The organism is Mixta mediterraneensis (assembly GCF_030283135.1).
GTDB classification, from domain to species: domain Bacteria; phylum Pseudomonadota; class Gammaproteobacteria; order Enterobacterales; family Enterobacteriaceae; genus Pantoea; species Pantoea mediterraneensis.
Genome location: NZ_JASUAZ010000023.1, coordinates 1 through 57631 on the forward strand (window position 1 = coordinate 1; position 57631 = coordinate 57631).

Annotated in this window: 53 protein-coding genes, 2 tRNA genes and 7 pseudogenes; 42 read left to right on the plus strand and 20 right to left on the minus strand. The window is 51.5% G+C overall.

Annotation, left to right across the window (positions count from 1 at the left end):
* Positions 1–183, plus strand: a 183-nt coding sequence (locus QRY16_RS13845; protein ID WP_289776997.1) for a hypothetical protein, incomplete at its 5' end; no start/stop codon positions are given.
* A 36-nt stretch (positions 184–219) separates the two neighbouring features.
* Here QRY16_RS13845 and yafC read toward each other — a convergent pair.
* Positions 220–1134, minus strand: coding sequence for a DNA-binding transcriptional regulator YafC (gene yafC, locus QRY16_RS13850; protein WP_289776998.1), 915 nt, complete (start codon positions 1132–1134; stop codon positions 220–222).
* A gap of 583 nt (positions 1135–1717) precedes the next feature.
* Between yafC and QRY16_RS13855 the strand changes: the two genes are divergently transcribed.
* On the plus strand, positions 1718–2509 hold the full coding sequence (locus tag QRY16_RS13855; RefSeq protein WP_193403708.1) for an endonuclease/exonuclease/phosphatase family protein: 792 nt from the start codon (positions 1718–1720) through the stop codon (positions 2507–2509).
* 62 nt (positions 2510–2571) lie between these two features.
* Here QRY16_RS13855 and mltD read toward each other — a convergent pair whose 3' ends face one another.
* Together mltD and gloB are read right to left on the minus strand one after the other, a co-directional pair.
* A complete protein-coding gene (mltD, locus tag QRY16_RS13860; RefSeq protein WP_289776999.1) occupies positions 2572–3945 on the minus strand; it encodes a murein transglycosylase D in 1374 nt (457 codons plus the stop codon).
* A 71-nt stretch (positions 3946–4016) separates the two neighbouring features.
* On the minus strand, positions 4017–4772 hold the full coding sequence (gene gloB, locus QRY16_RS13865) for a hydroxyacylglutathione hydrolase (RefSeq protein WP_289777000.1): 756 nt from the start codon (positions 4770–4772) through the stop codon (positions 4017–4019).
* Positions 4773–4815: 43 nt separating this feature from the next.
* Between gloB and QRY16_RS13870 the strand changes: the two genes are divergently transcribed.
* Positions 4816–5550, plus strand: a complete 735-nt coding sequence (locus tag QRY16_RS13870; RefSeq protein WP_193403705.1) for a class I SAM-dependent methyltransferase — start codon at positions 4816–4818, stop codon at positions 5548–5550.
* Here QRY16_RS13870 and rnhA read toward each other — a convergent pair.
* Positions 5535–6002 (minus strand): ribonuclease HI, encoded by a 468-nt coding sequence (gene rnhA, locus QRY16_RS13875; RefSeq protein WP_193403704.1) that lies wholly within the window; start codon positions 6000–6002, stop codon positions 5535–5537. The genes QRY16_RS13870 and rnhA overlap by 16 nt on opposite strands.
* A 53-nt stretch (positions 6003–6055) precedes the next feature.
* Between rnhA and dnaQ the strand changes: the two genes are divergently transcribed.
* Both dnaQ and QRY16_RS13885 read left to right on the plus strand, forming a co-directional pair.
* Complete coding sequence (gene dnaQ, locus QRY16_RS13880; RefSeq protein WP_289777001.1) at positions 6056–6787, plus strand: DNA polymerase III subunit epsilon; 732 nt, start codon at positions 6056–6058, stop codon at positions 6785–6787.
* Positions 6788–6921: 134 nt separating this feature from the next.
* Positions 6922–6998 (plus strand) — tRNA-Asp (locus tag QRY16_RS13885).
* 104 nt (positions 6999–7102) lie between these two features.
* Here QRY16_RS13885 and QRY16_RS13890 read toward each other — a convergent pair.
* Positions 7103–8331, minus strand: a pseudogene (locus QRY16_RS13890) (NCS1 family nucleobase:cation symporter-1); the annotation flags it as partial.
* A gap of 183 nt (positions 8332–8514) precedes the next feature.
* Between QRY16_RS13890 and QRY16_RS13895 the strand changes: the two are divergent.
* The 3 genes and pseudogenes from QRY16_RS13895 (at position 8515) to puuE (ending at position 10956) form a co-directional block, all read left to right on the plus strand.
* Positions 8515–9235, plus strand: a pseudogene (locus QRY16_RS13895) (GntR family transcriptional regulator).
* Positions 9232–9963, plus strand: a pseudogene (gene hpxA, locus QRY16_RS13900) (allantoin racemase). The pseudogenes QRY16_RS13895 and hpxA overlap by 4 nt, the downstream one beginning before the upstream one ends.
* A gap of 33 nt (positions 9964–9996) precedes the next feature.
* Positions 9997–10956 (plus strand): allantoinase PuuE, encoded by a 960-nt coding sequence (gene puuE / locus QRY16_RS13905; protein WP_289777002.1) that lies wholly within the window; start codon positions 9997–9999, stop codon positions 10954–10956.
* Positions 10957–11278: 322 nt separating this feature from the next.
* On the opposite strand, the gene hpxZ is transcribed toward puuE, so the two are convergent.
* From hpxZ to QRY16_RS13925, 4 genes are read right to left on the minus strand one after another with little or no spacing between them, the layout of a single operon-like run.
* Complete coding sequence (hpxZ, locus tag QRY16_RS13910) at positions 11279–11662, minus strand: oxalurate catabolism protein HpxZ (protein ID WP_289777003.1); 384 nt, start codon at positions 11660–11662, stop codon at positions 11279–11281.
* Complete coding sequence (locus QRY16_RS13915; protein ID WP_289777004.1) at positions 11662–13059, minus strand: AtzE family amidohydrolase; 1398 nt, start codon at positions 13057–13059, stop codon at positions 11662–11664. Before QRY16_RS13915 ends, hpxZ begins: the two co-directional genes overlap by 1 nt.
* Positions 13056–13241, minus strand: a complete 186-nt coding sequence (hpxX, locus tag QRY16_RS13920; protein WP_193403699.1) for an oxalurate catabolism protein HpxX — start codon at positions 13239–13241, stop codon at positions 13056–13058. Before hpxX ends, QRY16_RS13915 begins: the two co-directional genes overlap by 4 nt.
* A gap of 11 nt (positions 13242–13252) precedes the next feature.
* Complete coding sequence (locus QRY16_RS13925; protein WP_289777005.1) at positions 13253–14839, minus strand: gamma-glutamyltransferase family protein; 1587 nt, start codon at positions 14837–14839, stop codon at positions 13253–13255.
* Between the two features lie 143 nt (positions 14840–14982).
* Here QRY16_RS13925 and hpxU point away from each other — a divergent pair, with 143 nt between their 5' ends.
* The 5 genes from hpxU to uraH all read left to right on the plus strand — a co-directional run bounded on the left by hpxU (position 14983) and on the right by uraH (position 19560).
* Positions 14983–15822, plus strand: coding sequence for a MurR/RpiR family transcriptional regulator HpxU (gene hpxU, locus QRY16_RS13930; RefSeq protein ID WP_289777006.1), 840 nt, complete (start codon positions 14983–14985; stop codon positions 15820–15822).
* Between the two features lie 423 nt (positions 15823–16245).
* Positions 16246–17481, plus strand: a complete 1236-nt coding sequence (locus tag QRY16_RS13935; RefSeq protein WP_289777007.1) for a pyridoxal-phosphate-dependent aminotransferase family protein — start codon at positions 16246–16248, stop codon at positions 17479–17481.
* A complete protein-coding gene (hpxK, locus tag QRY16_RS13940; RefSeq protein WP_289777008.1) occupies positions 17478–18731 on the plus strand; it encodes an allantoate amidohydrolase in 1254 nt (417 codons plus the stop codon). Before QRY16_RS13935 ends, hpxK begins: the two co-directional genes overlap by 4 nt.
* Positions 18732–18733: 2 nt before the next feature.
* Entirely contained in the window at positions 18734–19228 is a 495-nt protein-coding gene (gene uraD, locus QRY16_RS13945; protein WP_289777009.1) for a 2-oxo-4-hydroxy-4-carboxy-5-ureidoimidazoline decarboxylase, read from the plus strand.
* On the plus strand, positions 19225–19560 hold the full coding sequence (uraH, locus tag QRY16_RS13950) for a hydroxyisourate hydrolase (protein ID WP_193403692.1): 336 nt from the start codon (positions 19225–19227) through the stop codon (positions 19558–19560). The genes uraD and uraH overlap by 4 nt, the downstream gene beginning before the upstream one ends.
* Positions 19561–19614: 54 nt before the next feature.
* On the opposite strand, the gene QRY16_RS13955 is transcribed toward uraH, so the two are convergent.
* Positions 19615–20382, minus strand: a complete 768-nt coding sequence (locus QRY16_RS13955) for an amidohydrolase (protein ID WP_193403691.1) — start codon at positions 20380–20382, stop codon at positions 19615–19617.
* Positions 20370–21530, minus strand: coding sequence for a pyridoxal phosphate-dependent aminotransferase (locus tag QRY16_RS13960; RefSeq protein WP_193403690.1), 1161 nt, complete (start codon positions 21528–21530; stop codon positions 20370–20372). The genes QRY16_RS13955 and QRY16_RS13960 overlap by 13 nt, the downstream gene beginning before the upstream one ends.
* Positions 21531–21656: 126 nt before the next feature.
* Between QRY16_RS13960 and QRY16_RS13965 the strand changes: the two genes are divergently transcribed.
* From QRY16_RS13965 to QRY16_RS13975, 3 genes are read left to right on the plus strand one after another with little or no spacing between them, the layout of a single operon-like run.
* Positions 21657–22271 carry a methylthioribulose 1-phosphate dehydratase gene (locus QRY16_RS13965; RefSeq protein WP_289777010.1) on the plus strand — a complete coding sequence of 205 codons (615 nt, stop codon included), beginning with the start codon at positions 21657–21659 and terminating at the stop codon, positions 22269–22271.
* On the plus strand, positions 22268–22951 hold the full coding sequence (gene mtnC / locus QRY16_RS13970) for an acireductone synthase (protein WP_193403688.1): 684 nt from the start codon (positions 22268–22270) through the stop codon (positions 22949–22951). The genes QRY16_RS13965 and mtnC overlap by 4 nt, the downstream gene beginning before the upstream one ends.
* Position 22952: 1 nt before the next feature.
* The gene (locus QRY16_RS13975) at positions 22953–23495 is read left to right on the plus strand and encodes a 1,2-dihydroxy-3-keto-5-methylthiopentene dioxygenase (RefSeq protein ID WP_193403687.1); all 543 of its coding nucleotides are present in this window, start codon (positions 22953–22955) and stop codon (positions 23493–23495) included.
* 48 nt (positions 23496–23543) lie between these two features.
* Here the strand turns inward: QRY16_RS13975 and mtnA are convergent, their stop codons facing one another.
* A complete protein-coding gene (mtnA, locus tag QRY16_RS13980) occupies positions 23544–24566 on the minus strand; it encodes an S-methyl-5-thioribose-1-phosphate isomerase (RefSeq protein WP_289777011.1) in 1023 nt (340 codons plus the stop codon).
* A 116-nt stretch (positions 24567–24682) separates the two neighbouring features.
* Between mtnA and mtnK the strand changes: the two genes are divergently transcribed.
* Positions 24683–25882 (plus strand): S-methyl-5-thioribose kinase, encoded by a 1200-nt coding sequence (gene mtnK, locus QRY16_RS13985; protein ID WP_289777012.1) that lies wholly within the window; start codon positions 24683–24685, stop codon positions 25880–25882.
* Between the two features lie 115 nt (positions 25883–25997).
* Here mtnK and fadE read toward each other — a convergent pair whose 3' ends face one another.
* Positions 25998–28445: an acyl-CoA dehydrogenase FadE gene (gene fadE / locus QRY16_RS13990; RefSeq protein WP_193403686.1), complete on the minus strand. Its 2448-nt coding sequence runs from the start codon at positions 28443–28445 to the stop codon at positions 25998–26000.
* Between the two features lie 252 nt (positions 28446–28697).
* Between fadE and lpcA the strand changes: the two genes are divergently transcribed.
* Positions 28698–29276, plus strand: coding sequence for a D-sedoheptulose 7-phosphate isomerase (gene lpcA / locus QRY16_RS13995; RefSeq protein WP_193403685.1), 579 nt, complete (start codon positions 28698–28700; stop codon positions 29274–29276).
* Between the two features lie 50 nt (positions 29277–29326).
* On the plus strand, positions 29327–30094 hold the full coding sequence (locus tag QRY16_RS14000; RefSeq protein ID WP_289777013.1) for a class II glutamine amidotransferase: 768 nt from the start codon (positions 29327–29329) through the stop codon (positions 30092–30094).
* Here QRY16_RS14000 and dpaA read toward each other — a convergent pair.
* A complete protein-coding gene (gene dpaA, locus QRY16_RS14005) occupies positions 30065–30805 on the minus strand; it encodes a peptidoglycan meso-diaminopimelic acid protein amidase (protein WP_289777014.1) in 741 nt (246 codons plus the stop codon). The genes QRY16_RS14000 and dpaA overlap by 30 nt on opposite strands.
* Positions 30806–31051: 246 nt before the next feature.
* Between dpaA and dinB the strand changes: the two genes are divergently transcribed.
* Entirely contained in the window at positions 31052–32107 is a 1056-nt protein-coding gene (gene dinB / locus QRY16_RS14010; protein WP_289777015.1) for a DNA polymerase IV, read from the plus strand.
* Between the two features lie 26 nt (positions 32108–32133).
* On the opposite strand, the pseudogene QRY16_RS14015 reads toward dinB, so the two are convergent.
* A pseudogene (locus QRY16_RS14015) lies at positions 32134–32256 on the minus strand (sugar ABC transporter substrate-binding protein); the annotation flags it as partial.
* 336 nt (positions 32257–32592) lie between these two features.
* On the opposite strand from QRY16_RS14015, the pseudogene QRY16_RS14020 reads away from it, so the two are divergent.
* From QRY16_RS14020 to QRY16_RS22235, 6 genes and pseudogenes are all read left to right on the plus strand, one after another.
* Positions 32593–33200 (plus strand): annotated as a pseudogene (locus tag QRY16_RS14020) (recombinase family protein); the annotation flags it as partial.
* A gap of 14 nt (positions 33201–33214) precedes the next feature.
* Positions 33215–34555 (plus strand): hypothetical protein, encoded by a 1341-nt coding sequence (locus QRY16_RS14025; RefSeq protein WP_289777016.1) that lies wholly within the window; start codon positions 33215–33217, stop codon positions 34553–34555.
* Positions 34519–37431, plus strand: coding sequence for a dermonecrotic toxin domain-containing protein (locus QRY16_RS14030; protein ID WP_289777017.1), 2913 nt, complete (start codon positions 34519–34521; stop codon positions 37429–37431). Before QRY16_RS14025 ends, QRY16_RS14030 begins: the two co-directional genes overlap by 37 nt.
* Positions 37418–38221 carry a hypothetical protein gene (locus QRY16_RS14035; protein WP_289777018.1) on the plus strand — a complete coding sequence of 268 codons (804 nt, stop codon included), beginning with the start codon at positions 37418–37420 and terminating at the stop codon, positions 38219–38221. The genes QRY16_RS14030 and QRY16_RS14035 overlap by 14 nt, the downstream gene beginning before the upstream one ends.
* Positions 38222–38298: 77 nt before the next feature.
* Entirely contained in the window at positions 38299–38514 is a 216-nt protein-coding gene (locus tag QRY16_RS14040) for a hypothetical protein (RefSeq protein ID WP_289777019.1), read from the plus strand.
* 621 nt (positions 38515–39135) lie between these two features.
* A pseudogene (locus tag QRY16_RS22235) lies at positions 39136–39301 on the plus strand (Tn3 family transposase); the annotation flags it as partial.
* A 103-nt stretch (positions 39302–39404) separates the two neighbouring features.
* Here the strand turns inward: QRY16_RS22235 and QRY16_RS14050 are convergent.
* Together QRY16_RS14050 and pepD are read right to left on the minus strand one after the other, a co-directional pair.
* Positions 39405–39551: pseudogene (locus QRY16_RS14050) on the minus strand (ATP-binding cassette domain-containing protein); the annotation flags it as partial.
* 258 nt (positions 39552–39809) lie between these two features.
* Positions 39810–41267 carry a beta-Ala-His dipeptidase gene (gene pepD / locus QRY16_RS14055; RefSeq protein WP_289777020.1) on the minus strand — a complete coding sequence of 486 codons (1458 nt, stop codon included), beginning with the start codon at positions 41265–41267 and terminating at the stop codon, positions 39810–39812.
* A gap of 254 nt (positions 41268–41521) precedes the next feature.
* Here pepD and gpt point away from each other — a divergent pair, with 254 nt between their 5' ends.
* The 3 genes from gpt to crl all read left to right on the plus strand — a co-directional run bounded on the left by gpt (position 41522) and on the right by crl (position 43806).
* Complete coding sequence (gene gpt, locus QRY16_RS14060; RefSeq protein ID WP_193403677.1) at positions 41522–41980, plus strand: xanthine phosphoribosyltransferase; 459 nt, start codon at positions 41522–41524, stop codon at positions 41978–41980.
* 116 nt (positions 41981–42096) lie between these two features.
* Entirely contained in the window at positions 42097–43344 is a 1248-nt protein-coding gene (gene frsA / locus QRY16_RS14065; protein ID WP_289777021.1) for an esterase FrsA, read from the plus strand.
* A gap of 60 nt (positions 43345–43404) precedes the next feature.
* Positions 43405–43806, plus strand: a complete 402-nt coding sequence (crl, locus tag QRY16_RS14070; protein ID WP_289777022.1) for a sigma factor-binding protein Crl — start codon at positions 43405–43407, stop codon at positions 43804–43806.
* Between the two features lie 146 nt (positions 43807–43952).
* Here the strand turns inward: crl and QRY16_RS14075 are convergent, their stop codons facing one another.
* Positions 43953–45062 carry a porin gene (locus tag QRY16_RS14075; RefSeq protein WP_289777023.1) on the minus strand — a complete coding sequence of 370 codons (1110 nt, stop codon included), beginning with the start codon at positions 45060–45062 and terminating at the stop codon, positions 43953–43955.
* Between the two features lie 238 nt (positions 45063–45300).
* On the opposite strand from QRY16_RS14075, the gene proB reads away from it, so the two are divergent.
* The 12 genes from proB to ymcF all read left to right on the plus strand — a co-directional run bounded on the left by proB (position 45301) and on the right by ymcF (position 53880).
* Positions 45301–46404 carry a glutamate 5-kinase gene (proB, locus tag QRY16_RS14080; RefSeq protein ID WP_289777024.1) on the plus strand — a complete coding sequence of 368 codons (1104 nt, stop codon included), beginning with the start codon at positions 45301–45303 and terminating at the stop codon, positions 46402–46404.
* Positions 46405–46414: 10 nt separating this feature from the next.
* Positions 46415–47668, plus strand: coding sequence for a glutamate-5-semialdehyde dehydrogenase (gene proA / locus QRY16_RS14085; protein WP_289777025.1), 1254 nt, complete (start codon positions 46415–46417; stop codon positions 47666–47668).
* A gap of 358 nt (positions 47669–48026) precedes the next feature.
* Positions 48027–48758, plus strand: coding sequence for a S24 family peptidase (locus tag QRY16_RS14090; RefSeq protein WP_289777026.1), 732 nt, complete (start codon positions 48027–48029; stop codon positions 48756–48758).
* A 423-nt stretch (positions 48759–49181) separates the two neighbouring features.
* Positions 49182–49460 (plus strand): transcriptional antitermination N peptide, encoded by a 279-nt coding sequence (locus tag QRY16_RS14095; RefSeq protein ID WP_193403670.1) that lies wholly within the window; start codon positions 49182–49184, stop codon positions 49458–49460.
* Positions 49461–49662: 202 nt separating this feature from the next.
* A complete protein-coding gene (locus QRY16_RS14100) occupies positions 49663–50130 on the plus strand; it encodes a lysozyme family protein (RefSeq protein WP_289777027.1) in 468 nt (155 codons plus the stop codon).
* Entirely contained in the window at positions 50127–50474 is a 348-nt protein-coding gene (locus QRY16_RS14105; protein WP_193403667.1) for a DUF7940 domain-containing protein, read from the plus strand. Before QRY16_RS14100 ends, QRY16_RS14105 begins: the two co-directional genes overlap by 4 nt.
* On the plus strand, positions 50471–50764 hold the full coding sequence (locus QRY16_RS14110; protein WP_193403666.1) for a hypothetical protein: 294 nt from the start codon (positions 50471–50473) through the stop codon (positions 50762–50764). The genes QRY16_RS14105 and QRY16_RS14110 overlap by 4 nt, the downstream gene beginning before the upstream one ends.
* Positions 50765–50768: 4 nt before the next feature.
* A complete protein-coding gene (locus QRY16_RS14115) occupies positions 50769–50921 on the plus strand; it encodes a hypothetical protein (protein ID WP_193403665.1) in 153 nt (50 codons plus the stop codon).
* A gap of 47 nt (positions 50922–50968) precedes the next feature.
* Positions 50969–52717 (plus strand): putative phage tail protein, encoded by a 1749-nt coding sequence (locus QRY16_RS14120; RefSeq protein ID WP_289777028.1) that lies wholly within the window; start codon positions 50969–50971, stop codon positions 52715–52717.
* Positions 52718–52957: 240 nt separating this feature from the next.
* Positions 52958–53033 (plus strand) — tRNA-Thr (locus QRY16_RS14125).
* 456 nt (positions 53034–53489) lie between these two features.
* The gene (cspE, locus tag QRY16_RS14130) at positions 53490–53702 is read left to right on the plus strand and encodes a transcription antiterminator/RNA stability regulator CspE (RefSeq protein ID WP_193403663.1); all 213 of its coding nucleotides are present in this window, start codon (positions 53490–53492) and stop codon (positions 53700–53702) included.
* A 10-nt stretch (positions 53703–53712) separates the two neighbouring features.
* Entirely contained in the window at positions 53713–53880 is a 168-nt protein-coding gene (ymcF, locus tag QRY16_RS14135; RefSeq protein ID WP_419776134.1) for a cold shock small protein YmcF, read from the plus strand.
* Between the two features lie 189 nt (positions 53881–54069).
* Here ymcF and QRY16_RS14140 read toward each other — a convergent pair whose 3' ends face one another.
* Positions 54070–55650, minus strand: coding sequence for a methyl-accepting chemotaxis protein (locus QRY16_RS14140; protein ID WP_193403662.1), 1581 nt, complete (start codon positions 55648–55650; stop codon positions 54070–54072).
* A 302-nt stretch (positions 55651–55952) separates the two neighbouring features.
* Positions 55953–56915 carry a chemotaxis protein gene (locus QRY16_RS14145; protein ID WP_289777030.1) on the minus strand — a complete coding sequence of 321 codons (963 nt, stop codon included), beginning with the start codon at positions 56913–56915 and terminating at the stop codon, positions 55953–55955.
* A gap of 166 nt (positions 56916–57081) precedes the next feature.
* On the opposite strand from QRY16_RS14145, the gene QRY16_RS14150 reads away from it, so the two are divergent.
* Complete coding sequence (locus QRY16_RS14150) at positions 57082–57477, plus strand: YgiW/YdeI family stress tolerance OB fold protein (protein ID WP_193403660.1); 396 nt, start codon at positions 57082–57084, stop codon at positions 57475–57477.
* The last annotated feature ends 154 nt before the right edge of the window (positions 57478–57631 follow it).

Genomic DNA, 57631 nt, shown 5'->3' on the forward strand with positions numbered 1-57631 from the left:
ACTGAAAAGTCAGGGCTTTTTCATTTGGTTAAAGTAACCTGGCGGCGGTACTTTAATTTGAGCGCTGGCAGGCAGTTAAATTGCATTGATAGCCCTGCCAATCTACCCGCATCGCTTATTTCATACGGGTTAAAATGCCCTGGAAAAACAGGGCATAGCACAGAGCGCTGCATGAGCGCGTAACTATCAGCTTATCAGTACAGCAGCCTTAGCATGAAGTTAATTTCCACCTGAAATTTGCCAGGGCTGCTCCGCCATCCATTCGCTGAGAAAATTAATAAATACACGCACGCGCTGGCTTACGGCAAGATCGCTGTAATAAACCGCATTAAAAGGCATCTCAACCGGAATAAGCTGGTCAGCTAATAATTCTACTAATTTTCCCTCAGCAATCTCTCTGTCAATCATATAGTCAGACAGACAGGCGATACCGTTTCCATTCAGGCAAAGCTGTTTAATAGTTTCACCGCTGTTTGAGGACATTCCGGGCGGAGCAACATACAGCTCACCATTGTCTTGCGCCACAGGCCAGCGATTAAGCCGCGAAAGATCAATAAAGCCGAGGCACTCATGACGATCTAAATCTGCGACCAGGCGGGGCATACCTTTTTCCTTAATATAGGCGGGTGAAGCGACCAGTTTTCGGTAGCTAATAAATAGCAGACGGGCGCGTAGCGTAGAGTCAGTTAAGTTTCCCGCGCGTATCGCCACATCAACTTTACGTTCAATCAAATTAATAAAGCTTTCCGAAGAAATTAACGACAGTGTTATCTCTGGATAGCGTTCGCGAAAGGGTTTAATCATCGGCATTAGTAGATGAAGAATGACCGGCGTTGCGGCATCAATACGTAATAACCCCTTCGGAGCATGGCGACCTTCGATAAGATCGTTCTCCGCCGAAGTCATTTCCTGCAATAAACTCTGTACCCTACGAAAATAACGCTCTCCTTCCTGAGTAAGCGCTAACTGTCGTGTCGTGCGCGTAAGTAGCGCAACGCCAAGCTTATTTTCCAGTTTTTTAATTGTTCGACTTACGGCAGAGTTCGCCATCTGTAACTGCCCGGCTGCACGGCTAAAGCTTCCGCTTTCCACCACGCTTACAAATACTTTGAGTTCTTCAGACGATGCTTTCATTATTCCTTCCCAGGCAACATACAATTTTTATTTTGCATCTTTTTGTTATCAAAGCATAAGGCAATATTTACAGCCAAACGTATCATCGTGCCGCTGGCTCTTTGAGCGATAGCCATTAGCGCTTTCACTATGAGAACGTCTGAATTGTTATCACAGGATTAGTGTCAGCCTTTGCCATCAGCGGGTCTGCAACGAGAAAACAGCCATTGTGATGGCGCTAGTAGAAGAACCGATAAGCGCCCTTAGAGGGCTGAGTAAACAGCCATAGGAAGTTTCCTGAGCCTGTTACGCAACAATTGGCAAGTTTTACCTCGCCAGCAGTATCATTCTGGTGGCATGGTTGCGCTAAATATAAGAGGCGGATAATTAGCGCATAAGCACGGCCGGGTGCTAAGCCTGATTTTGTCGCGGCTGTGATACTACCAGGCGTGTTTCGGTCCACCGGCAGCCTGCATAGCAGGTCAGCTTGCGACTTAAGCTTGAGATGTATTCCGACAATCAGCAGCATTGATTGAAACCCCGAACTAAAATCCCTATAACAGGTAAGAGATTTAACGCGTTGAATAATCAGTCAGGCGGAAAAGTGCGGAAAAAAACTTATGCAATGCGATATGTCGCTGGCCAGCCAGCGGAACAGATCTTCCCGCCGGGAGCAATGCTACATCTCGGGAAAGCGCTTCCTCCTGGCGCGCCGCTGCCTGCCCATCCCAATCTAAAAGTATTGGTATGGAATATTTTCAAGCAGCAGCGTGCCGACTGGATGTCAGTACTGGAGGGATTTGGCAAAGATGCGCACCTTGTTTTACTGCAGGAAGCACAGACCACGCCAGAACTGGTTCGGTTTGCTACCAGTAACTATCTTGCCGCCGACCAGGTTCCTGCTTTTGTGCTGCCCCAGCATCCATCAGGTGTTATGACGTTAGCATCGGCGCATCCGGTTTATTGCTGCCCCTTACGCGAACGCGAACCATTGCTTCGATTATCTAAATCGGCGCTTATCACTGCTTATCCGCTGCCCACGGGTGAAATGCTGATGGTGGTCAATATACATGCTGTGAATTTTAGTCTGGGCGTGGACGTTTACAGCAAACAGCTGGGACCGATAGGTGAGCAGATTACACATCATCGCGGACCCGTAATCATGGCGGGAGATTTCAATGCATGGAGCCGCCAGCGTATCAATGCACTGTATCGTTTTGCGCACCGGATGGAGCTGGAAGAGGTGATGTTCACCTCCGATCATCGAAGAAAAGCTTTTGGCCGACCGCTGGATTTTGTTTTTTACCGCGACATTCATGTTAGCGAAGCATCGGTGCTAGTGACGCGCGCCTCCGACCATAACCCCTTATTGGTCGAATTCCATTCTAAACGCTAACCCCTTCAGGAAAAAAACGGCGGACATAAAAAAGGCTGACATTAGTCAGCCTTTTCGTCATATCAGGTATCAGATGTTGCGTTATTATTAACAAATAGCGTTAATTTGTCGCCGGGTTGAATATCGTTTGCATTATCCAACACACTGTTCCAGCGCATCACGTCTTTGATGTTGACGCCGTGACGCCGTGCAATACTGCCAAGAGAATCACCCTTACGAACACGATAGGTGATGCTGTTGCCGTTATCAGCCAACCTGGCGCCGCCATCTACCGTCAGTGTTTGCCCTGGATGAATAGCTGCATTTCGCAGGTTATTTTGCTGTTTCAGTGTAGCAACGCTGACGCCCAGCTTATTAGCGATACCGGAAAGCGTATCGCCCGAACGCACTTTGTAACCGCCGGACGCGCTGGCTTTCGCAAGCTGTGTCGGCTGTACGGCTGCGATGTCACCGGAAGCCAGTGAGCTACGCAACTGTGCGACGTTAGACTTTGGCACCAGAATATAGTGCGGTCCATTTGGCGCCGTTGAGCTACCTTTATAACCGGTATTGAAACTCTTCAACTTACTGAGCGACATACCAGCCATTTCAGCGGCCTGCGTCAATTGCATCTGCTGACCCACTTCAACGCGTGCTAATGCACGGCTTTCGTTTGGTGTCGGCAGAGAGATACCGTAACGTTTGTTGTTTTTGAGCAGATCGCTCAACGCCAACATTTTAGGAACGTAAACCGTCGTTTCACGGGGCAGCGAAAGATGCCAGAAATCGGTGGGCTTACCGCGCGCCTTATTCTGTTTAATCGCCTTTAATACACGCCCTTCACCGCTGTTATAAGCCGCGATAGTTAATAACCAGTCGCCGTCAAACATCGTGTTAAGACGTTGCATCATATCCAGTGCAACTTTGGTTGACGCGACGACATCGCGTCGACCATCGTAGTAGCGGTTTTGTTTCAAACCATAGTTTCGCCCGGTTGCTGCAACAATCTGCCAAATGCCTGCGGCGTTGGCGGATGACGTTGCACGAGGGTCAAAAGCGCTCTCCACTATGGGTAGCAGTACCAGTTCCATCGGCATTTTACGTTTCTGTATTTGCTCGACTATCCAGTACATGTACGGCTCTGCCCGTAATGTTACATCGTGGAGATAGCTCTTATGCTTTAAAAACTTTATTTTTTGTTCGCGGATCCGGCTGTTTTCCGGAACTCCCATCTTCAACTCGTCACTAATGAAACTCCAGAGATCGGTATCTTCTGCGAGGCCAGTTCCATCTTCCTGCCATCGCGGCGATAACAATTCGTCTCCGTATTTTCCATTTTCACCTTGACCAGCTGAAGACAGACTCTGGGCATGCTGTTCTGGGATGTTGGCATCATTCCGTGAAGCCTGACATCCAACCAGCAAGACCGAGGCGAGTAATATCGCTTTAGCCTTCATGTGTGTGTCAATAGTTCGCTTAAAAGACGAGCAACTATACGTGACGGCTTTTCACAACACAACCCGAAATATTAAAAATGGTCTTTCTTTTCGCGTAGTACAGCAAATGTTTGCCATACCGGCTTTCCGGTGGGGTCAACGCTTAAAGCCTTTTTTAAATCAGGATCTTGCGTTCTTAAAAATAAATTTATTGACCGTTCGTGCTCGAGTTTTGTTGGCAAACTAATGCCATTTTCGGCGCGTAAGTCCTTAATTTTCTGGTATTCGGCCATAATTTGCGGATCATGAGGCAGAATAGCCGCAGCAAAGGTTAAATTGGATAAAGTATATTCATGCGCACAACAAACCAGGGTATCTTCCGGCAACGTATTAAGTTTTTGAAATGATTGGTACATTTGTTCAGCTGTGCCTTCGAACAGACGTCCGCAACCGCCAGAAAACATAGTATCCCCACAAAAAAGGTAAGGTGAACTGAAATATGAGACATGTCCTAAAGTATGTCCCGGTGTGGCGATAACCTCGAACACCAGACCCAGAATGCTAACCTGATCACCTTCGCGCACCACCGTTTTGGCCCCTTTATCCACCGTCTCTTGTGGTCCAAAAATGTCTACGTCAGGAAAATGCTCAAGAAGCGTATTCACACCGCCAACGTGATCGTTATGATGGTGTGTCAGCAAGATAGCGACAGGTTGCCAGCCATTCGCTTTGACTTTTTCTATTACTGGTTGAGCTTCGCCAGGATCGACAATCAGGCATTTTCCTTCATTATCTGTCAGTGTCCAGATGTAGTTATCTTGCAATGCCGGAATACTGGTAAGATTCATAATCACCTCTTGCAGACCGTTGGAAAAGGAAGATGGTTAAAGCATGAAGCCCGCTAAAACTCGCCAAATGCTGACCGCGCCACTCTCCTGGCAGGATATGCCATGGGGAGAATATTTTCGTGACGCGTTGACGCAGCAGCTACAGCCTTACCTCGGAAAGCTTTATGGCTTTCATATGCTTAAGCTTGGCAACCTGAGTGCAGAAATCAATACCGAAAACTGTGCCATCTCACATCAGGTAAATGTGGGCAGTGAAGGCGACCTGTTACAGGTGCTGGCTAGCCCGGCGCGACTGCCTTTTGAATCGAAATCGGTAGACGCTTGTTTGCTGGCACATACGCTGGCCTGGAGTCGGGACCCGCATCGCGTGTTGCGCGAAGTGGATCGGGTATTGATCGACGACGGCTGGATGATCATCAGCGGCTTCAATCCGTTTAGCTTACTCGGTATCAGCAAAATTGTGCCCGTTATTCACCGCAAAGCGCCGTGGAGCGGACGGATGTTTAGTCAGATGCGTTTACTGGACTGGCTGGGGTTACTTAATTATGAAGTTGTTTACCGCACGCGTTTTCAGGTTTTGCCGTGGCATCGGCAGGGCGGCGCGCTTATCAGCGCCCATTTACCGGCGCTGGGTTGCCTGAATATCGTGGTGGCACGCAAGCGGACTTTCCCGCTGACGCCCACTAAAGCGAAAAAAAGTCTGAGCAAATCACAGGTGCGACAAACCGTTAACGCGACGCGCCAGTTTCGTCAGGCCGACGATCAGGAACCCGGCTGATAACCGATATCGTCGAAAGCAGGATTGCCCGCCGCGCTGCGCGCCAGCTCATCGCAGCGTTCATTCTCGGAATGACCGGCGTGACCTTTCACCCATTCCCACTCAATTTTGTGTGTACTCAGCGCCGTATCAAGACGTTTCCAGAGATCGACATTCTTCACGAGCTTTTTGTCCGCCGTTTTCCAGCCGCGCTTTTTCCAGTTATGGATCCAGCGGGTAATGCCCTGGCGTACGTATTGACTATCCGTGCTCAGCACCACATCGCAGGGTTGAGTAAGCGCTTCCAGCGAAACAATGGCCGCCATCAGCTCCATACGATTATTGGTGGTTAAACGATACCCGGCGCTGAAGGTTTTCTCATGCTGACCGTAACGTAAAATGGCACCGTAGCCGCCAGGGCCAGGATTACCAAGGCAAGATCCATCGGTGAATATTTCTACCTGTTTGCGCATCTCTGGTAGACTTCCTTCTGAAAAAACGCCAAGTCTGACATAAAACGGGTTCTATGAGCACTGCAAATAATCGCCAAATCGTACTCGATACTGAAACCACCGGCATGAACATGATCGGGGTTCACTATGAAGGGCATCGCATCATCGAAATTGGTGCGGTGGAGGTAATCAACCGTCGCCTGACGGGGAATAATTTCCATATGTACCTGAAACCCGATCGGCTGGTAGACCCTGAAGCTTTTGGCGTACATGGGATTGCTGATGAGTTTCTGGCTGATAAACCCACGTTTAGTGACATTGCGGATGAGTTTTTGGCTTACATCCGTGGTGCCGAGTTAGTCATTCATAACGCGCCGTTTGATATAGGCTTTATGGATTATGAGTTCGGCAAACTTCAGCGCGGAATTGATAAAACGGAAACGTTTTGTCAAATCACCGACAGCCTGGCGATGGCGCGCCGCATGTTTCCTGGCAAGCGCAACAGCCTTGATGCGCTGTGTTCGCGCTATGAAATTGATAACAGCAAACGTACCCTGCACGGCGCATTACTTGATGCTGAGATCCTGGCCGAAGTTTTTCTGACCATGACGGGCGGCCAGACATCATTAACTTTTTCGATGGAAGGCGATAGGTCGCAACAAAATGAGGGCGATGGTATCCAGCGTATAGTGCGTCCGGCGTCGGCGCTGCGTGTGGTCTCCGCCAGCGATGAAGAAATTGCTGCACATGAATCCCGCCTCGATCTGGTCATGAAAAAGGGGGGAAGCTGCCTGTGGCGCGGCTGAACAGGGTGATTTTGCTGGCAAAAACAGCGTCAAGATGAAAAAAACAGCAAACGATTATCTGCAACAGAAAAAGCGTTGACGACGGTTTTCGCTACTATTAATATTCGCCTCGTTCCCGACGGGGAATACAGCGCGGTGCGGTAGTTCAGTCGGTTAGAATACCGGCCTGTCACGCCGGGGGTCGCGGGTTCGAGTCCCGTCCGCACCGCCAACTATTTGGAGAAGCCGATTCAGAAATGAATCGGCTTTTTGCTCTATGAAGCCTCAGCACGAGCGCGGGAAAATCAGCGAATTACCGTTATCCCCGCTATTATTTCACTTCTTTTGCATCGCCACACTGCCACGAAAATCTGCCGCGCTATCCGCCGATTCCATGTCAGCACGCGCCAGATAGCGGTAGCAGCCAGCACCCAATGCCGCACCGATAAACCAACTAAAGTTCGCCACTTCATGCAATGAAGGAATAAAGCTAATCACCAGACAAATTCCTACCGATGGTAACAGGGCAGCAATGGCTTTCGGGTTAAAGCCACCGCGATACCAGTAACGGCTTTTTGGCGTATCGTCGAACAGATCATCAACAAAAATACGGCTGCGTTTAATCAAATAGAAGTCTGCCAGCAGGATGCCAAATAGCGCTCCAATAAAGGAGCCCAGCACATCCAGCGTGTAGTGAATCAGTTCGGGTGGCTGAAACAGGTTCCATGGCGTCAGCAAGACGGAACCGACCGCCGCAATCAGCCCACCGGTGCGAAAACTAATCTTTTGTGGCGAACAGTTAGAAAAATCAAAAGCTGGCGACACAAAATTGGCGACGATATTGATGCCAATAGTTGCGGTAATCATCGTCAGCAGACCAATCGCTACCGCCAAATCATTGCCCACCATACTGACGGTTTCAATCGGATCGGTCATCATTTTGCCGAACAGCGATTGCGTGCCGGAAACGATAACAACCGTGACAATGGAAAACAGCAGGAAATTAAAGGGGAGGCCCCAGCGGTTGCCGCGACGAATTCACCCATGCTTTTGCCGTAACGCGAGAAATCGCCAAAGTTAAGCCGCGGACCGGAGAAATAGGACATAACCAGTGCGGTAGCGGTAATCATCTGCCAGCTTTGCTCGCCTACAGAAAGTTGCTTGCTGGCAAGCGTGAAAGAAATCCCATCAAAACCGGTTTTGTATACAATCCAACCTGCTAATGCCACCATGACCACATAGACTGCGGGACCCGCCACATCGATAAAGCGTTTGATAGCGCTCATGCCATGCCAGAACACCAACGCCTGTAACAGCCACATTACGCTGAAGCAGCACCAGCCAGGTTGCGATAAACCCAGCCAGCCAGACTGCGTCATAGATGCCAGCCCAGGGAAAAATTTCAACAGCACCAGCATCAATGCGTTGGCCGCTAAATAAGTCTGAATACCGTACCAGGCAAAGGCGATCAGACTACGAATAACAGCCGGAATGTTGGCACCGAAAACCCCAAACGCCTGACGGCAAATTACCGCATAGGGTACGCCCGCCATCTGACTGAGCTTCAGAGGCCCTGCTGGCCACCGTTGAATGTTTTGGCATGAAACCTGCTCTTCTGTTAACACGATAACAATTAATTACGGCGTGAAACGGTATTGCAGGATCCAGGCCATATTTTCTTTCTTGTATACAAAAATTGTCTTTCACGTATACGATACGTTGCACACAGAGCCTTACCGGAGCAGGTAATGAAGAGTGAAACAGGCCAGAGAACGGCCGCTGATCGGCATGATAAAGATGAAGTTATCTATCAGGCGTTAATGAACGCTATCGTTGAACATCAGTTGCCGCCTGGCAGCAAATTGCCAGAAGAAGCACTGTCAGACGTCTTTGGCGTCAGCCGCACCGGCTCGCAAAGTGCTACAACGCCTCGCTACAGTGCAGATGATTACCTTAACGCCCAAACGCGGTGCACATGTCACGACGCCGGACGTTGATGAGGCGCGTGATATTTTCCGCTCTCGCAGCCTGATGGAGCGCGCCAACTTACCGGCGGTGCTGGAAAATTTACAACCTCCTCATCTGGTCGCGCTGGCAAATTTACTGGAGCAGGAAAAGCAGGCGCATTCAGATCGTGACGGTGCCGCTGCGATCCGTATTTCTGCTGCTTTCCATATTCAGTTGCAGGCAATCTCAGGTAATCAGGTGTTAACCGAAATGGTGACGCGTCTGACTCAGCGATCTTCATTGGTGATCGCCGCCTATGGCGCACCGTGGCAGCACGGATGCCGCTGTGACGATCACGATCGTCTGCTGCAATTACTGCGTACTCAGCAAGCAGAGCCGCTGTCCGGGGCGCTGCAACAACATTTTGATCACATCGTTTCCAGCCTGCACTTCGAGCGTAGCGGCGAAGCCTTGCCGGACTTCTCACGTTTATTTTCCGGTCATAAAGGAGCGGCATCATGAACCTGCTCCAGGTGATTAACCCCAACATCAGCCTGGCAATGACAGACACCATCGGTCAGGCGGCACGCGCAGTAGCCGCGCCCGGCCCTGAAATTCTGGCGGTATCGCCTTCGTAAGGTGTGCCATCAATTGAAGGGCATTTTGATGAAGCGATTGCGGTGATTGGGGTGCTGGAACAGGTCAGACTGGGCAAAGCGCAGGGCGTTAGCGGCCATGTGATTGCCGGCTTTGGCGATCCCGGCCTGCTGGCGGCACGCGAGCTGGCAAGCGGCCCGGTGATAGGCATTGCTGAGGCGGCGATGCACACCGCCACGCTGGTGGCGACGCGTTTTTCCATCGTCACGACATTACCGCGTATATCAGTGATTGCGCGTCATCTGTTACAGCAATATGGCTTTACCCAGCATTGCGCCGCGTTACACGCCATCGATCTGCCTGTGCTGGCACTGGAAGATGGCAGCGGTCTGGCGCAGGAAAAAGTGCGCGAACGCTGCCTCCAGGCGAAGCGCGAAGATGGCAGTGGGGCGATAGTTTTAGGCTGCGGCGGTATGGCAACCTTAGCGGCTTCGTTAACCCAGGAGCTAGACATGCCGGTCATTGATGGCGTCAGCGCGGCTGTAAAAATGGTTGAGTCGCTGGTGGCGCTGGGCTTTGGTACTAGCAAGCAGGGCGATCTGGCTTATCCTTTGCAGAAACCTCTCTCCGGTGCATTTCAGCACCTAAACTAACGGGGTGTTGCACTCTTACAACGGGAAGCGAGCATGAGTGAAGGTGTAGAGAAAAAAGAGTACAGCTTTAACAAAAATTATCCGCGTGACATGGTGGGTTACGGCGCGAATCCGCCAGATGCCGCCTGGCCGAAAAAAGCGCGCGTGGCGGTGCAGTTTGTACTGAATTACGAAGAAGGTGCAGAGAACAACGTATTGCACGGCGATGCGGGTTCAGAGCAATTTCTTTCCGATATCATTGGCGCGGCCAGTTATCCCGATCGCCACATGTCGATGGATTCGCTGTATGAATATGGCTCGCGTGCCGGTTTCTGGCGTATCCATAATGAATTTCAAAAGCGTGGTTTGCCACTGACTATTTTTGGGGTGGCGATGGCGCTGGCGCGGCATCCTGACATTGTCGAGGCCATCAAAAACGCGCGTTACGATGTGGTGAGTCACGGCTGGCGCTGGATCCATTATCAGGGCATGGATGCAAAGACCGAACGCCAGCATATGCAGCAGGCCGTTGACGTGTTGGTCGATCTGTTCGGTAAAGCCCCAACCGGTTGGTATACTGGCCGCGATAGTCCAAATACTCGCCGCTTAGTGGTGGAGCAGGGCGGGTTTACTTACGACAGCGATAACTACGGTGATGATTTGCCATTCTGGACACAGGTTACCTGTCAGGATGGCACGGTGAAACCGCATCTGATCATTCCTTACACGCTGGAATGTAACGATATGCGCTTTGCTTCACCGCAGGGCTTTAATACCGCCGAACAATTCTTTACCTATCTTCGCGACACCTTTGACGTGTTGTATGAAGAGGGAGAAACCGCGCCGAAGATGATGTCAGTCGGCATGCACTGTCGCTTGCTGGGGCGTCCGGGCAAGTTTCGCGCCTTGCAAAATTTCCTCGACCACATTCAGCAGCATGAGAAAGTGTGGGTCTGTACCCGCCAGCAAATTGCTGAACACTGGATTAAAAAGCATCCCGCGCCAGAGGTATGATGGCGCAGGCTGGCCGCCTGGGGCGTTGTCTTGCAAACGGCTAAGGCCAGGCCCCATTTCAAGGCCAGGGGCGTTTCGTTCGGCCTGATGTCCGACCGCCCCAGGCGAGGCGTCGTCCCTCCCCGGCGCACCCGCGCATTGTCGGCATCATTGCCGCTACGTGGTCCCCTCGCGCCAGTTGCTTACCTGATGAAGGTGTCCGCGAAGCGGGCAAATGCGCAGCCAGGAGCAGGGCCGGGGCGACTGCTGGCCCTGCTCCGTCGGACTTCAGGCTGAATGAAATGCTTTTGATCCTGGCCTTAGCCGTTCGCAGGACAAACCATTAAGTCATAATGCTCACCTGGGCTGCCACGATGCGCCAGCCGCATGGTAACTTCACCCAGGTTTGCTGCTGACGCCCCGTTTTCTCGCTGCCTTCGCGCGTGAATTCGGTGCTACATACCGCATAATCCTCACCAAAGGTGGTGATCACGGTATTTCGCAGGGTACGATCCAGGCCAGCAGAGGGGCGCGCAGCCCGGAAAGCGCGGATTTCATCAATGCCGTAAAGGTTCTCACCGGCACCCAGTCGTACAGTACGTTCATCATGCCAAAACAACGCATCCAGCACGGCAATATCGTTACTGATTAATGCCTGCTCATAACGGTAAAAAGCGTCAGTAACTTCAGCGACGATCATCGGGCGATCAATATGTTCTGCTTTCATTACACACCTGCCATGCTCATTTGTGGCATCGTTAAGCCTTGCTGCTCCAGTGCATAAGCGGCACGCAGCGCGGCCTCTTCTTTGAATGGCGCAGCGATCAGCTGCAGGCCAATGGGTAATCCGCTGGAGGTTGCCAGCGGTACGGTGCATACCGGCAAGCCAGCGAATGAAATCGGTTGCGTCAGCATGCCCATGCTGGCTTTGGCAGTTAAATCCTGGCCATTAATGTGAATACTTTCCTGACCAATCTTTATCGCGCTACACGGCGTAGCAGGCGCAATCAGCACGTCAAAATGCTCAAATAGCGGCAAAACCTGCTGCTGGAAATGTCGGCGGAAACGCTGCGCCTGCACATACCACACGGCCGGAATCATCGCGCCAGCCAGCAAACGCTCACGGGAATGAGGCTCAAATTGCTCCGGTAGCTGGCGCAGCGCAGGCAAATAGTGATTTCCTCCCTCTGATGCGGTCATGATAAAGGCCGCCGAGCGGGCCAGTTCCGCTTCTGGTATCTGTACTTCTTCGCGGGCCTGCAAGGCATTTGCCGCGATGGCTAAGGCTACACGCGCATCATCATCGCACCAGGTGGAGAAAAAGCCGCCTAATATGCCGCAGCGCAGACCGCTGTCGCCTTGCGTTAAGCCGGGTAATGTTGGCGCAACCGGGTGACTCGCCTGAAAGGCATCGTTGCTGTCGCAGCCCTGCAATACGTCATATACCAGCGCCAAATCTTCCACACGCCGGGCAAAAGGACCGATATGATCCAGGCTGGCAACAAACGGGTGGCTGCCACTACGCGACAGACGACCAAAAGTCGGTTTCAGTCCGAAAATGCCGCACAGCGAGGCAGGCACGCGAATCGATCCGTTGGCATCAGTGCCAAGTGAGAAATGTACCAGCCCCGCTGCGACAGCCGCCGCTGAGCCGCCAGACGATCCCCCCGCCACGCGGGATAAATCGTGCGGGTTATGTGTCGCACCATAATGGCTATTCTCGGTCGTGAAGCCATACGCATAGGCATCCATATTCAGCATGCCGGAAAGCAGCGCGCCGGCTTCACGCAGCCTGTTGACAGCCCAGGCATCTTCCCGGGCGGCAGGGCGCTCGCTAAACAAGCGGGCACCCGCTAAGGTGCTGTGGCCAGCCACGTCAAACAGATTCTTTACGGCATAAGGAATGCCCGCCAGCGAGGACAGCGCTTCTCCGCGTTGGCGCTGTTTATCAATCAGCCCGGCTTCTTTTAACATGCGTTGACCGGTAACCTCGGTCCAGGCATTGAGTGCTGGATTATGTTGCTCAATCGCCTGCAGCGTTGCGGTGGCAACTTCGCGTGCGCTGATAGTGCCGTTTTGAACCGCCTGATGCAGCGATCGAAGGGAAAGTTCGCTCAGTTTCACGCTTTGTACACTCCTGCCACTTCCAGCCTATCGTCAAGCGGCAACGCCATCAGCGGTATCGCCATGCCGGCAATACGTGTCATCTGCGTCAGTAATGCAGCGCGGCGGGCTTCATCCAGGTCAATCTCCAGCAGCTGCGCCATTTGCGCGATATACATCGCCCAGTCGATATTCTGATTCATTATTCCTCCGGTTAGAAACCTGCGGCACTGCCATTGCTACGTGGATCGCTTGCGCCCTCGAGCATGCCGTTGTTATGACGCACAATCGCGCCTGCATGTCCAACTGCTTCACTGAAATCCGGCAGCAGTTCTACCTCATGGCCCAACTGGCGCAAACGTTCCAGCGTGGCGGCAGAAAAGCGGCTCTCCAGCTTGAGCGAGTCGGATGATTGCCCCCACGTTCGTCCTAACAGCCAGCGCGGTGCACTTACGGCTTGTTGCAGTGGCAAACCCTGAATCACGTGACGAGTAAAAATTGCAGCCTGCGTTTGTGGCTGGCCGTCGCCGCCCATTGAGCCGTACACCATGGCGCGACCATCTTTCAGTCGCGCAGCGGCAGGATTGAGGGTATGGAAAGGTTGCTTACCTGGTGCAAGAGCCAGCAGATGTTCAGGATCAAGGCTGAAAGCCGCGCCCCGGTTCTGCCAGGTGATGCCGGTGCCGGGTAACACCACGCCGCTACCAAATTCGTGATAGATGCTTTGGATAAAAGAGACCGCCAGGCCGCTGCTGTCCATGACGCCCATCCATACCGTGTCGCCAGGACCGCGCCCGGTTCCCCACGGCACAGCCTTTTCGTCATCAATTTGGCTGGCAAGCGTGGCAAGGTGATCGCTATCCAGCAGCGTCTGCAAATCTTCGGTGACATGACGCGGGTCGGTAATGTACTTATCACGTAGCGCGAAAGCTTTTTTCGTGGCTTCAACAATGCGGTGCACGGTTTGCGCTTCATCTGCCTTTGCCATATCGAGCTGATCGGTAATGCCAAGAATTGCCAGCGACACGGCACCCTGGGTCGGCGGCGTCATGTTCCATATATCGCCTTCGCTGTGGGCAATATGCAAGGGCGTACAGCGTCGCGCGCGCTGCTGTTGCAGATCCTCCAGGGTGACTGGCATACCGAGCGCTGTCATTTCACGCGCCAGGCGATGAGACAAATTGCCACGATAAAAGCTGTCGAGCCCTTCTTCAGTTAACTGACTGAGCGTTTGCGCCAGGGCTGGTTGAGTGAAACGGCTGCCCGCGCGCGGGATTTTACCGTCCGGCAAAAAGGTGGTGGCAAAACCGGGCTGATGCTGTAATTCGTTGCGTTTGGCTTCCGTGGCCGCCGCTTGCGATGCTGTCACTGGAATGCCGTCGGCAGCATAACGAATCGCATCGCGTAGCAGGCGTGACAACGGGAGCGGCGTACCGCCCAGTTCACCAGAAAGGGTTAATGCTTCCAGCCAGCCGCTCACGGTCCCCGCCACCGTCAATGCGGCTTTCGGACCACGATGAGGAATATGAGATTCGTTGTGATAGAAATCGATATGAGCCAGCGAACCGGCTGCGCCGCTGGCGTCAATGGCAATGGGATCGCCACCGGCGGGCATCACTAACCAGAAACCATCGCCACCTAATCCATTCATATGCGGATAAACCACCGCGATGGTGGCGGCTGCGGCAACCATTGCTTCTATGGCATTGCCGCCTTCACGCAGCACTGCCAGCGCACTTTCGCTTGCCAGATGATGAGGCGTCACCGCCATGCCCAGCGGCGCCATATTGCTCTGAATCATTCGTTTCTCATTTTGCTAGCGGGTAACAGTAGAGAAATGCAAGCAAGAGCCGTTCCAGTTTTCATTTAGCAGGACGCGGCATTTAGGTTAACCTGGCGCAAACTGTGCTAGCTTGAGTTGAAACGAAAGTTACAGGACGAAGAATGAAACAGCTTGATGAACGGCTCAGAAGCCACTATTCCCAGCTTTCGCCGCAAGAGCAGCGTATTGCGAACTTTATATTTGATCACTTCAATGATTTGATTAGCTATAACAGCGCCGAATTGGCGCGCTTAAGCGGTGTGTCAAAAGCCACCGTCAGCCGCTTATTCAAACGCCTCGGTTATGAAAAATACAAGGACATGCGCGATGAATTGCGTACCCTGCGCCAGAGCGGTATGCCGCTCACTGATAACCGCGATGCAGTGCAGGGCAACACGTTGCTGTCACGTCATTACAAACAGGAAATGGCTAACCTGACCCAGTGGGTTAACAGCATTGATGCACAGCAATTTGGTGAAGTCATTCAGCAGCTGGCACAGGCAAAACGCGTATTTATCATCGGTATGCGAAATGCGTATCCGGTAGCGCTGCATCTGAGGCAGCAATTAATGCAGGCGCGTGCGCAGGTGCATATTTTGCCGCAGCCGGGACAGACCCTGTCGGAAGAGCTGGTGGATATTACGGCGGATGACATGGTGGTAATAATGGCGTTCCGCCGCCGTACGCGCATTATTCGCCCGCTGATGCAGCAGCTACAAAACGCGGGTATTCCGCTACTGGCGCTGTGTGAGCCGCAGGCGCAAACGGTGCTTTCACTGGCGCGCTGGCAGTTGTGCGCGCCGCTCGACAGCGTGTCGGCCTTTGACAGCTACGCATCGGCAATGAGTTTAATTAACCTGCTGGCGAATGCGTTATTACACGAAATGTTGTCACACGGGCGTCAGCGTATTCACCAGATTGCCGATCTCTATCAGCAGTTTGATGAACTGGAGCACCGCTAACAGGCCCCCTTTTGGTGCTTTGCCCTGTTTTGGTTCATAAATTTTGGTGGCTGGCCGCTGCGTCTATGCCGTCAATCTCCGGTTCTCTCTATGATTAAATAGGTTTTTCTGGCTCCTGCGCTCTGGCACATTAGTTGCAAATTGATTGCTGTAGAATCTTTTGTTTCATAATGGCTCACCAGAGCACAGAATGAGAAAGTCTTTATGGCGGCGGCAGCGGCGTTGTTGATGACAAAAGCAGGCAGCGCTCGCCGATCAACTGTACGACACGCCGTGGCGTGATGGGTATTGCCACTTCGCCTGTGTCTCCGGGGAATGCCTGGGCGCTGGCAAACAGCAAAATGCTGTTTGCGAACCCGCAAACGCCAGGGCTGAAACAGGTTATCCCCCGGTCCGCCTCTACATGTTCAACAAGGAATCATTATGGACATCACTCAGTTTTCGCAACTTAATCCACCGCAACGCCTGCTGATGGGGCCGGGACCGATCAACGCCGATCCGCGCGTACTGCGCGCCATGTCGAGCCAGTTGCTTGGTCAGTATGATCCCGCCATGACGCACTATATGAACGAAGTCATGGCGCTGTATCGCGGCGTGTTTCGCACTGAAAACCGCTGGACGATGTTGATCGATGGCACATCACGCGCCGGTATTGAAGCGATTTTGCTGTCGGCGATCCGGCCAGGAGACAAAGTACTGGTGCCGGTATTTGGTCGGTTTGGTCATTTGCTGTGTGAAATTGCTCGCCGCTGTCGCGCCGATGTACACACCATTGAAGTCCCCTGGGGCGACGTGTTTACGCCGGATCAGGTGGAAGAGGCGATTAAACGGGTAAAGCCGCGCCTGTTGTTGACGGTGCAAGGCGATACCTCCACCACCATGTTACAGCCGCTGGCCGAGCTGGGTGAAATTTGTAACAGATACGGCGTGCTGTTTTATACCGATGCTACTGCTTCGCTGGGTGGCAACGCGCTGGAAACCGATGCATGGGGTCTGGATGCGGTTTCTGCTGGCATGCAAAAGTGCCTCGGCGGCCCGTCCGGCACATCGCCAGTTACTCTGAGTGCAAAAATGGAAGCGGTGATCCGCAAGCGTAAATGTGTGGAAGCGGGCATTCGTACTGCCGCCCATCAGGACGGCGACGACGAGATGATCTACTCCAACTATTTTGATCTTGGCATGATCATGGATTACTGGGGACCTGAGCGCCTGAACCATCACACCGAAGCCACCACCGCGCTATTTGGGGCCCGTGAATGCGCACGTCTGATCCTACAGGAAGGGTTAGATGAAGGGATTGCCCGTCACAAACTGCATGGGGACGCGCTGTTAAAAGGCATTCAGGGCATGGGGCTGGAAACCTTCGGCGATTTGAAACACAAAATGAATAATGTATTAGGCGTGGTTATTCCGCAGGGCATTAATGGCGATCAGGTGCGCAAGCTGATGCTGGAAGATTTCGCTATTGAAATTGGCACGTCATTCGGTCCGCTGCATGGCAAAGTATGGCGCATCGGCACCATGGGTTATAACGCACGTAAAGATTGCGTGATGCAAACCCTGGCCGCGCTGGAAACAGTATTAACGCATCTTGGCTACCGCACGCCACAGGGCGCGGCTGCACAGGCGGCATGGGATCATTACGGGAGTCCTGCATGAAAATGAACGCCAGCGAAGCGCAAACCGCTGCGGCGCGGGTAATGACGCGCTGTGACGCACTGGCAGAGATCAGCGCGTCAGCGGATGAATTAACCCGCGTCTATCTGTCGCCCGAACATCTACGCGCTAACAGGTGCGTGGGTCAGTGGATGAAGGCGGCGGGCATGCAGGTCTGGCAGGATGCGGTCGGCAATATTTGTGGGCGCTATGAAGCGGCAGAAGCTGGCGCACCCGCGCTGTTACTGGGTTCGCACCTGGATACGGTACGCAACGCGGGCCGTTACGATGGCATGCTTGGGGTATTAAGCGCCATTGAAGCCGTGCAATGGCTGCATGATCGGCAACAGCGTTTGCCGCTGGCAATTGAGATTGTCGGTTTCGGTGATGAAGAAGGAACACGTTTTGGCATCACGCTGCTGGGAAGCCGCGGCCTTACCGGCACCTGGCCAGACAGTTGGGTGACGCATCCTGATGAGAACGGAATTACGGTGGCGCAGGCGATGGCGGAGGTGGGCCTCGACAGCGCGCAGATAGCCAGCGCTGCACGAGATGTAAAAGCGTTCGTCGCCTATCTTGAACTGCATATCGAACAGGGGCCGTGCCTGGAACAGGAGGGGCTGGCGCTTGGCGTCGTTACGGCGATTAACGGCGCACGACGCCTGCATTGCTGCTTTACGGGCGAGGCTGGCCATGCAGGCACCGTGCCCATGACGCATCGTAAAGATGCGCTGGCTGCTGCAGCAGAGTGGATGGTGTTTATCGAACATACCACCCGCGAGCAGGGCCCGCAGCTGGTGGCGACTGTCGGCACGTTGAGCTGCACACCGGGCGCGGTGAATGTGATCCCTGGCGAAGTAAAACTGTCGCTTGACGTGCGTGGGCCGCAGGACGAACCGCTGGCGTCGCTGCTTGCGACATTACTCGCCCAGGCTGAAGCCATTGCGCTGCGTCGGGGGCTGACGTTTGAAGCAAACGAGTATTATCGTATCGCCGCAACGGCCTGCGATCCGCAGTTACAACAGGTACTGAGCCACGCGGTTGAAACAGTACAGGGACGCAGTTTGTCGCTGCCAGGCGGAGCGGGACATGATGCGATTGCGATTGCCGAACGCTGGCCGGTCGGCATGTTATTTGTACGCAACCATCGCGGTATCAGCCATCACCCGGCGGAATCAGTGAGGGCCGATGACGTTGCATGTGCGCTGCAAGCCTGTTTACAGGCGATATGCCAGATTGCTGAACGGGAATAAACATGGATTTAGCGACCTTTAATCAACTGCCACCTGGAGACGCGGCGGCTGCGATTGCGCATTGTGTGGCGATTCCTGCCTGGCAACAGGCGCTGGCGGCGGCGCGTCCTTATGCTTCGCCTGACGCGCTAATCGCCGAAGGGGATCGCCTGGCGTGCCTGTGGCAAAGTGATGATTTGCAACAGGCGCTGTCGGCTCATCCGCGTATTGGCGAGCCAGCGAACGGCGTGAGCAAAGAAGCCTCGCTTTCGCGTGGTGAGCAGTCCGCTATGCAGCAGGCCGGTAAGGCTTTACAGCAGGCGATTCTGCAAGGTAACCGGGACTATGAAGCGCGCTTCCAGCGGGTATTTTTGATTCGCGCAAAAGGACGCAGCGGCGAAGAGATGCTGGCAGAGTTACAGCGCCGCCTGAACAATGACGAGCATACTGAGCAGCAGGAAGCACTGAGCCAACTGCGTGAAATCACATTGTTACGCCTGAAGGAGAGCATTGCATGAGCACCATTACGACGCACGTCCTCGACACCGCACTGGGTAAACCGGCTATCGGCGTGGCGATTTCACTGGAACAAAACAGCCCGGAGGGCTGGTTGCCGGTTTCTGAAGGCGTTACCGACAGCGATGGCCGTTTGAAAGCGTTGACACCGGAACCCGTCGCGCCGGGCCACTATCGTTTAACCGCAGAGATTGGCGATTATTTTGCCGCTGGCGGGCGCGATGCGCTGTATGTCAGCGCACAAATTGATTTTGTGATTGCCGAAGCGGGCAGCCATTTCCATCTGCCGTTTTTGATTTCTCCCTGGTCATGGTCGACCTATCGTGGCAGTTAACGCGTTCATAACGCGCATAAAAAAGGCCACCTAAGTGGCCGTTTACTTTCTGGCTTACAGCGAAAAATTATCTGCATCGCGCCACGCCGGGAAGCGTTCGCGGTAGGCATTCAACGCATCCAGCGATAATTCCGCATCGATGCGCGCCTGTTTAAAGGGTTCGGCGGCGCTGAGAATCTCGCCCTGCGGCGAAATAATTCGGCTGTCGCCGCTGTATTGATGATGGTTGCCGTCTTCGCCCACGCGGTTGCAGCCTGCCACGTAAGCCTGATTCTCAATGGCTCGCGCCAGCAATAACGCCTGCCAGTGCAGAGCACGCGGCGCTGGCCAGTTAGCCACAAACAGCGCCAGATCATAATCATTACGGTTACGGGAAAATACCGGAAAACGCAGGTCATAACAGATTTGCGGCAGGATACGCCAGCCCCGCCAGTTAAACACTTCACGCGTTTCACCCGGCAGATAATGATGATGTTCATCGGCCATACGGAACAGGTGACGCTTGTCATATTGATGCAGCGTACCGTCTGGCTCCACCAGCAAAAAACGGTTTACTGCACCATTTTCAGTCTGAATTGCGGCGCTGCCACCCACCAGTGCATTGCGGGTACGCGCATGACCGTGTAACCATTCAACCACCTGCTGTTGCGGTAGCGAGCTTTTTGCCGCTTCCATAGCAAACCCGGTGGTAAACATTTCCGGCAGCAGAATTAAATCGCGTCCGTGAATACCGCTCAGTACGCGATCGAAATGACGTAAATTCGCTTCGCCGTCCATCCAGGTCAGCGTTTCCTGTAAAACGGTAATGTTTAAAGTTGACATAAGCGCTCCGCAGCGGCAATCAGCGTCGCTTCCTGTTTGGCAAAGCACAGACGAATCAGCTTATGCGGGAACGGACCGGCGCAGAATACGGACAACGGAATAGCCGCGACACCCACCTCTTTCGTCAGCCACTGACAGAAATTCACGTCATCCAGATCAGAAATGGCGCTGTAATCAACGAGCAGAAAATAGGTGCCTTCACATGGCAGCACCTTAAAGCGACTTTTGCTTAGCGCCTGAATTAAGCAATCGCGGCGGGTGCGGTAAAAGTCCGGCAGCTCGCGATAGTGCTCAGGTTCCTGACGCAGCATATCGGCAATGGCTAACTGCGCGGGAGTATTCACCGAAAAGGTCAGATATTGATGCACTTTGCGGATCTCGGCGCTCATTGCCGCCGGTGCGATGCAGTACCCCACCTTCCAGCCGGTCATATGGAAAGTTTTGCCAAACGATGACACCGCAATCGCACGCTGACGCAGCTCGGCATGGTCCAGCACGCTGGTATGTCCCTCTTCGGCGAAGCAGATGTGTTCATACACTTCATCGCTCAGAACATAAATTTCCTGCCCGGCAATGGCCTGCCACAGCGCAGCATAATCGCTTTTGCGCCACACCGTGGCGGAAGGATTATGAGGGGTATTCAGGATCACCAGGCGGGTTTTATCACTTAATAAGCAGTTAAATTCCGACCAGTCAACGCGGAAACCAGGCGGTTGCAGCGCGATGCGTTTCAGTGTTCCCCCAGCCAGTTGCACAGCAGGCGCGTAGCTGTCATAGCTGGGATCGAAGCAGATCACTTCGTCACCCGGCCTTACCAGCGCGGTGATCGCTGCGTACAACGCTTCAGTTGCGCCTGCGGTGACGGTAATCTCGCTGTTAACATCGGGAAGGTGACCATAAAGCTCAGCAGTTTTAGCCGCGATGGCTTCACGCAGCGGCAGCGCACCGGTCATCGGCGCATATTGATTTGCACCCTGGCTAACATGATATGCCAGCCGATCCTGTAAATAGCGCGGGCCGTCAAAATCGGGAAAGCCCTGTGACAGATTGATAGCCTTATGCTGCTGCGCCAGCGCGCTCATTTGAGTAAAAATGGTAGTGCCGAGCGCAGGTAATTTGCTCTCGGGAATCAGGTTATGCTGCGTCATTGTTCTTTGCCCTTAAGCGCGAATGTCTTTGCGGAGTATCCCTGTGTTGCTGCCACTATAAACAGGATGCTAGTATTTGGCAATCGAGACGCTTAGACGGCTAAAACCTATCGCACAGGATACCCTATGTCGGACCCTCAACCGCTTGATCAACTCGTTGCAGCCTGCCACTGGATTGGCGCTAAAGGCTGGGCGCCCGCCACTGGCGGTAATATGTCGGTACGCCAGGATGCGCATTTTTGCCTGCTCAGTGAGTCCGGTAAGGATAAAGGAAGCCTGACTCGTGATGATTTTATCCAGGTCGAAATCGCCAGCAATCATGCACCATCAGGGCGCAAACCTTCTGCCGAAACGGGCCTGCATACGCTAATTTATCGCCTGTTCCCCGATGCGGGTGCGGTCTTACATACCCATACCGTGAACGCAACCGTGCTGTCGCGAGTGGAAGAGGGCGCAGCGTTATTGCTCTATGGCTATGAAATGCAGAAATCGCTGACCGGACAACACACGCATGAGGACACGGTCGCTATCCCGGTTTTCGATAACAGTCAGAATATCAGCGCACTGGCGTCGGAAATTGAAGACTATGCCGCACGCTTCCCGCTGCGTTATGGCTTTCTGCTACGCGGTCATGGCCTCACGTGCTGGGGCAAAGATGTCAGTGAAGCGCGTCGTCATCTGGAAGGGCTGGAATTTTTATTTGAATGTGAACGTCAACATCGCCTGCTGGAGAAAAAATGATCCGCGCCATTGTTACTGATATTGAAGGCACGACCAGCGATATTCGCTTCGTGCATAATATCCTGTTTCCCTATGCCCGCCAGCATTTAGCCACCTTTATTCGCGATCATCAGGATAATGCACACGTTAATGCGGCGCTGGATGCGGTACGCGCCGAAGTCGATCAACCGAATGCCGATCGGGAAGCGTTAATAGCGATCCTGTTCAGCTTTATGGATCAGGATCGTAAATCTACCGGACTGAAAGCGTTGCAGGGCATGATCTGGCGCGATGGTTACGTGAATGGCAACTTTACCGGTCATCTTTATCCGGATGTTGCACCTGCGCTAACCGCGTGGCAGCAGCAGGGACTGAAACTTTACGTTTATTCATCCGGCTCGGTTGCGGCGCAGAAATTGTTATTTGGTTACAGCGACGAAGGTGATATTACTGGCCTGTTCAGCGGCTATTTCGATACTCACGTTGGCGCCAAGCGCGACGTGGCCTCTTATCGCACTATCGCCGCCGAAATCGGTCTACCGGTTGAGCAGCTGCTGTTTCTTTCTGATATACATCAGGAACTGGACGCGGCAGCCGCAGCCGGATGGCAAACTCTGCAATTGATTCGTGACGATGCGGATAATGAAAGCCGTCACCGTCAGGTCAATAATTTTTCCCAGATTAACCCGGAGTCGATTTGAGATGAGTGCACTGACTATTTTTACCGATAGCGAAGCCAGCCAGCCGGTGTGGCACAGCACCGATGCGGAGGCGATCCGTGCGCGTCTGAATGCCAAAGGTGTCCGTTTTGAACGCTGGGAAGCGGATCGCGATCTGGGTGAAAACCCGGATGCCGCAACGGTAATTAACGCTTATCAGCATGCGATCGATCGGCTGGTAGCAGAAAAGGGCTATCAGAGCTGGGATGTGATCAGTATGCGTGCCGATCATCCACAAAAAGATCTGCTGCGCGAGAAGTTTCTTTCTGAACATACGCACGGCGAGGATGAAGTCCGCTTTTTTGTGGAAGGTGCAGGTTTGTTTTGCCTGCATCTGGATGGGCAGATTTTGCAGATCCTGTGTGAGAAGAGTGATCTGATTTCGGTTCCAGCCGGTACGCCGCACTGGTTTGATATGGGCTCAGCACCGAATTTCACTGCGATACGTATTTTTGATAATCAGGAAGGTTGGATCGCGAATTTTACCGGTGACAAGATTGCCGATGCATATCCACGCCTGGCTTAGTTTCCTGTCTGTGCGCGCAGCTCACCGCGCGCACAATGCCGCAGCGTATTACTTCGGCTGAAACACGCCAGCTGCAACCTCTGAAGGCGTCACCACGCCGGTATCCAGTACCCAGCCGCTGATTAGCGCGGCTGGCGTGACGTCAAACGCCGGGTTACAGACGGTCGCCTTCTCGGGTGCCCACTGTACGCTGCCAAAGCTGCCTGCCACGCCGGTGACTTCACTGGCGGCGCGCTGTTCAATGGGGATCGCGGCGCCATCGGGACACAAGCGATCCAGCGTAGTATGCGGCGCTGCAACATAAAACGGAATCGCGTGATAATGCGCCAGCACCGCCAGGCTGTACGTGCCAATTTTATTCGCCACATCGCCATTCGCCGCAATGCGATCCGCACCCACCCAAATCGCATCTACTTTTTGGCTTGCCATTAAACTTGCCGCCATCGAATCGGTGATTAACTGATACGGAATTGACAGTTCGCCCAGTTCCCAGGCAGTTAAGCGGCCGCCTTGTAGTAAAGGGCGAGTTTCATCGACCCAGACGTTCGCGACTTTGCCTTGCTGATGTGCGCGGGCAATCACTCCCAATGCGGTGCCGACCCCGGCCGTGGCTAATCCACCGGTATTGCAGTGCGTCAGTAGCTGGCTGCCTGGTTTAACCAGCGCACTTCCTGCGTCCGCAATGCTGTCGCAAAGCTGCTTATCCTCTGCCACCAGACGTAGCGCTTCTTTACCGAGGGCATCAACAAAGCTTTCCTGCGTGAGCGCCAGCTTCATGCGATCAAGATTATTCATCAGGTTAACGGCGGTTGGACGTGCGGCCCGCAGAATCTCCAGCGCTTCTGCCAGCTGGTCGCGTGTTTGCCCATGCTCTGCCAGCAGCGCCAGCAACAGCGAAGCGGAAAGACCAATTAGCGGCGCACCACGCACCCGTAAGGCGTGAATATGCGCAACCAACTGCGCCACGCTGTGCGCAGGCAACCAGTTTTTTTGCTGCGGTAGCGCTTGCTGATCAAGGACCCAGAGCTGGTTGTCACGAACCTGTAAGCTGGTGGTTTGAAGTGTCTGCATTGTCTGTGAAATCCATGTTGCGTTAATGGCGGATATTGTGCCAACATGCTGAACGGATGTATAGACGTCTGAACGGCTTAAGATTTACCAGGCATTCGATTGATGAGGAACAGGCAATGTCGCAATACCGTACCTTCACCGCTGCTGACGCTGTGGAATATGCCAAACGCTACGGCAGAATAGACGATCCATCGGCGCTGGTCAGTGCCGAAGAGATTGGTGATGGTAATCTCAATCTGGTGTTTAAAATTTACGATAATCAGGGCGTTAGCCGGGTTGTGGTAAAGCAGGCGCTGCCCTATGTACGTTGCGTAGGCGAATCCTGGCCGTTAACGCTGGACCGTGCGCGGCTTGAAGCGCAAACGCTGGTTGAACACTATAAATATTGTCCGCAGCATACCGTTCAGATCATCCATTACGACGCTGATCTGGCGGTAATGGTGATGGAAGATCTTTCCCATTATCGCATCTGGCGCAGCGAGCTGGTAAAAGGCGTGCGTTATCCAGAAGCATCACGTCAGCTGGGTGAGTATCTGGCGCAAACGCTGTTTCATACCTCCGACTTTATTCTGCATCCGCACCAGAAAAAGGCGGAAGTGGCGCGCTTCATTAATCCGGAAATGTGCGAAATCACCGAAGACCTGTTCTTCAACGATCCCTATAACGATCACCAGCGCAATAACTATCCAGCCGCGCTGGAACCGCTGGTTGCAAGCCTGCGTCATGACGATGCGCTGCGTATTGCCGTGGCGGCGCTTAAGCATCGCTTCTTTGCTAATGCCGAAGCTCTGCTGCACGGCGATATTCATAGCGGTTCGATTTTTGTGGCGGAGGGTAGCCTGAAGGCGATTGATGCCGAGTTTGGTTACTTTGGGCCGATAGGCTTTGATGTTGGCACCGCGATTGGCAACCTGCTGATCAATTACTGTGGCTTGCCGGGCTTAGTCGCGCCACGCGAAGCTGCCGATGCGCGTGAACAGCGCCTGGCTGATGTCCATGATATATGGAGCACTTTCTCCGCTCGCTTTCTGCAACTGGCGAAAGAAAAAACGACCGATATAGCACTGGGATATCCGGGTTATGCGCAGGCATTTTTGCGTAAAGTGTGGGCCGATACCATTGGTTATTGTGGCACTGAGCTGATTCGACGCACCGTCGGCATGTCGCATGTGGCGGATATGAAACTGATCAAAGATGTGGCGATGCGCACTGAATGCCTTCGCAACGCCATTACGCTGGGGCGCACGCTAATCCTTGCGGCCGATCATGTAGAAGATGTTGATGCGCTGATTGCGCGCATTCGCCAGGCAGGTTAACGCTAAATATGTGGGAGCGGTGCAGAATATAGCGGCTCTCGTTAAGCAATGAGCAAGCCGCTGCAGCAGGTTTGGGCCGAGAGTATATCGGCCCATTGTGTTTTATTCCTTTTTACTAAGCTGCTTCGCTGGGCCGGGAAGGCTTCTGTTCGGTTTGTTTAGCCGGCACCGCCAGGGCATCCGCAGCAAACTCATCAACGTTAATGGAGCGCAGACGACTTGCTTCGGCGCGTTTCAATACCTCCGCTTCCTGCTCATCAATCCAACCCTGCTCTAAAGCACGTATTGCCAGAGCATCAAGACGGGTAAACGACAGATGTTTTTTAGTCTGCTTGCATAACCGATCGTGAATCACTTCAGCCGCGATGACATCCAGCAGCGCCTGCTCTAGCTGACCGGCGGGATTATGTTCACTCGGTGTCAGGTATTGGCCACGTCCCAGGCGGGTTCGCGTGGCTGATGGCTGCTGTAACAGCTTCGCCAGCTGGTGATCGAGGCGATCAGACGGGGCAGGGCAATGTTTGCCGCCCGCAAAAATAACCACACGCAGTACGCCTGCAACAAAGCGATTCGGGAAGTTACGCAGTAGCTCATCCATTGCGTTTTCTGCCTGATGCAAGGCGTCCTGCACGCCCCAGTGAACCAGTGGCAGATCGGCTTCATTACGGCCTTCATCGTCATAGCGTTTCAGCGTGGCAGAAGCGAGATAAAGCTGACTCAGCACATCACCCAAACGCGCCGAGACACGTTCGCGGCGTTTCAGGCTACCGCCCAACACTGCCATTGAAACATCAGACAGCAAAGCCAGATTAGCGCTGATCCGGTTCAGGTGCTGATAATAGCGGCGGGTAGCATCGCGCGTCGGCGTAGCGCTGGTGCGCCCGCTGGTTAGACCCAGCCACAGGCTGCGTACTTTATTACTGCCGACATGACCCATGTGACTGAACAGAGCCTCATCAAAGGCGCTTATATTATTGCTGGCGGCTGCGGCCATCTCTTGCAGTATGTAAGGATGGCAGCGAATCGCGCCCTGACCAAAGATGATCATGCTGCGGGTCAGAATATTGGCACCTTCTACCGTAATGGCGATAGGAGCCCCCTGATATGCGCGCGCAAGGAAGTTATTGTTACCCAACATGATGCCTTTACCGCCCGCAATATCCATCGCATCGATGATGGCGCGCTGACCACGATGAGTGCAATGGTATTTGACGATAGCCGACAGTACAGCCGGTTTTTCACCCTGCATAATGCCTGCGGTAATCAGCGTGGCTGCTGCATCCATCACGTAGGTATTACCGGCGATACGTGCCAGCGGCTCCTCAATCCCTTCCATTTTACCAATCGGCAGTTTGAACTGGCGGCGGATGTGCGCATAGGCGCCGGTTGCCAGCGCCACGCTTTTCAGGCTGCCGGTAGAATTTGATGGCAAGGTAATGCCGCGCCCAACCGACAAACATTCAACCAGCATACGCCAGCCCTGACCGGCCATTTCCGGGCCGCCGATAATAAAATCGATGGGGACAAAAATATCTTTGCCGCGCGTTGGCCCATTTTGGAAGGGAACGTTAAGTGGGAAGTGGCGATTGCCGATTTCAACCCCCGGCGTGCTGGTGGGGATCAACGCGCAGGTGATGCCGGGCGCTTCATTGTCGCTGAGTAAATGTTCGGGATCGGACAGTTTAAAGGCCAGCCCCAGCACGGTAGCAATCGGGGCGAGGGTGATGTAGCGCTTGTTCCAGCTTAAACGCATGCCGAGAACCTGCTGACCTTGCCAGTCGCCCATGCATACCACGCCCGTATCGGGGATGGCGCCCGCGTCAGAACCGGCTTCGGGGCTGGTTAAGGCAAAGCAGGGGATCTCTTCACCACGCGCCAGACGAGGCAAATAGTGATTTTTCTGCGCTTCGGTGCCGTAATGTTGCAGTAGTTCGCCTGGTCCAAGCGAGTTCGGCACGCCAACGGTGATCGCCAGAATGCCTGACACTCCCGCCAGTTTTTGCAGCACGCGGGCTTGCGCATAGGCTGAAAACGCCAGGCCGCCGTACTCTTTTTTGATGATCATGGCAAAAAAGCGCTGCTCTTTCAGGTATGCCCACAGCTCAGGTGGCAGGTCGGCCATTTCATGCGTGATCTGGAAATCATTCGCCATGCGGCAGGCTTCTTCAACCGGTCCGTCCAGAAAGGCTTGCTCTTCGGCGGTCAGTCGCGGCTGCGGATAATTGTGTAGCTTCTGCCAGTCAGGTTTACCCTGAAACAGATCGCCTTCCCACCAGGTCGTACCCGCATCAATGGCTTCCTTCTCCGTGCGCGACATAGGCGGCATTACCTGTTGAAAACGCTGAAGCATCGGTTTAGAGAACATATTGCGACGCATATTTTGCAGGTTGAAGGGCAGCAGAATAATGGCTAATGGCAGCAGCAGCCACGGCGTCCAGAGTTGCGCCGTGGCCAGTGCACCGGTCCACAGCAGCAAAATAATACTGCTTAGCCGTAGCGAAACGCGGTGATAAAACAAGGCGCTAATCAGCACTACTGTTGCCAGTATCGAAACAACCATCATAATGAGTGACTCCGTAAGTCGTAAGAGGTCTGACCTGTTATGGGTAGAGGTTTAGAGCAGATCGTTTGATTTATCAATTTTTTTACATCGCAATTACAACCTTGCTCACAAAATCATGACCGGGAAAGGGTGGGTAAAATCATTGGCTAAATATTAGGGCGTCCAGTACGCTGGATCGGGCGCGATGCTTTGCGCGAGCCGGCCATTCCGTTAAACTTGCTGCGATAAATCTCCTCTTTAAAGGACATCCCTATGTACCAGGACATGATTCGTTCAGAGCTTAACGAAGCAGCGGATACGCTAAATAAATTTCTGAGTGACGAAGCCAATATCCATGCGATTCAACGCGCAGCGGTAATGTTGGCAGATAGCTTTAAAGCGGGCGGCAAAGTGCTGTCGTGTGGAAATGGGGGGTCACATTGCGATGCGATGCATTTTGCCGAAGAGTTGACCGGGCGCTATCGCGAAAACCGTCCTGGCTACCCGGCGATTGCCATTTCTGACGTCAGTCACCTGTCTTGTGTCAGCAATGATTTTGGCTACGACTATGTATTTTCACGCTACATCGAAGCGGTAGGCCGTTCAGGCGACGTGCTGCTGGCGCTTTCCACCTCCGGCAACTCCGCCAACATCATCAAAGCGATTGATGCTGCGCGTGCGCAGGGAATGAAAGTGATTACCCTGACCGGCAAAGATGGCGGCAAAATGGCGGGAACGGCAGACATTGAAATCCGCGTACCGCATTTTGGTTACGCCGATCGTATTCAGGAGATCCATATCAAAGTGATCCATATCCTGATGTTGTTGATCGAAAAAGAGATGGTGAAGTAACAGCATTAGCCTCCTGCCAGGCGGGAGGCATCTTAACTAAGGCGGCGGCTATGTGCGAATTGCTCGGGATGAGCGCAAATGTTCCAACAGACATCTGTTTTAGCTTCACCGGCCTGGTGCAGCGTGGCGGCGGAACCGGGCCACATAAAGATGGCTGGGGCATTACGTTTTATGAAGATAAAGGCTGTCGCACGTTTAAGGATCCCTTGCCAGGCTATAATTCGCCCATTGCTCGTCTAGCGCAGGAATATCCGATTAAATCCCATTCGGTGGTGGCGCATATCCGCCAGGCTAATCGGGGTCAGGTTTCGCTGGAAAATACCCATCCGTTTACCCGTGAATTATGGGGACGCAACTGGACCTACGCCCATAATGGTCAGCTCAAAGGCTATCGCCAACTGGAAACCGGTCACTTCCGCCCGGTGGGTGAAACGGACAGCGAGAAGGCATTTTGCTGGATTCTGCACAAGCTGGCGACACGCTATCCGCGCACGCCAGGCAACTGGCCTGCGGTGTTTCGCTATATTGGCGAGTTGGCGAGTGAACTGCGACTGAAGGGCGTGTTTAATATGCTGCTGTCAGACGGGCGCTATTTAATGGCGTTTTGCTCGACCAATTTATTTTGGATTACGCGGCGTGCCCCGTTTGGTCGTGCGCAGCTGCTCGATCAGGATATGGAAGTTGATTTTCAGGAACATACCACCGCCAACGACATTGTGACGGTGATTGCGACGCAGCCGCTGACAGGTAATGAGACCTGGCACCGCATCGTGCCAGGCGAGTGGGCATTATTCTGCCTTGGAGAGCGCGAGGAATGATTTGGAGGCAGCTTCGGGTTGCGTTAATACCGGGCTGCTGTTCATCACGTATTGACCGCTGCTTACGTTAACCGTAGGGGGTTGATGGTATTTGGCGAAATACGCATAGCCCGGCTGCAGCTCACGCCAGAAACTGGCGTAAGTGGAATAGCGATGACGCTGCATATTGCTGTCCGTCATACGGAACGGATAGATACTAATGCTTACTTGTTGCTGACCATTACGCAACGCCGCATTCACATAATTGAAAATCTCGTCCATATAAGCGTTGGTCATGGCGTAGCAGCCAATTGACTTGCAATCGCCATGGATCATCAAAAAGTTGCCGTTATAGCCCTGCTCGCGATCGTATTGATTTGGAAAACCGATATTGATTGCACGATAGAAGCGGCTATCCGGCTTCAGCTGATTCAGCCTGACGTGATAAAACCCTTCCGGACTTTTAAAATCGCCCTGACGGCGTTTCGGGCCGAGGCCACCCGAAAAGTTGCAGATGCGGTAAGTATCCAGTAGCCGATATTCGTTACCGATTTTACCGTACAGCTCAAGTGTGCGTTCTTCCTTGAAGATCTGGATATAAACCGGCGTGCCGAGTAACTGTTTCTTTAATTCTTTATTCACCGGCGCCAGTTGCTGAACTGGCTCCGGCGTCATTGCCATGCTGAGGGCTGGCATCAAAATCATCGCAAACAGAAGTGCGATTTTGCCCATGCTGTGTGTACCTTGACGTGAAGAAGAACAATGACGACCCAAAGGCGTCTCTGCTTGCATTATCGGATAACTCCGCTACCGCTGCGCAACATTAACATTGTCTGTTTTTTTAGCAAGTCAATGCCCCGGAAAATCACGCTTTCCTGAAGGGAATAGCGGCAGAAATTTGTAAACTTTACTGCGCTTCGCAACAAATATTGCGGTTGCTTTTTTTGACTGTATACTTATCCAGTGCTGGAGGCGGGTATGCGTAAAATCATTCATGTTGATATGGACTGCTTTTTTGCCGCAGTTGAGATGCGGGATGATCCAACGTTACGCGATATTCCCGTCGCTATCGGTGGCAGTCGTGAACGTCGTGGCGTAATTAGTACCGCCAACTATCCGGCGCGTAAATATGGCGTGCGCAGTGCAATGCCGACCGGTATGGCCCTGAAACTATGCCCACATTTACGTCTGCTGCCGGGGCGCTTTGCTGCTTACAAAGAAGCATCAGCGCAAATCCGCGCCATCTTCTCGCGTTATACCGCATTAATTGAACCGCTTTCCCTTGATGAGGCCTATCTGGACGTCACCGACAGCCAGCATTGTCACGGCTCCGCTACGCTGATCGCTCAGGAGATCCGTGCGACGATTTATCGGGAAACCCAACTTACCGCGTCGGCAGGCATTGCGCCGATTAAATTTCTCGCCAAAATTGCCTCCGATTTAAATAAACCGGACGGGCAATATGTGATCACGCCGTCACAGATGCCGGACTTTTTACTGACTTTACCCCTGGCGAAAATTCCAGGCGTGGGGAAAGTCTCCGCAAAGAAGCTGGAAGAGATGGGCCTGCATACCTGCGGCGACATACAAAAAGCGGATTTGGCGCTGCTGCTAAAACGCTTTGGTAAATTTGGCCGGGTATTATGGGAACGCAGTCACGGCATTGATGCGCGCGGCGTGGTGGTCGAACGCGAGCGTAAGTCGCTGGGGGTAGAAAGAACCCTGGCGGAGGACATCAATCGCTGGGAAGCCTGTTTAGCGATTATTGATTATCTCTACGATGAGTTAGATCGCCGCCTGACGCAGATTCGCCCGGATAAACTGATTGCCCGTCAGGGCGTAAAATTAAAGTTTGATGATTTCCAGCAGACCACTCAAGAGCACATTTGGCCGGTGCTGAATAAGGACGACATGATTGCGGTGGCGCGTAAAACCTGGGACGAACGCCGCGCAGGAAGAGGCGTTCGGCTGGTGGGGTTACACGTTACGCTGGTTGATCCGCAGCTTGAAAGGCAGCTATTGCTCGGCTTATAAACAAGGCGGGCCTTGCCCGCCTGCCATCACTTCTTATATTTCGCTTCCAGCGTGGCAAACCACGGCGCGACAAAGTCTTCATTGCTGCCCCAGCCGGGAACGATCTTGTTCAGCGAAGCGACATTGACCGCACCTTGCTGTCCTGTGAGGAACCAATATAAGCCAGCACCCAATAGTGGGTTTACGGTGAGCACTGATAAGCGCCAGATCATGCACTCTGAAATAGGCCATTCGGGTCAACGTCAGCCCATCATCCGTTAATGCCAGTAATAATTCTCTTTCCGACAGAGAAATAATCTGCCATCTTGCCATATAGTTTCCCCTCGTAAATTGTTTAGCAGGATATGTTTTAATAAAATGCTTATCGCATAAGGGGATACCCTGCCGCCATAACCAAAACGTGACGGCATCCAATAAATGAAATAATTTAAATACGATAAAAAGGTAGAAAAAGATTCATCAGAGCTTAATTAAGGGCATAGCCGGAAGAACAGTTCGCCGATCAGACAAAAGATATACTGGGCAGTTCGTTCAGGAGCGGGGGCATAAAGTAGCTAGTCACTACTAGGAAAATATCAGCGGTACAAAACTTGACTGCCCGGAACGGGGACGCTCACTGGTGGACAGCCACCGCAATGCTATTTTACTGGTCGAGCAGAAAGTCCGCCTGACCCGTCTGAGTAACAGCGACAGGATGACGCTGAAAAGGCTGATAGAACAACACGAGCTGCGGATTGTCAGCCTGGATGTGCCCTCATTATGGCAGGCACTGGTAGACAAAGATCTTTCGCAAAATGACCCTGCCATCCGTGCTGTAATTACTGCGATTAACAATATGCTTATCGATCTGATGGCCGCAATGTCTCATAAAGACTGACTGAGCCGCTGCCAGCGGCAAAAACAGAGTCTTGAAAGTGCACGAGCTTTAGGTAAGTACCGGGGTAAACAGGCCGATCAGGAACGTCATCAGAAAGTCCTGTACTACCGGCGGTTTAAGAAACTGAGTACCCGCGAAACCGCTGAGGCCACCGGGTATAGCTGTTCTCAGATATGCCGTATCCAGACGCTCTACAGATATAAAGTCGTTTTCTGAAAGAAAAAAATCTAATGACGATAGATAAAGGGGACTTAACAGCCAGTTACGGTCGGAAGAATATGCCACCTGTAAACCTCCCCCCCGCCTCATCATCCAATATATCCCGGGTATCCCTGAATAGTTCAAACCCGGAAGACCATGATATCTGGTTTGACGCCATTGACCACGTTGAAATGGAAGAGACCTGGTTTGGCATCCGTGAAGAGCATCAGGCTGACCCGTCAACTTCTGCCGGAGAAGCTGCAGATTCCCGGGTCCCGTTCACGGAAGACTGCCGCCGCTGCGTTCAGCAGTTTGTCCGTACGCTGGGGAAATATGGGGAGAGCAGAATGCTTTCTGTCTGCCTTTCCGGATTACTCCCCGGCACCCCGACCACTCTTACTATCGCAGCAAACAGTCTGTATACCGCAGTTACTGAGCGACGGGATATTGATATTGCAGCACTGCATGCCCTCGGACTGGCATCAGGCTACCTTCCTGAGAATATTAATGCTGTTTCTTGGCTGGCAGCCTTTATCAGGGATACTGTTACCGGCTGGACGGATGAGACTTTCCTGCGGCAGTTTTTTGGTAACGAAGAAAATCACATTTCTAACCATCTGTTTACAGCCCTGGCGGTTACAGCCATTGTTGCAGGACGCTGGATGAAACACGAAGGGGTCCCGCAACGCGGTGTTCTGAAGGTCCCGGCCTTTATGGCTAATATTTTTATCCGCGCCAGTTATTACTGGACCGCGCTGGGAAATATGGCGAGCAGTCTCCCGTCCGGCGCGGAAACTTCAGGAAATGCCGGCATATTACAACACGTTCCCGCTTTTGAGATCGATACGCAGATGGAAATGACCGGAGAGGTATGCAGTGCCCTCACTCCCTGCTCGCCCTCACCACCACGGCTCACTGCATTTTCGTCAAATTCAACTGCCAAACCTGCGGCTTACACCCGGGCGACCGTACAGAACAGGCTTGCCCCTGCGCTGAGGCAAAATACCCATCTCTCTTTGCCTGAACAGGCGCATTATCTGGCTGTGGAAAAACTCCGGCAGGAAAGCGGCCTTTCAAACCTGCTGTATTGTACTAACCTTAAGGCTGAGACCCGCCAGGAAACAAACGACAAGGTTATTACCAACACGCATTTCAATACAAAATGTGATGCCATCGCTTATCCTGAACCGTTGACGAAAGGGGCTGATAGCATACCTGTACTTACCAACATACCGGAAACACAGGTATCCTCGGCAGCAATAAGCCGGAGTGACGGGGATGTGACATTGCCTTTGATGATGGCGGGGACTGCTGCGGTACCCGTGGCAATTTCTTGTATGCAGACTCTGAAAAAAAAACCGTCATTGTAGTTGGAACCACCCTAGCCTTGACCGGACTATCTGCATTAGGGAAAGTTTTATGGGGCAGTTACAATTCACCAGCAGTGCGGGATGCAGATAGAGCCGTTCCTGACACACAACCGTTAGTACGGGATAAAAGCGTGAAGGGAGAGCGTATCATTCAGAATTGCATCACATGTAAGAGTAAGCGTGATCTGAAAGCAAAAAATCAACTATATAATGATCATTATATCTCAAACATGCCATGTCAAAAAGATTTTCAGACATATGGTGGTTTTCAGCCCAAAGGGTCATCAGTATCACCCTCCGTTAAAATCTACGATGCCATGATCGACCTTGTTGGTGAAAATAATCTCATGGAATACGATTCCTTCATACATCTCAACGCCGCGAAAAACGACCCCCTGGGAAAAATTGAAGTACGCAGAGTTAGAAATTCGGTAATTGAAGTGCGTAGGCGAGTAAATAACGCTTGTGCAGTTTTCTCTTCTGGTCAGGCAAAAAAAGAGGAAATTTTAGCCTATCTATCTGATGCATTTAAAATATATGACAAAAGAGTCCTTGACAAGCCTTACAAACGGTTGGAAGAGAGGTTCTTAAGGGCAGGCGTGCTGGTTAGACAGAGCTTCCAATCCATAACTTTTTTTGAACGACGAGATAAGAATATCCCTTTACCCCCCACTAGGGATAAGTACCCCATGGTTCTTGTTGACAAAAAGAACACAACGGTAACAATCAAAATTAACCTGGAAGCGTTAGAAAGCGCGTCGAAAGAATGTTTGGCTCAGCAGTCATCAGCAGGTTATGACCCCGAGCTGACGGAGACGCTCCTGCGGCAGATAATCATTCAGGCAGGAGGCACGCAAGATTTAGTTACCCTGCCTGCATATCAAAATGAGCAGGGACTCTCTCTGGGTTCATGTCAGCAGGCCCTGCTCACTTTCGCTAATAAAAATCAGCCTGCGCAGGTGTTAGCCGGTAAAGGAGCTGTCTATCCTGATGATAATGCGGTATGGGAGATACTGAACAAAACGCATAATGTAATCCTTACAGACGAGATGCGGGATGAAGCTAAAACTAAGCTTCAAAATCGACAGGATGAATATTATCAGAGAAAAACAGGTAAAAGTAATCCCTCACCGCATGAGCAACAAGCGATCTTTAACGACATAAAATGGGTATACACAGGTTCAGAAAAAGATTTTGAGGCGATGAAATTCTTCAAAGATCCTGTGTACCGGGCAGATATAATGACCGCCAATACCGACTCGGCAATGATTTACCTCTGGGATATTGGAGCGGAAAACGTGCAAAGCCTCCAAACCGTCCACACGGATAGCTTCATAGCCAACGAGGACTCTATTGAGTTGAAGCAGAAAGCGCAGGAATTACTATTCGAATATAGTGCCATCAGCGCTTATCAAATTGTAAAAAACATTGCTGGAAGCAAAATTTATCAACGAACGGGTCAATTCATCGATTCAGACAGGCTTTATCTCGTCCAGTTTAGGGCGGATCAAACGGTAAAAAACAACGACAGCTATACGGGCTATGCACACAATGGCCAGCCAATATCTAGCCAGACACTAACGCAAGTCTTTATTGATAATTTTAGCGCCTTTCGCCAGCGTACTGACTTTCCACTGTACAATTGTGTTAGAATTCATACCAGAAAAGATCCTGGCGAAATATTCGTGCCCGACGATGGTATTGGCGCTTCATTTAAGGAGACTGATTTTTACGATTTTAGGTGTGCTGGCCCCGATGAACTCACGGGCGTATATCAGGTCGATGCCAGTGCAACGCATTTCGGTGCTGAGAATGAAGTTAAGTATCTTCCTTCCGCTCTGAAAGAAGACATCTCTAATGAAGACGTCCTCGCAGAGGTTGGAAGGCGTCAAAAGGAATACTGGCGCAAATACAGCGAAGACTGGCGAGCCATGACTAAAGGCCAGTTCATAGCACGGGCGCGTTTAGCCCATGTCAATCGCACCCTTTCACAATCGGGGTATGAAATAGTCATAAAAGGCGGCGCAGCCAACATTATCCTTTACGATCCGGTAACGATGCGTGAATTGTACGAACCTGCCAACGCCGATCCTTCGGTGGAAGTGAGTTTTTTATATGCTTATCATCTCAGTCTGGAGACCCCGCTTCGGCGTAACGTTAGTGAATATTATAGAACCAATATACTCTGCTTCACTGGCAAAGATGGGCGTGAAGTTCTTTATCTCCCTGGGGACGATGACAACGCATTCCGTGAATTTAAAGATGCGGAAGAGCTGAAAACATGGTTTGATCAACAAATTAAAGGAGAAGAGTCCCGCAACGCAATTCTTCAACATTTTTCGCTGGTGGATCGGCAAAAAGGGGTCAAAAAGGCTTTTGAAGAGTGGGCGAAGCGTGAAGCGGCTACTAAAAAAGTTAATAAAGATGGGATACGTTATTATAATAATGATTTAAAAATTTATATCAAAAAAAAAGGAATTCAAAAGGTATTTACCACTAAGGATGCCTTCTCTGCCCTCACTCGGTTAACTAAAGAACGCATGGCACAGGAGACAGATGCCTTAATCTGTTCAAACGGAGAAATTATTTTAGAACAGGCTTATAAAACAGTTCAAACATTGATGATAAAGGCTTACCCCGCAGCGATGATAACCGGGCCTGTGGGTATATTTTTAGGAAATACTTTGTCTGCCATACAACTGGGTATTAGTATAGCACGCCTGAGCATGGCCGATACGCCGGATGATTTAAAATTTGCACGGATAGATGTCTCTATAAATTTGCTTACTTTTAACTTAGCTGGGAGCGTTAAGAAGGCCATAAACAAAAAAGCGGTTAACTCTGCCACTCCACCAGACTTTATTGAAAACAGATGACATCCTCCCTAAAAAACAGCCGGAGTTTCTGCAGCTTAGTCATATAATAAGGGGAAAGGGTCTGGGTGGCAGAGGTGGCTTGCAGCGGGTCAAAAAGCCGGTTGGCGAGAATCTAAATTTACTCTGGATTGATGATGACATCGGGATAACGGAAATAGAACTGCAAAAACAGGTATTTTCTCGAGGAGAAAGTGCCGTGAAACTCCGTGCATTTCGTCAATACCCGTCAGGTTCCTGCCATGGAGCAATGGTTGAGGCTTTTATTTCGCTCAAAAATCAGGGCGAACAACCGAAAGTTATTGGTTTACTCATCTATAAGACCCCCTGGGATGACGCGCCGTCAAATCATTTTGCCGTGGTTTTACAGAAAGATGCTTCCAATTTTGTTGTCGACCCCACTATCCGTCAGTTTGATAGTTTTTTACCTGAAGAGGCGACAATATCAACCCTGAATAAATGGAAAACGATGATGATTGATAAAGTCGGCATTGGCAAGAATTCGGTGATCGTTATGAAAATGTTTGATAATCCTTTATTGGCGAAGCAAAATGTGGGTGAACTTCATGCAGTAAAGGGTAAGTATTTTCAGAGTTCTTTAATCGATCAGGATAATATAAACATTTTGAAAAGTGGAGACAAGTTTAAAAACGCTATTATTAAGGACATTCGTGACATTAAGACTGAGCTGAAAAAACTGCCTGGCGACTCGCTAGAATATGCTGATGCTAAGCAAGATCTGGAAAGGCTTATGTTACTGAAATCTCATTTCTCCATATTGTCATCCAGATGAAATATAAGTCATACACCAGATAGATTAGTGCTGAATTTATATCGCAGATTTTAGACTATTCAGTTCTTACAACAGACATGCCAGCATTACGTTCAACAGGAGACTCCAGAGGTATTACCTTAACTGTTACAGAAAAGGGTTATATTAAAATAAAAAAAGACGCCTGGATTAAAATTGGACAATCAAAAGATTTCTCTTACCGGTTCCCCTCCTCGGGGAAAAAACCACTATCGATGGATTTTGATGAAAATAAGAAAAAATGGAATTTTCCTGGGCTTAACGTTAAAGCTTGATGCCGTTCCTCTAAACGCAGTCAAACCCGCTCAGGGCGAGCTTGATCAACCCGGCCCTTCGACCAATCGATTTCTTTGAGGCCAGAGTTGTACAACCGAGAGTTAATCCCCCTATTGCTGATGTTAGTCGCTTCAGAATAAAGAGATAACATTAAGCGTGGAGGGTTATCTATAAAAATTCTGACGACATTGCCTATACCATCGATGAATTGCCCAGCATGGGGATTATCAGCGGAGACTATATAGGTATGTGTAATAGCCCGCCTGCTCATACCCTGCTTGTGCAGGATTTTAATTTACATAACTGACTCAAAAGGGTGGCCATAAGCTCTCCCGAATCAGGAGAGCAGTTTAACCCCTGGATTTGATTTCTGGCGTTGGATATGGATCACTTTCGCACCGTTAGTGCCAGTAAGAGATAGGTTTGAATATATTTCTAAATAGCTGCGAGGAATAGTGCTCCACTTTTTTCAAGCCCTTGCAGGACAAGGGCTTGGGCTGCTTTCGCTGCCAGAAATTGCTGTATCGGGCTTGTGATGTTATGCCCTTACTCAGCTAACGCAAGCCAATAAATCGCAGATGTAGCGGTATTAGGAACAGCTATTTAGCACTAACTCCAGTTTTGATAAGGACTATCGCTGCCGTATTCTGACGCAACACAACCGGGGAGAAGGGTGTCAAGGGCCATCTGTTACGGTCAGCGCGGTGTGTCAGAAAACGTTATCGTGAAGGGCAGAAAGACCAACCGGGTACACCGGGTCTGGTCACTAACGCCGTGGTACTGTGGAAGGGGTCTGACGCTTAGTGGAACGAAACCTCATGTTAAGTAATGTTTGCTTCCGTCGAAAGGTCAGAAAATAGCCTTAACGTACAATAATTTTCGATATCTAAACTGACCTCTGTTTGGCATCGCGCGGGCTGCGTATCGACACCTTTTTGCCGTCTAGCAGTATCTCGCCGCTGTAATGACTATGCGCCCCGGACAACACGGCCATCAGCGTCGATTTTCCAGCGCCATTCGCGCCCGTCAACGCATGTGAAGGAACCTCTGTACGAAATAACGGCCGCATTGTTTCCTGAAGTCACGGGAGCGGCAACAATCGAAAGCGCATAAGCTAGCACAAACTCTTATTAGCCATCCAGACATCTGGACATAATGGCGTCTATAACTGGATGTAACCGATAGTGTGGTGATTTAAGAGGAAATAGAGAGTTAACGTAGTGTTTTATGCTGACTTAAACCGGCGGGTATAAAAAACCAGGCCGTAGCCTGGTGGATTAAGCGGAGGAAAAAATTATTTTTCTGGAACCACAGCCAATAAAGTTGTCAGTAATTTCCAGTAAAGCCCGACGCTTTTAATATGCACTTGCTCATCAGGCGAATGCGGACCGGTAATCGTTGGCCCAATGGATACCATGTCCATATCAGGATAGGGCTTCTTGAACAGGCCACACTCCAGACCTGCATGGATCACCTGGATATTCGGCATCTTATTGAACAGAGCCTGATAAGTTTGACGCGTCAGCGCCATAACTGGCGAATCCGCATCTGGCTGCCAGCCAGGATAGCCGCCTTTCGGCCTGGTCTGCGCGCCAGCCAGCTGGCCGAGTGAAGTCAACATTTGCACCACGTAATCGCGGCCGGTGTCGATCAGCGAGCGGATCAGGCAATTGATTTCAGCGTTATCAGCATCCATGGTCACCACGCCTACGTTCAGCGACGTTTCGACCACACCTTTCGCCACGTCAGAATTGCGAATGACCCCATTCGGCGTGCTGTTCAGCAAATTCAGGAAGCGATCGCGACTGTCAGCCGTGAGCGCCTGTCCCTGATGTGCCAGTGGCTCGGTCACCAGCGCGATATTTTTCTCTTTCACACCGTGCTCATTTTGCAAAGCAGAAAGGAAATGCGCCGCAGCGGCTTTCAGTGCATCAACCTTGTGATTTGCCACCGCCAGCGTAGCAAACGCTTCACGTGGAATGGCGTTACGCAGCGTGCCGCCGGTAAAGTCTATCAGGCGCACATCCAGCTCAGCCGCATGCGCCGCGAGAAAACGCGCCAGCAGTTTATTGGCGTTGCCAAACCCCATATGGATGTCGGCACCGGAGTGGCCGCCTCGCAGACCTTTCAGCGTCAGCTTCAGGGTGTCGAAATCAGCGGGAACCTCTTCACGCGTCAGCGACAGCGTGGTGATAAAGTCGATGCCGCCCGCACACCCCATGTAGATCTCACCCTCTTCTTCAGAGTCGGTGTTGATCAAAATATCTGCCTGTAGCCAGTTTGGTTGCAAACCAAACGCGCCATCCATGCCGGTTTCTTCGGTCATGGTCAGTAGCACTTCCAGCGGGCCGTGCGTTAGCGTGTTGTCTGCCAGGACCGCCAGCGCCGATGCCATACCGATACCGTTATCTGCACCCAGCGTAGTTCCACGTGCCTTCACCCATTCGCCATCAACATACGGCTGAATAGGATCTTTGGTGAAGTCATGAACGGTGTCGTTGTTTTTCTGCGGCACCATATCCAGATGTGCCTGCAAGGCAACCGGCGTGCGTTTTTCCATGCCAGCGGTTGCCGGTTTACGGATCAGGATGTTGCCAACCTGGTCGCGTTCACACCAGAAACCTTGCTCTTTAGCCCGGTCCACAATATAGGTGGCAAGCGCTTCCTCATGGAAAGACGGATGAGGAATTGAGCAGATCTTAGCGAAAATATCCCACAGCGGTTGTGGCGAAAGTTGAGACAATTCAGACACGACAAGTCTCCTGTGTCAGTGCGCCGGATGAACCGGAGGGCGCGAGTTTCCAGTGAAAGATCGCCGCCAGAGAATCTGACGAGATGGGCCTGAGAATATCACTGTTTTTTGCCAGGTGCGTAATCAGACGCGTTAAAAAGCCGCAACCGGCGCGCGGGTGCTGGTTTTTAACGCGTCATATCCTTATAATCTCGCGCAACCTTTTCCCTGTTGCACATTTTTTAAGCCAATCCGGTTGGCTGGGATACCTATTTATGAGCGAAAAATACGTCGTTACCTGGGACATGCTACAGATCCATGCCCGCAAACTGGCTCAGCGCCTGCTTCCTGTTGAACAGTGGAAAGGCATCATTGCTGTTAGCCGTGGCGGCCTGGTACCGGCTTCGCTGCTGGCGCGTGAACTGGGTATTCGTTATGTCGATACCGTGTGCATCTCCAGCTATGACCATGATCACCAGCGCGAAATGAAAGTGCTGAAGCGCGCAGAAGGCGATGGTGAAGGCTTTATCGTGATTGATGATCTGGTTGATACTGGCGGGACGGCGCAGGCCATTCGCGATATGTATCCTAAAGCGCATTTCTGCACCATCTTCGCTAAACCTGCCGGTCGTGAGCTGGTGGACAACTATATCGTCGATATTCCGCAAAATACCTGGATTGAGCAGCCGTGGGATATGGGCGTGGTTTATATTCCACCCATTGTTAAAAGCTGATTGATTTAACCCAAACAACGCCCGGTTTTCCGGGCGTTGTCCTTTCTGCTTCTCGCACCTTGTTATGCCGTGCAGTACACTTAGCCATTGCCGCGTTTGCTGCAGGAGAACGTCGTATGACGAGCAAAAATCTTAGCGAAGAGCTGTTTAAGCCGCGCTTCAAACACCCCGAAACCTCTTCACTGGTTCGTCGTCAACCCCATGCCACCAGCGCTGTGCATTCCGCCCTTGATGGCGACAGCCAACGCGGCTGGTATCGTATGCTCAATAAGCTGATGTGGGCATGGCGCGGACTGACACCGCAGGAAATCAGCGAAGTACTGGCGCGTATTGCCATGAGCAACGCCGGGCACACCGATAATAGCTTGCTGGATACGGTCATCGGTTATCGCAGCGGCAACTGGCATTATGAGTGGTGTAAGCAGGCGGCGCACTGGCAGCAAAAAGCGCAGGAAACGGATGAGGATCCCCAGGCAGGTAAACACTGGTTACATGCCGCGCATCTGTACAGCCTTGCCGCATACCCTTATATAAAGGGCGATGAGCTGGCCGATCAGGCCCAGGTGCTGGCGAATCGTGCATATGAAGAGGCCACCAGACGCTTTCCCGGCGAGCTGAAATCCCTGACCTTTCCCATCAGTGGCGGTAGCCCGGTGAACGGTTTCCTGCATATGCCGCCTGGCGTTAAGGCGCCTTATCCCACCGTGTTGTTCTGCGGCGCGCTGGATTCGCTGCAAAGCGATCACTATCGCCTGTTCCATGATTATCTTGCGCCGCGCGGCATGGCCATGTTGATCATTGATGTCCCCTCGGTGGGATATTCGGTGAAATGGACGCTGAATCAGGACACCAGCTTTTTACATCAGCAGGTGCTGCGGGAGCTGCAAAACGTGCCCTGGATTGATCATACGCGCGTCGCGGCGTTTGGTTATCGCTTTGGCGCCAACGTCGCGGTGCGGCTGGCTTATCTGGAAACGTCGCGTTTGCGCGCGGTAGCCTGCCTGGGACCCATTGTGCATAGCCTGTTTACACAGCCTGCTTTGCAAGATGCGGTGCCGGATATGTATATGGATATGTTCGCCAGCCGCCTCGGCATGGCATCAACGTCCGACAGCGCATTACGCACTGAGCTAAACCGCTATTCGCTGAAAACGCAAGGGCTACTTGGCCGCCGCACGCCAACGCCAATGCTAGCGGGTTACTGGCAAAAAGATCTGTTTAGCCCGGAAGAAGAGGCAAAATTAATCGTTAATTCGTCCTCCGAGGGTAAAGCCCTGTTGATTCCGGTTACGCCGATGATGTCCAGCTTTGATCGTGCGCTTAATGAAATTTGTGACTGGCTGGAGAAACGGTTGAAAAGGTAACTGGCAAAATTTACAGTGTTTGCTACAACTATTAGCGGTTAAAACGAATGGAGATTTAGCATGATGTTACCGAGTGGTCATCCCCGCAGTCGCCTGCTTAAGCGCTTCACTGAATTGGGACCGTATATCCGTGAAGGAAAATGTGAAGAAACGCGTTTCTTTTTCGACTGCCTGGCTGCCTGCATCAATGTGAAACCGGCCCCGGAATTGCGCGAATTTTGGGGCTGGTGGATGGAGCTGGAAGCCCATGCCGATCACTTCACGTACGTTTACCATATCGGCTTATTTGATAAAGAAGGCGACTGGTCTGTCGCAACGATCAAAGGCAAAGAGAACAATCAACGCGTGGAAGAAACCTTACGTAATTTCCACACCCGCCTGAAAGCCATGTTGAAGACACATGAATTAGGTCTGGAACCGGCCAGCGGTTTCGATGAAAAACCTGTAAAATTGAGTGCCTGATACGGCATTGCATCCAGAAGAAAAGGGCGAGTTAAGGAACTTGCCCTTTTTTGTGCACATTCGCCTTGAAGATGAAGTGCAGCGCTATTTCGTTAGCTCTGCCGTACAGCAATCAGGAGGGCGGCGGGCGTAGAAATAGCGCAAATTCAGAACTGATAGGTCACGCCTAATGCGACAATATCATCGGTGTTTTTCGCCAGCGTATTGTTGTCATCCAGCAGGTTGATTTTGTAATCAACGAAGGCAGACATGTTTTTGTTGAAGTAATAAGTCGCACCCAGGTCAACAAACTTGTAGTAATCCGCGTCCCCGATACCATTTTCAATATCTTTAACCTTGGTCTGCACGTAAGCTAGAGAGGGACGCAGGCCGAAATCAAATTGATACTGCGCCACGACTTCGATTTTTTGTAATTTATTCGCGTAGCCGCTTACCGCGACATCATTACCCGCCACCTGCGCCGTACCGCTGATTGGGTTCATATAGCGGGTTTCCGCATAGTTTGCTGCCAGATAAATGCCATCACGGTCATATTTCAGGCCCGTTGCCCAGGCTTCAGCTTTGTCGCCACGACCATAAGCGGTATCTTTCTGATCGAAGGTACGGTTTGAAGAAGAGACGGCGCCTTTGATGCTCAGGCCTTCAATGAGTTTATAAGAAAGTGAAGCCGCCATGCCGTCGCCATTTGAGGCGGAGTCAGAGCGGGAGGCGTTTTCATTTTTGCCCTGATACTGCAAGGCGAAATCTAAACCATCAACCAGACCAAAGAAGTTAGAATTGCGATAAGTTGCTACGCCATTAGTTCGGGTCAGCATGTAGACGTCAGCAGAGGTGTAAGCGGTCGCACCAAACTCTGGCATCATATCGGTAATGGCTTCCACATCATAAATCAGGCCGTAGTTACGACCGTAATCAACGGAGCCGTAGTTGCCAAATTTCAGGCCAGCAAAACCAAGACGCGTTTTATTACCCACATTGGCGTCGCTTTCTGGGTTGTTCAGGTTGTACTGATATTCCCACTGACCATAACCTGTCATCAGATCGTTGATTTGCGTCTGACCTTTGAAACCAATACGAACATAAGATTTGTCAGCATTGTTGCTGGCGTTGGTGTCTGCATCACTGATGTAACGCATTGCTTTAAGCTTGCCGTAAAAATCCAGCTTATTACCGTCTTTGTTATAAATTTCTGCTGCGTGTGCAGTTGATGTCAGTGCCAGTGCTGAGACCAACAGTGCCAGAAGGCTTTTCTTCATTTAAAAATCCCCGATGAGTCAATTTGTAATTTATATAGAACCTTTTGTAAAACAGGGACTTTTTACCGTCTGGCGATGAAAGTTTTATGACACTTTTCCTGTTTTCTTGTTAATAGTGAACTTTTGAACTACGTCCTTGTGAGGTGATTTTCTTGCTTTTCCCCTGCTGGCTGTTGGCTTCCTTCCCGACTCCTGTTAAAACGTCTTTTCGCATATATTTTTCACGACGGCAGGAAATATGAGTGGTAGTCAGACCCTAGTGGTCAAATTGGGAACCAGCGTGCTTACTGGCGGTTCACGTCGGTTGAATCGAGCGCATATGGTGGAACTGGTTCGTCAGTGTGCGCAGCAGCACGCGGCGGGCCACCGCATTGTGATTGTCACCTCTGGCGCGATGGCCGCCGGGCGTGAACATCTTGGGTATCCCGAACTGCCGCCTACCATCGCCTCAAAGCAGCTGCTGGCTGCGGTGGGGCAGAGCCGTCTGATTCAGCTATGGGAGCAGTTGTTCTCTATTTATGGCATCCACATTGGCCAGATGCTGATAACCCGCGCGGACATGGAAGATCGCGAGCGCTTTCTTAATGCGCGCGACATGCTGCGTGCGCTACTGGATAACCACATCGTTCCGGTGATTAATGAGAACGACGCCGTCGCTACCTCTGAAATCAAAGTGGGCGATAACGATAATTTATCCGCGCTGGCCGCCATGCTGGGCGGCGCGGATAAGCTGCTGTTGCTGACCGATCAGGAAGGATTGTTTACTGCCGATCCGCGCAATAATCCCCAGGCTTCACTTATCAGCAATGTACATGTGATTGATGATGCGCTGCGCGCGCTGGCAGGCGGGAGCGTTTCAGGGCTGGGAACGGGTGGCATGTCAACCAAACTCCAGGCTGCTGATGTGGCCTGCCGGGCAGGTATTGAGGTCATTATCGCGGCTGGCAGCCGCAGCGGTGTGATCGCTGATGTGATTGACGGCAAGCCGGTCGGCACGAAGTTCCATGCTCAGCAGTCACCGCTGGAAAACCGCAAACGCTGGATTTTTGGCGCGCCGCCCGCCGGTGAGCTCACCGTGGATGATGGCGCATTATCCGCTATTCTTAAGCGCGGTAGTTCGCTGCTGCCAAAAGGGATTCGTGATATTCAGGGCAATTTCTCCCGTGGCGAAGTGATCCGTATTCGTAGCCTGCAGGGGCGTGATATTGCGCATGGCGTGTCGCGCTATAACAGCGATGCGATGCGCATGATTGCCGGACACCACAGCCAGCAGATCAGTGAAATTCTCGGCTATGAATATGGCCCGGTGGCGGTTCATCGCGACGATATGATCGTCAGTTAAGGAACAGGCAATGCTTGAAGAAATGGGTAAGGCGGCGCGTGCCGCCGCATATAAGTTGGCCGATCTGTCGACCGCTGAGAAAAATCAGGTCTTGATGAGCATCGCCGATCGTCTGGAAGCAGAAAGCGCCGACATTCTGGCGGCGAACGAGCAGGATCTCGCCGATGCACGCCAGAATGGCATGAGCGCCGCGTTGCTGGATCGCTTAACGCTAAATCCGCAGCGCCTGAGTGGAATGGCCAACGATGTACGTCAGGTATGCCGGTTGGCCGATCCGGTTGGACAACTGATGGATGGCGGGCAGCTTGACAGCGGCCTGCGCATTGAGCGTCGTCGCGTTCCGTTAGGCGTGGTGGGCGTGATTTATGAAGCTCGCCCAAACGTGACGGTAGATGTTGCCAGCCTGTGTTTGAAAACCGGTAATGCCGCAATTTTGCGGGGTGGCAAAGAAACCTGGCGTACTAATGCCGCAACGGTTCGCGTGATTCAAAATGCCTTGCAGCACCATAATTTGCCGACGGCGGCGGTCCAGGCAATTGAGAATCCCGATCGTGAGCTGGTGAACCAGCTGCTGAAACTTGATCGCTATGTCGATATGCTGATTCCACGTGGCGGAGCGGGGTTGCATAAGCTGTGCCGTGAAAACTCAACCATTCCGGTCATTACCGGCGGCATCGGCGTTTGCCATATCTACATTGATGAAACGATGGAGATTGAGCCTGCGCTGGAGATAATTGTCAATGCGAAAAAGCAGCGCCCCAGCGCCTGTAACTCACTGGAAACGTTGCTGATTGATCGCGCCATCGCCGAGCGCTTTCTGCCGGCACTGAGCGCGCGCATGGCGCAGGAAAATATCCTCCTGCATGCCGATGAGAATGTACTGGCCCGGTTACAGCAAGGCCCGGCCAGCGTCACGCTGATCCAGCCGGGTCATTATGATGATGAATGGCTGTCGCTTGATATGAACGTCAAACTGGTCGCGGATATGGATGAGGCAATCGACCATATTCGTCGCCATGGCACGCAGCATTCTGATGCCATCCTGACTCGCAGTACTCAACACGCCACGCGTTTCGTTAAGCAGGTGGATTCTGCGGCTGTGTATGTTAATGCCAGCACCCGCTTCACTGACGGCGGACAGTTTGGCCTTGGGGCTGAAGTTGCGGTCAGCACGCAGAAATTACACGCACGCGGACCGATGGGTTTAGAAGCGTTGACCACCTACAAATGGATTGCGTGGGGCGACGATACGCTGCGTGCTTAATTCCTCTTTTATTCAAAAACGGGAGCCTTTTCAGGCTCCCGTTTTTTTTAGGTCGCTTATTTCGGTCCAGTTAATAGTAGAGCTTTAGCGGTAGCTGAATGTTTTCTCTGCCAGGTGCTGACGTTGAGGCTAAAAGGTAGAGGGAATTTTAGTCAATTCTTTGCGGAACATTCCTGAAAGCCATGGCTGTGACAGCCGTAAAACAATATTTTTTGGCTCGCGTAAACGTGAAGAGGATAATGATAATTAGAAATGCTTGATAAACCGGTTAGGTGGTAAACGGTCGGTAATATAAAATGAACTGGTAGCAATAATGAAAATAACATCCAGTACCTCTTCAATGGCTGATTATTAACTAATGGTTAAAAAAGAAAGTACGAGACAAGCTTTCACCGCCAGGCTTATCGCCGCTTGCGAAAGCGCTGGCATTGTTGGACATGGACGAAACAAACAGGTTGCCAGAGCGTTACAACAGCAGGGTTGTAAAATATCCACGCCGGGGGTGTGGAAGTGGTTTAACGCGCAGTCGGTGCCGGATAACGGCAATCTACTGGCGCTCAGCCGTCTGCTTGGAGTCAGGGTTGAGTGGTTACAGTTCGGAATGGAAAAATCCGCTGTACCGTTGTCGTTAAACGCTTTAGCGGGTCACAAAAATGTATTCAGGGTAGACAGCCTCGACATTGGCCAGAAAACCGCGGCGGGTATTCCAGCCCGTGATGAATTCGTCGAGACCATTCAGGCAATTGAATACGGTCAGGATGAAGCGCGGGTGTTATTCAACGGACGACCGGCTGAAAACATTCGTCTGATTGCGGTTAATAATGACTCCATGGCTGATACCTTTGCTCCACGCGATCAGCTGTTTGTGGACATCAGCGTGCGCGTCTTTGATGGTGATGGTATCTACATTTTTACGCTTGACGATCAGCTTTACCTGAAGCGCCTTCAGCTCCAGCACAGAAAAATTGCTGTTATTTCAGATAATAAGCGCTATGAAACCTGGTATCTCAGTTGCGATGAGGTCGAAAACCTGAAAGTGTTGGCGAAAGTTATTATGAGCCAGGCACGGCACTATCAGATTCTGGGTTAGCTTTGTGGTCAAACGGGCCTGTCTTTCACGTCGCCGAAAAAATAATCGGCATAAATTCAAAAAGTTAACCAATAGTAAATAAAAAATTAACTATCAGTGTTTGATAAAGCATAAGAACCTGTTAATAATTTGAGCATGGATGAACGAAGCTGTTTTCTCTGGGATGAGCTGCTCTTAAACAATTGAGGCGCTGCACAAGCGCGAATCATACCACCCAAAAGTCAGTGAACTTTGGGATGGGGTGGATGCGCAAAATGCAGCGTCGTCAGATGCCGTCTGTTTTCCTTCTCTTACTCTCCACCTGGCTGTTATCAGTCGGGCGGAAAGCCTGTGAGCGTTAACAGAAGGCATTCGGGCCCGTTCGGCATACCGAAAGCTCGCGCCTGCCACCCCATCGCCAAAGACTCATTCACAGGAGGAGTTATGGCGATTATCCACTATGGCAAAAGCGTTTTTACGGGCAACGCACGCACTCGTCGCCATCGGCGACGCCAGCCTCTCAGCCGTCTGAAGCAAAGTATCGATCAGGCACTGAACTACGAACCTGAAACTTTCCCCCTACGGCGCGCCGAGCAAATCTGTCAGCGTCAGGTTACCCCGCGCGTTGAGCGCGCAATCACCGCGCCGCGTTCACAAACCCAGGAAGCCTCTTCTTTCGATAATTGCTGCCTGCCACATGTCCATCTCTACGCCGTAAGCTGAGCAGCAAAAAGCGCGTCTTTTTAACGCCAGCTTTTCAGTTATTTTTCCAGTTTTTTCTGGATGCAACTTTTCGGCTCACTCTTCAGTTCTGTTGCAGCTTCAGCCATATCGATGACTGCACTTAGCCTGGTACTGATCAGTGAGCGTTATGTATTTATTTCCACAGAGCCTGAATTGTCTGTGCCGTCATTGAGGAATTTTTATGAGTCAGATTATTGCAATGCTGAATTTTGAAGAAGGTTACGTTGATACGCCTTATCTGGACACGCTCGGCTATCCCACCGTGGCGGGTGGCATCCGCATCGGACCAAAAGGTGCCTCACTCAGCAACTATGTTTTTCGTGTTCCGCGTCGCGTTGGCGATGTCTGGAAGCAATGCATCCTGGAAAGCAAGCTCCAGGAGATGCAGGCGCGAGAGCCTATCAGCCATGCCTTAACCAGGTACAATGACGCGCGCACAGACGTGTTGCTGAGCATGGCTTATCAGTTGGGCGTGGAAGGAGTCGGACAGTTTAAAAATATGCTCAGCGCTATTACTGAGGAGAACTTTCCGGAGGCGGCTAATGCCATGCTGACCAGCCTGTGGGCGCGTCAAACGCCAGGGCGCGCCCGTCGCCATGCTGAAGTGATGCGTACCGGTACTTACGACGTATACAGGGGGCTGCTATGAAATGGCTATTTTTCCTGACCGCTGTACTGACGGCGATCATCATCGTATTGATTTTACAAAGATTTACCACGCTTCAGTTTGTCTCTCATGCGCGTCTGCTATTCAGAACATGGTCAGTCTGGCTGGCTTCGCTCGGTTCAATACTCAGTGCATGGGTGCAATCCTTCCCTTCGTCTGCGCTGGAGGCGTGGAATACCTTGCCAGAGGACGTTAAATCCATTTTGCCCCACAACTACCTTGGTCTGGTCGGCGCTTTTATGGTGGCGATGGGGGTCATTGCCCAATTTGTCCGGCAAAAAAATCTACTGAATGTGAAACAGCAGGCAGAGGAGGGGAAATCATGACTTTTCTTTCCACGCTGCTGGGTGGCGGTTGGCACTGGCTGGCGGCGTTGGGTGCCGTTATCGCCGCATTAGGCGCTAGTTACTTTGGCGGCAAAAAGATCGGCAAGGTGCAGCAGCAAGCTAAAGCCGATGTCGACAGCGCGCATAAAGAAGCCGGGCGCGCAGCGGATATTGCCCATCAACAACAGCAGAATCGCGAGGAGGCTAAACGTGTGGAAGCTGACAACAGTAACCTTGATGACGCTGCTGCTCGCGATAAGTTGCAGCAGTCGAAATACAACCAGCCCTAAACCGGTGGCGATCACCGATTCTGCCTGCGTATTTTTTTCCCCGATTTACACCCACGGCAACGATGCTCAGAACATGGATATTCGTACCGTGCGCGCCATTAATACCCACAACGACATGTGGGATTCCCTGTGCGGCCACTCGGCCAAATCGAAGTAATCCGCTGATAAACAGCGATATATCAAAGCCATCCTGAGGAGGATACCATGATCGAAGTGAACTCATTTGCAGAACTACGTACCACGGCTCCCACCAAATCCGGCGATATTGCGAGTCTTAAACGTTACTACGATAAAGATTCCAGTTTCCGGGGCGGCGGCGATTTTGTCGGTTTTACCGGCACCACTACCCTGAAGGATGACGGCGGTATTGTTGCCGTGGGTAGCGGATTCTACTGGAAGCGGATTATCAACGATCCTACGGAAGTGAATATCCTGCACTTTGGTGCCAAAGGCGATGGTACGACCAATGATACCGACGCTTTTAACCGTATGTTGACCTGGACGACAAGCTACAACACTAACGTGAAAGATCTGCCGATCCGTTTTCCTGGCGGTAAATTTCTGATTTCACCTGTCGATCTCAGCGCCTCAGAGATCCCCTTCTTCGGCCTGTTAGGGGATGACCTGGAGCTGGGTTCACTGCCGCGTACCACCATCATATCGGATAAAAGTGCCAGCCCGGTGTTCAAAGTAAAGGCGCGACGTACCGCGATCAAAGGCATTCTCTGGAATGGTCAGGCCAGCGCCGACGTAACCACCAATACCGGCACCATTACCGCCGAGATGTGCAGCAACGTACAGCCCTTCTTCGAAAACACCTGTATAGAAGGGGAAACCGTGAATATCAGCTGTTTCCGTGCACAAAGTACCGGCGGCACGGTCATCAAAATTCTCGATACGCTCGACAGCAAATTCGATCAGATCTATACGCTGAACACCTATTCGCGTGTTTTCGATGTCGGCTGGTCAAACTCGCCGAACGGCGTCTGGGATCACTCAACCGCCATTGAGTTGTGTAACGCTAACTTCCAGACCGGTTATGGCGATGCCACGCTGTATATGCCGCGTGTCACCCAGGGTGTGCTGCGCAATGTATGGATTGAGCATACGCGTAACCCAGGTGATTTATCAGATGGCGGCTGGACAGTGGATACCTTAAACATTGAGGATTGTGGCTCTGCGTTCAACCTCAATAATGCGCGTGTTTTGATGCGCCATATTAATCTGCAATCCGGTGCAAAAATCAGTAATGATTTGGTCGCGGGTAAATGGTTATCGACCTTTGAATATGGCTATCGCCGTGATGAAAACTATGGCAGTTATCTGACCGGTTCGCTGCGAGCAGGGTACTTTAGTGGTTATAAAGTGACTAATAATACCGCTACTGATAACTGGTATCGTCTGGGACAGCTCTTCTTCCCAAACGCGAACCAGCAGTGGGTGATCGAATTAATTGGTAAAGCTGACGCGACAACCCCTTCAGATACTGCCGGTTCGCCGGTGAATCTGACCGGGACGGGTAAAACGTGGATCAATTTGCAACGGCTGGAAACGGTATGGGCAGACGCCTGCCACATGGGGCAGCCAGCGGTACAGGATATTCGCTATAGCCGCGTCGGCACCACCTATGCGGTAGTGTGGGTGAAGCTGAAGGCCAACAGTGGCGACACCATGTTTAACCTGAAGAATACCGGACCGACGCGCTTCGATACCGGCTCGTGTTCGCTATTCCAGTCCGATATGTCAGTTGTCACTGACACCACCAAGATGGGAACGCTGAAACCGGCGGCACGTTTTGGCTTACATAATGGGTTGGCGGGAATAGGCGCCAATGAGAAAGGTGTGCTTACGCTCGCGACGACCGCAGGGACACCGACAAATAAAACCACGCCAACGGGTTTCGTGTTGGTCAATATCAACGGAGTAGATCGCAAGGTCGCTTACTACGATTGATGACTGGCACGTTGTGGGCGAGGCAATAGCCTCGCCTTTTTTGTTTGTGGAGTGGGTGTCTATCGTCAGGCATGGATAAAGTCGGTAATAACACCTGAAAAGGCGCTTTATATTTTATATTGATGAAGGTTTAAACAATGCGTCCGGTAAGTGCTGATAAAACCGGCATACGATCCCGGCAAGCCTTGACTCGTTTTCTGATTTTTTCTAACGTACAGCCCCGCAGTATCCCACCTCAAAGCCGGTATAGCTCAGTTGGTAGAGCAGCGCACTCGTAACGCGAAGGTCGGAGGTTCGACTCCTCTTACCGGCACCACTCAAAACCGCATTTTCCCTTTAAATAAAATAGCTATTGGCAGACTGTCACCGCTTAGTACGCAAAGGTGCTGATGACACGATTTTTTATCTAACGGAAGGGAGTGTTAGCGATTTATCAGGAAAATCGTTTAATTATAATTTTCTGATTTTATTCCGTTTTTATTCTGAAAAAATGAAATCATCGGGTTATCAACGGCGTTAATCCTTTTAGCTTTCCGCGTTTCTTCTTACTTAATGCATTTAATCTGAGAAAGAGCTTGCATCACTTCGCGGAATATGAGCTAATGCATCGTCGGTTTGATTAACAGACACTATCAAAGTAAGCATCCAAAGCAGTTCTCATCTCTAAGTTTGTCGTGAGACATCCCTTCTTTTTGAGTCTTCTCTTACGTTCTGATTAAAATCTGTTCTCAGGCCATTTATGCCGGAAGGCTCAAATATTAAGGAATTAAACATGTCTAACAAAATCCGCGGCACCGTAAAATGGTTTAACGCAGAGAAAGGTTTCGGTTTCATCTCTCCACAGGATGGCAGCAAAGACGTATTCGTCCATTTCTCTGCAATCCAGGGTACTGATTTCCGTTCACTGGATGAAGGTCAGCAAGTTGAGTTTACAGTAGAAAACGGCGCGAAAGGCCCGTCTGCTGCGAACGTTGTTGGTCTCTAAGGATTACAAAATTACTCGTTTTAAATGTCCACACTGTAATGGCTCACAGTACCGCACATCACATTATGATGTGACGAGAGCCAACCCGCTTGGAGCGAAATGCATTTTCTGCAAATCTGTCGTTGTACAAATCAACACGACAAGGACTGCACATCAGAGCCCGTCACGCGCGTTCTGATAAAGGCTAAGTGAGCTTTATAGCGTTGTTGCATTAACGATAATTTAAAAGGCTGCCAGTGGGCGGCCTTTTTAGTTTTCAGCGCGTTGATGTTCTACCCTGCGGCATTCATTGCTCAGATAGCAAGCGTCCAGACAGACGCTAAAAAAGCGTTAAATCTCCCGGCAGGTTTGCCCACCGGGAAAGTATTTAAGCGTAGCTGGATGGATTCACTGACATCTGGCCGACGTTGAACACGCTCATCGCCTGCGCCATACGTTCAGCCTGATCCTGCAAAGCCTGTGACGCGGCGGAAGCTTCCTGCACCAGCGCTGCGTTTTGCTGCGTCACCGCTTCCATCTGGGTAATCGCCAGATTAATCTCGCTGATGCCGCTACTCTGCTCGCTGCTGGCGATAGTGATTTCACTCATAATATTCGCCACGCTCTTCACGCTGTTAACCACTTCGCTAATCGTCGATCCGGCATGGGTCACCAGTTTGTTGCCTTCATCAACTTTCGCTACTGAGTCTTCAATCAGTACTTTGATCTCTTTAGCGGCGGAAGCGGAACGCTGTGCCAGATTACGTACTTCGGTCGCAACCACGGCAAAACCGCGTCCTTGCTCGCCAGCGCGAGCGGCTTCCACGGCAGCGTTAAGCGACAGAATATTGGTCTGGAAAGCAATGGAGTCGATCACGCTGATAATATCGACAATCTTTTTCGATGACAGCGCGATCGCCTCCATTTTTTCGATCACCTGTTCCATCACTTCACCGCCTTCACGCGCCACGCTTGAGGTAGAGGCAACCAGCTGGTTAGCTTCACGTGCATTACTGGCGTTATGTTTCACCGTGGCCGTCATTTGATCCATCGCTGAGGCAGTTTCTTCCAGCGAGCTGGCCTGCTGCTCGGTACGTGATGAAAGATCGAGATTACCACTGGATATTTGGTTAGAGGCTACGGCGATAGTGTCAGAGCCTGTGCGCACCTCGGTGACGATAGACAGCAGGTTATCATTCATGCGCTGCAATGCCTGCATCAGTATGCCTGTTTCATCACGCGTCGTTACCTGAATTTTCGAGCGGAGGTCGCCAGCTGCTACGCTTTCTGCCACCTTAACGGCTGCATTTAGTGGCCGCACGATTGAGCGTGTGAGGAAATAACCGAGCAGGATGGAAGCGACAATGGCGAGCGCGGAGAAGATAAGCGTAATGGTAATGGCGGAGGTGCCATCGTCGACGATTCCTTGTCCTTCAGCACGCAGTTGTGAATCTTGTGAATTGGCGAATCTTACGGCGTCGTCAAGAAACTGATTCTGTGTCGGCGTCATGGTTTTTAGCGCGTAGGTGCTGGCTGCGTCAAAATCATTGGCCTGCACCAGGGCAATTAATTCACTTTTCACCTTTTCAAAGGCTTCGCCGGATGCAAGCAGGCCCGCAATCTTCTTCTTGCCGATTGCTGTCACCTGAATATCAGCAATTTTTTTCATTGCCGTGTTGGTGCGTTGCGTGGCTTCTTCCAGCTGACCATAGCGCTTAGCGTTAGCGCCCGGACGATTGGTGTCAATCACTATGCCGCGCAGGTATTTGATCTGATCATTAACACCATCGCGTACGTCAAATGCCAGACGCACTTTCACATAACGATCATCAACGATCGAAGAGATGCCGCTTTTAATACTGTTAATTTTGGTTATGGATGTCACACCAATCACAATTAGCAGTGCGACCACAATACCGAAGGCGGCAGCGAGCCGGAAACCCACCTTCATATTTTTAATTCTGAACAAATCTCTCTCCCCGTTTTTATAAAAATAGCGTTATTTCGATAGCTAATATTCACCGCGAATCTGCTTACCGTTGTCATTGCATAAGAGGCTGCGTGTACACGTGAAATGGTGATCCAGCGCACGCAGTTATCGGAAGTTTCCACGCTAACTTTAACTTTTTAATGAAATTCAAAGGGAAGCAGAGAGTGAAGTCGTGACAAAGCAGATCGTCATGATAGTGATGACCTGCATGCGGGGATAACAGCGAGTTAAATCAGAGGTTCAGCAACAGCTCAGCATTCAGCCCAGCATAGGGCTGCCGGTTAACGTGCCGCTTCCAGCACGTTAAAAATCAACTCAGAGAGTTCATTCAGCTCAAATTTGGCCACGTAACCATCTGCGCCGACTTTACGCACGTGATCCTCATTGGCGCTGCCGGACAGGGAAGAGTGAATCACCACCGGAACAGATTTGAGAATGTCGTCGCGCTTGATATTGCGCGTCAGGGTAAAACCGTCCATTTCTGGCATTTCGAGATCGGTGAGCACCAGCGCAATTTTGTTATGGATCGATTCGCCCGCTGTCTGTGCCTCCTGGCTCATCTGTTTAATCTTTTCCCATGCCTCTAAACCGGTATTGAACATCAAGGCAGGAATGCCCATGCTTTTCAGACCTTGTTCCAGCAGCTGACGCGCCACCCTGGAGTCCTCAGCCACAATCGCCACGGCGCCCGGCTGATAGTTAAACGCACGCGGCCTGGTCGCTTCTGGCTCGACACCGCGCACTGAGGGAATGATGTCATACAGGATCTGTTCAACATCCAGTACCATTGCCAGATTATTGCTTTGCCTGTCATTATCCAGGCAGGCAATGCTGGTGATATTGCGCCCGCCAATACCGGCCTCGGCGGTATGCACCTGGCTCCAGTCGAGGCGCACAATGTTTTCCACCGATTCCACCGCAAACGCCTGCGTATTTCGTGCATATTCCGTTACCAGTAACAGATTCAGGCCGGTTTCCGGCACGCAACCCGCGACCGCAGGTAGATCAATAACGGGAATAAACTGATCGCGAATATTCGCCATGCCAAGTAGCGGCGATTTCATGCCGGCCGCTTTGGTTATGGCTGGCATCGGCACAATCTCACGCAGCTTAAACACATTAATGCCGAACAGTTCTGACCGGCCTTTCTGTTTATCGGAACCTAAGCGAAACAGCAGTAGCTCAAATTTATTTGATAACGCAAGGTTCGCTCTCTCATCTATCTCTTTCTGAAAATTATCCATTATTGCCTCTGCAGCGGCGCAGGTGATGAATAGGGTGTGACAAGGTTATCGGCCATAAAGCGAAAAAGGTGAGAGTAAAGAAGGCGAAATAAACCGCGTCCCGATTATTGTGCCAGGCTTAATCCTGCTAAGGCGAAATGGATACTTCTGAATAAAGGAGCGCGTAATGAAGAAAATCATTTTAACCACGCTGTTAGTGATGTTGAGTACCGGCGTTTACGCTGAGAAGAAGGGGGGCTTTGAAGGCGGTGAAGCGCCGCAACCGCAATCAAAGCAGGATGCGGGCTATAAAGGTTCGGAAGATACCGGACAAACGCATATTAATCAGATACGCGATTTCCGGCCGGGCGGTTACGTCACGCTTGAAGGCTATATTGTGAAAAAAGAGCAGGGCGATAATTATCTGTTCCGTGACAGTACCGGCAATATCACCATTATCGCACCGGAAAAAGCCTTTAAAGGAAAAACCTATCAGGCAGACGATCAGGTTCGCGTCAGCGGAAAGGTACAGGGCAAAGGCGAGAAAACGCAGCTGCACGTTACGCAAATTACTGAACCCTAAGCTGTACTAGCTCAGACCTGATCTGACAGTTACCGGTTATTTATACAGGTGTCTGTCAGATTAAATCTGGTTCAGATTCTTTTCTGCCCAGACCCGTTTTCCATCAAGTAACGTGGCCATTGGCGTACGCCCGCAGCACATTTTCCCCTGGCGT

Bases quoted from the DNA above. Each gene is read 5' to 3' on its own strand.
- yafC (WP_289776998.1), bottom strand. From the start codon at position 1,134: ATGAAAGCATCGTCTGAAGAACTCAAAGTATTTGTAAGCGTGGTGGAA.
- mltD (WP_289776999.1), bottom strand. From the start codon at position 3,945: ATGAAGGCTAAAGCGATATTACTCGCCTCGGTCTTGCTGGTTGGATGT.
- gloB (WP_289777000.1), bottom strand. From the start codon at position 4,772: ATGAATCTTACCAGTATTCCGGCATTGCAAGATAACTACATCTGGACA.
- QRY16_RS13870 (WP_193403705.1), top strand. From the start codon at position 4,816: ATGAAGCCCGCTAAAACTCGCCAAATGCTGACCGCGCCACTCTCCTGG.
- rnhA (WP_193403704.1), bottom strand. From the start codon at position 6,002: ATGCGCAAACAGGTAGAAATATTCACCGATGGATCTTGCCTTGGTAAT.
- dnaQ (WP_289777001.1), top strand. From the start codon at position 6,056: ATGAGCACTGCAAATAATCGCCAAATCGTACTCGATACTGAAACCACC.
- puuE (WP_289777002.1), top strand. From the start codon at position 9,997: ATGAGTGAAGGTGTAGAGAAAAAAGAGTACAGCTTTAACAAAAATTAT.
- hpxZ (WP_289777003.1), bottom strand. From the start codon at position 11,662: ATGAAAGCAGAACATATTGATCGCCCGATGATCGTCGCTGAAGTTACT.
- hpxX (WP_193403699.1), bottom strand. From the start codon at position 13,241: ATGAATCAGAATATCGACTGGGCGATGTATATCGCGCAAATGGCGCAG.
- QRY16_RS13925 (WP_289777005.1), bottom strand. From the start codon at position 14,839: ATGATTCAGAGCAATATGGCGCCGCTGGGCATGGCGGTGACGCCTCAT.
- hpxU (WP_289777006.1), top strand. From the start codon at position 14,983: ATGAAACAGCTTGATGAACGGCTCAGAAGCCACTATTCCCAGCTTTCG.
- QRY16_RS13935 (WP_289777007.1), top strand. From the start codon at position 16,246: ATGGACATCACTCAGTTTTCGCAACTTAATCCACCGCAACGCCTGCTG.
- hpxK (WP_289777008.1), top strand. From the start codon at position 17,478: ATGAAAATGAACGCCAGCGAAGCGCAAACCGCTGCGGCGCGGGTAATG.
- uraD (WP_289777009.1), top strand. From the start codon at position 18,734: ATGGATTTAGCGACCTTTAATCAACTGCCACCTGGAGACGCGGCGGCT.
- uraH (WP_193403692.1), top strand. From the start codon at position 19,225: ATGAGCACCATTACGACGCACGTCCTCGACACCGCACTGGGTAAACCG.
- QRY16_RS13955 (WP_193403691.1), bottom strand. From the start codon at position 20,382: ATGTCAACTTTAAACATTACCGTTTTACAGGAAACGCTGACCTGGATG.
- QRY16_RS13960 (WP_193403690.1), bottom strand. From the start codon at position 21,530: ATGACGCAGCATAACCTGATTCCCGAGAGCAAATTACCTGCGCTCGGC.
- QRY16_RS13965 (WP_289777010.1), top strand. From the start codon at position 21,657: ATGTCGGACCCTCAACCGCTTGATCAACTCGTTGCAGCCTGCCACTGG.
- mtnC (WP_193403688.1), top strand. From the start codon at position 22,268: ATGATCCGCGCCATTGTTACTGATATTGAAGGCACGACCAGCGATATT.
- QRY16_RS13975 (WP_193403687.1), top strand. From the start codon at position 22,953: ATGAGTGCACTGACTATTTTTACCGATAGCGAAGCCAGCCAGCCGGTG.
- mtnA (WP_289777011.1), bottom strand. From the start codon at position 24,566: ATGCAGACACTTCAAACCACCAGCTTACAGGTTCGTGACAACCAGCTC.
- mtnK (WP_289777012.1), top strand. From the start codon at position 24,683: ATGTCGCAATACCGTACCTTCACCGCTGCTGACGCTGTGGAATATGCC.
- fadE (WP_193403686.1), bottom strand. From the start codon at position 28,445: ATGATGGTTGTTTCGATACTGGCAACAGTAGTGCTGATTAGCGCCTTG.
- lpcA (WP_193403685.1), top strand. From the start codon at position 28,698: ATGTACCAGGACATGATTCGTTCAGAGCTTAACGAAGCAGCGGATACG.
- QRY16_RS14000 (WP_289777013.1), top strand. From the start codon at position 29,327: ATGTGCGAATTGCTCGGGATGAGCGCAAATGTTCCAACAGACATCTGT.
- dpaA (WP_289777014.1), bottom strand. From the start codon at position 30,805: ATGGGCAAAATCGCACTTCTGTTTGCGATGATTTTGATGCCAGCCCTC.
- dinB (WP_289777015.1), top strand. From the start codon at position 31,052: ATGCGTAAAATCATTCATGTTGATATGGACTGCTTTTTTGCCGCAGTT.
- QRY16_RS14025 (WP_289777016.1), top strand. From the start codon at position 33,215: ATGACGATAGATAAAGGGGACTTAACAGCCAGTTACGGTCGGAAGAAT.
- QRY16_RS14040 (WP_289777019.1), top strand. From the start codon at position 38,299: ATGCCAGCATTACGTTCAACAGGAGACTCCAGAGGTATTACCTTAACT.
- gpt (WP_193403677.1), top strand. From the start codon at position 41,522: ATGAGCGAAAAATACGTCGTTACCTGGGACATGCTACAGATCCATGCC.
- frsA (WP_289777021.1), top strand. From the start codon at position 42,097: ATGACGAGCAAAAATCTTAGCGAAGAGCTGTTTAAGCCGCGCTTCAAA.
- crl (WP_289777022.1), top strand. From the start codon at position 43,405: ATGATGTTACCGAGTGGTCATCCCCGCAGTCGCCTGCTTAAGCGCTTC.
- QRY16_RS14075 (WP_289777023.1), bottom strand. From the start codon at position 45,062: ATGAAGAAAAGCCTTCTGGCACTGTTGGTCTCAGCACTGGCACTGACA.
- proB (WP_289777024.1), top strand. From the start codon at position 45,301: ATGAGTGGTAGTCAGACCCTAGTGGTCAAATTGGGAACCAGCGTGCTT.
- proA (WP_289777025.1), top strand. From the start codon at position 46,415: ATGCTTGAAGAAATGGGTAAGGCGGCGCGTGCCGCCGCATATAAGTTG.
- QRY16_RS14090 (WP_289777026.1), top strand. From the start codon at position 48,027: ATGGTTAAAAAAGAAAGTACGAGACAAGCTTTCACCGCCAGGCTTATC.
- QRY16_RS14095 (WP_193403670.1), top strand. From the start codon at position 49,182: ATGGCGATTATCCACTATGGCAAAAGCGTTTTTACGGGCAACGCACGC.
- QRY16_RS14100 (WP_289777027.1), top strand. From the start codon at position 49,663: ATGAGTCAGATTATTGCAATGCTGAATTTTGAAGAAGGTTACGTTGAT.
- QRY16_RS14105 (WP_193403667.1), top strand. From the start codon at position 50,127: ATGAAATGGCTATTTTTCCTGACCGCTGTACTGACGGCGATCATCATC.
- QRY16_RS14110 (WP_193403666.1), top strand. From the start codon at position 50,471: ATGACTTTTCTTTCCACGCTGCTGGGTGGCGGTTGGCACTGGCTGGCG.
- QRY16_RS14120 (WP_289777028.1), top strand. From the start codon at position 50,969: ATGATCGAAGTGAACTCATTTGCAGAACTACGTACCACGGCTCCCACC.
- cspE (WP_193403663.1), top strand. From the start codon at position 53,490: ATGTCTAACAAAATCCGCGGCACCGTAAAATGGTTTAACGCAGAGAAA.
- QRY16_RS14145 (WP_289777030.1), bottom strand. From the start codon at position 56,915: ATGGATAATTTTCAGAAAGAGATAGATGAGAGAGCGAACCTTGCGTTA.
- QRY16_RS14150 (WP_193403660.1), top strand. From the start codon at position 57,082: ATGAAGAAAATCATTTTAACCACGCTGTTAGTGATGTTGAGTACCGGC.